This window comes from Scleromatobacter humisilvae (assembly GCF_023231945.1).
GTDB classification, from domain to species: Bacteria; Pseudomonadota; Gammaproteobacteria; order Burkholderiales; family Burkholderiaceae_C; genus Scleromatobacter; species Scleromatobacter humisilvae.
On sequence record NZ_JAJLJH010000011.1, the window covers coordinates 53,801 to 109,765 of the forward strand.

General features: G+C 69.5%; 51 protein-coding genes (1 of these 51 running past the window's edge). 11 read left to right on the top strand and 40 right to left on the bottom strand.

Annotation, left to right across the window (positions count from 1 at the left end; genetic code table 11):
* The first annotated feature begins 50 nt into the window (after positions 1–50).
* On the top strand, positions 51–608 hold the full coding sequence (locus LPC04_RS24865) for an isochorismatase family protein (protein WP_275685012.1): 558 nt from the start codon (positions 51–53) through the stop codon (positions 606–608).
* 13 nt (positions 609–621) lie between these two features.
* Positions 622–1,605 carry a GlxA family transcriptional regulator gene (locus tag LPC04_RS24870; protein WP_275685013.1) on the top strand — a complete coding sequence of 328 codons (984 nt, stop codon included), beginning with the start codon at positions 622–624 and terminating at the stop codon, positions 1,603–1,605.
* Here LPC04_RS24870 and LPC04_RS24875 read toward each other — a convergent pair.
* The 4 genes from LPC04_RS24875 to tal all read right to left on the bottom strand — a co-directional run bounded on the left by LPC04_RS24875 (position 1,602) and on the right by tal (position 5,354).
* Positions 1,602–1,985, bottom strand: coding sequence for a response regulator (locus tag LPC04_RS24875; RefSeq protein ID WP_275685014.1), 384 nt, complete (start codon positions 1,983–1,985; stop codon positions 1,602–1,604). The two genes, LPC04_RS24870 and LPC04_RS24875, sit on opposite strands and share 4 nt — an antisense overlap.
* 158 nt (positions 1,986–2,143) lie before the next feature.
* Entirely contained in the window at positions 2,144–2,779 is a 636-nt protein-coding gene (locus tag LPC04_RS24880; RefSeq protein ID WP_275685015.1) for an HAD family hydrolase, read from the bottom strand.
* Positions 2,776–4,407, bottom strand: coding sequence for a glucose-6-phosphate isomerase (gene pgi, locus LPC04_RS24885; RefSeq protein ID WP_275685016.1), 1,632 nt, complete (start codon positions 4,405–4,407; stop codon positions 2,776–2,778). Before pgi ends, LPC04_RS24880 begins: the two co-directional genes overlap by 4 nt.
* Positions 4,404–5,354, bottom strand: coding sequence for a transaldolase (tal, locus tag LPC04_RS24890; RefSeq protein ID WP_275685017.1), 951 nt, complete (start codon positions 5,352–5,354; stop codon positions 4,404–4,406). The genes pgi and tal overlap by 4 nt, the downstream gene beginning before the upstream one ends.
* Positions 5,355–5,511: 157 nt before the next feature.
* Here tal and zwf point away from each other — a divergent pair, with 157 nt between their 5' ends.
* The gene (gene zwf, locus LPC04_RS24895) at positions 5,512–6,969 is read left to right on the top strand and encodes a glucose-6-phosphate dehydrogenase (RefSeq protein ID WP_275685018.1); all 1,458 of its coding nucleotides are present in this window, start codon (positions 5,512–5,514) and stop codon (positions 6,967–6,969) included.
* A 124-nt stretch (positions 6,970–7,093) separates the two neighbouring features.
* Positions 7,094–7,960: a MurR/RpiR family transcriptional regulator gene (locus LPC04_RS24900; RefSeq protein ID WP_275685134.1), complete on the top strand. Its 867-nt coding sequence runs from the start codon at positions 7,094–7,096 to the stop codon at positions 7,958–7,960.
* Between the two features lie 44 nt (positions 7,961–8,004).
* Here the strand turns inward: LPC04_RS24900 and LPC04_RS24905 are convergent, their stop codons facing one another.
* The 18 genes from LPC04_RS24905 to LPC04_RS24990 form a co-directional block, all read right to left on the bottom strand.
* Entirely contained in the window at positions 8,005–8,349 is a 345-nt protein-coding gene (locus LPC04_RS24905; RefSeq protein WP_275685019.1) for an STAS domain-containing protein, read from the bottom strand.
* Positions 8,349–8,969 (bottom strand): MlaC/ttg2D family ABC transporter substrate-binding protein, encoded by a 621-nt coding sequence (locus tag LPC04_RS24910; protein ID WP_275685020.1) that lies wholly within the window; start codon positions 8,967–8,969, stop codon positions 8,349–8,351. Before LPC04_RS24910 ends, LPC04_RS24905 begins: the two co-directional genes overlap by 1 nt.
* Before the next feature lie 130 nt (positions 8,970–9,099).
* The gene (locus tag LPC04_RS24915; protein WP_275685021.1) at positions 9,100–10,176 is read right to left on the bottom strand and encodes an MlaA family lipoprotein; all 1,077 of its coding nucleotides are present in this window, start codon (positions 10,174–10,176) and stop codon (positions 9,100–9,102) included.
* Entirely contained in the window at positions 10,173–10,718 is a 546-nt protein-coding gene (mlaD, locus tag LPC04_RS24920; RefSeq protein WP_275685022.1) for an outer membrane lipid asymmetry maintenance protein MlaD, read from the bottom strand. Before mlaD ends, LPC04_RS24915 begins: the two co-directional genes overlap by 4 nt.
* A gap of 30 nt (positions 10,719–10,748) precedes the next feature.
* The gene (gene mlaE, locus LPC04_RS24925; RefSeq protein WP_275685023.1) at positions 10,749–11,531 is read right to left on the bottom strand and encodes a lipid asymmetry maintenance ABC transporter permease subunit MlaE; all 783 of its coding nucleotides are present in this window, start codon (positions 11,529–11,531) and stop codon (positions 10,749–10,751) included.
* The gene (locus LPC04_RS24930) at positions 11,528–12,337 is read right to left on the bottom strand and encodes an ABC transporter ATP-binding protein (RefSeq protein ID WP_275685024.1); all 810 of its coding nucleotides are present in this window, start codon (positions 12,335–12,337) and stop codon (positions 11,528–11,530) included. The genes mlaE and LPC04_RS24930 overlap by 4 nt, the downstream gene beginning before the upstream one ends.
* A gap of 283 nt (positions 12,338–12,620) precedes the next feature.
* Positions 12,621–14,087 (bottom strand): glutamate synthase subunit beta, encoded by a 1,467-nt coding sequence (locus LPC04_RS24935; protein WP_275685025.1) that lies wholly within the window; start codon positions 14,085–14,087, stop codon positions 12,621–12,623.
* A gap of 29 nt (positions 14,088–14,116) precedes the next feature.
* Positions 14,117–18,868, bottom strand: coding sequence for a glutamate synthase-related protein (locus tag LPC04_RS24940; protein WP_420854767.1), 4,752 nt, complete (start codon positions 18,866–18,868; stop codon positions 14,117–14,119).
* A gap of 314 nt (positions 18,869–19,182) precedes the next feature.
* A complete protein-coding gene (locus LPC04_RS24945; protein WP_275685026.1) occupies positions 19,183–19,887 on the bottom strand; it encodes a transposase in 705 nt (234 codons plus the stop codon).
* 65 nt (positions 19,888–19,952) lie between these two features.
* Positions 19,953–21,140 carry a deoxyguanosinetriphosphate triphosphohydrolase gene (locus LPC04_RS24950; protein ID WP_275685027.1) on the bottom strand — a complete coding sequence of 396 codons (1,188 nt, stop codon included), beginning with the start codon at positions 21,138–21,140 and terminating at the stop codon, positions 19,953–19,955.
* Positions 21,141–21,154: 14 nt separating this feature from the next.
* On the bottom strand, positions 21,155–22,294 hold the full coding sequence (gene aroB, locus LPC04_RS24955) for a 3-dehydroquinate synthase (RefSeq protein ID WP_275685028.1): 1,140 nt from the start codon (positions 22,292–22,294) through the stop codon (positions 21,155–21,157).
* 6 nt (positions 22,295–22,300) lie between these two features.
* Complete coding sequence (locus tag LPC04_RS24960) at positions 22,301–22,858, bottom strand: shikimate kinase (protein WP_275685029.1); 558 nt, start codon at positions 22,856–22,858, stop codon at positions 22,301–22,303.
* Positions 22,855–24,570, bottom strand: coding sequence for a hypothetical protein (locus LPC04_RS24965; protein WP_275685030.1), 1,716 nt, complete (start codon positions 24,568–24,570; stop codon positions 22,855–22,857). Before LPC04_RS24965 ends, LPC04_RS24960 begins: the two co-directional genes overlap by 4 nt.
* A gap of 18 nt (positions 24,571–24,588) precedes the next feature.
* A complete protein-coding gene (locus LPC04_RS24970) occupies positions 24,589–26,748 on the bottom strand; it encodes a type IV pilus secretin PilQ (protein WP_420854768.1) in 2,160 nt (719 codons plus the stop codon).
* Complete coding sequence (locus LPC04_RS24975) at positions 26,745–27,278, bottom strand: pilus assembly protein PilP (RefSeq protein ID WP_275685032.1); 534 nt, start codon at positions 27,276–27,278, stop codon at positions 26,745–26,747. The genes LPC04_RS24970 and LPC04_RS24975 overlap by 4 nt, the downstream gene beginning before the upstream one ends.
* The gene (locus LPC04_RS24980) at positions 27,275–27,961 is read right to left on the bottom strand and encodes a type IV pilus inner membrane component PilO (protein WP_420854769.1); all 687 of its coding nucleotides are present in this window, start codon (positions 27,959–27,961) and stop codon (positions 27,275–27,277) included. Before LPC04_RS24980 ends, LPC04_RS24975 begins: the two co-directional genes overlap by 4 nt.
* 2 nt (positions 27,962–27,963) lie before the next feature.
* Positions 27,964–28,614: a PilN domain-containing protein gene (locus tag LPC04_RS24985; protein WP_275685034.1), complete on the bottom strand. Its 651-nt coding sequence runs from the start codon at positions 28,612–28,614 to the stop codon at positions 27,964–27,966.
* Positions 28,611–29,648, bottom strand: a complete 1,038-nt coding sequence (locus LPC04_RS24990) for a pilus assembly protein PilM (RefSeq protein ID WP_275685035.1) — start codon at positions 29,646–29,648, stop codon at positions 28,611–28,613. Before LPC04_RS24990 ends, LPC04_RS24985 begins: the two co-directional genes overlap by 4 nt.
* Positions 29,649–29,947: 299 nt before the next feature.
* Here LPC04_RS24990 and LPC04_RS24995 point away from each other — a divergent pair, with 299 nt between their 5' ends.
* Entirely contained in the window at positions 29,948–32,338 is a 2,391-nt protein-coding gene (locus LPC04_RS24995) for a penicillin-binding protein 1A (protein ID WP_275685036.1), read from the top strand.
* 8 nt (positions 32,339–32,346) lie between these two features.
* Here the strand turns inward: LPC04_RS24995 and LPC04_RS25000 are convergent, their stop codons facing one another.
* Together LPC04_RS25000 and cyaY are read right to left on the bottom strand one after the other, a co-directional pair.
* Positions 32,347–33,132 (bottom strand): type 1 glutamine amidotransferase domain-containing protein, encoded by a 786-nt coding sequence (locus tag LPC04_RS25000; protein ID WP_338055483.1) that lies wholly within the window; start codon positions 33,130–33,132, stop codon positions 32,347–32,349.
* 4 nt (positions 33,133–33,136) lie between these two features.
* Positions 33,137–33,481: an iron donor protein CyaY gene (cyaY, locus tag LPC04_RS25005; RefSeq protein ID WP_275685037.1), complete on the bottom strand. Its 345-nt coding sequence runs from the start codon at positions 33,479–33,481 to the stop codon at positions 33,137–33,139.
* 19 nt (positions 33,482–33,500) lie between these two features.
* Between cyaY and lptM the strand changes: the two genes are divergently transcribed.
* The gene (gene lptM / locus LPC04_RS25010; protein WP_275685038.1) at positions 33,501–33,761 is read left to right on the top strand and encodes an LPS translocon maturation chaperone LptM; all 261 of its coding nucleotides are present in this window, start codon (positions 33,501–33,503) and stop codon (positions 33,759–33,761) included.
* 4 nt (positions 33,762–33,765) lie between these two features.
* On the opposite strand, the gene LPC04_RS25015 is transcribed toward lptM, so the two are convergent.
* The 5 genes from LPC04_RS25015 to LPC04_RS25035 form a co-directional block, all read right to left on the bottom strand.
* Positions 33,766–34,806 carry an ABC transporter ATP-binding protein gene (locus LPC04_RS25015; RefSeq protein WP_275685039.1) on the bottom strand — a complete coding sequence of 347 codons (1,041 nt, stop codon included), beginning with the start codon at positions 34,804–34,806 and terminating at the stop codon, positions 33,766–33,768.
* Positions 34,803–35,783 carry an ABC transporter ATP-binding protein gene (locus LPC04_RS25020; protein ID WP_275685040.1) on the bottom strand — a complete coding sequence of 327 codons (981 nt, stop codon included), beginning with the start codon at positions 35,781–35,783 and terminating at the stop codon, positions 34,803–34,805. Before LPC04_RS25020 ends, LPC04_RS25015 begins: the two co-directional genes overlap by 4 nt.
* Positions 35,780–36,742 (bottom strand): ABC transporter permease, encoded by a 963-nt coding sequence (locus LPC04_RS25025; protein WP_275685041.1) that lies wholly within the window; start codon positions 36,740–36,742, stop codon positions 35,780–35,782. The genes LPC04_RS25020 and LPC04_RS25025 overlap by 4 nt, the downstream gene beginning before the upstream one ends.
* The gene (locus LPC04_RS25030) at positions 36,739–37,722 is read right to left on the bottom strand and encodes an ABC transporter permease (RefSeq protein WP_275685042.1); all 984 of its coding nucleotides are present in this window, start codon (positions 37,720–37,722) and stop codon (positions 36,739–36,741) included. The genes LPC04_RS25025 and LPC04_RS25030 overlap by 4 nt, the downstream gene beginning before the upstream one ends.
* Positions 37,723–37,883: 161 nt before the next feature.
* Positions 37,884–38,915, bottom strand: coding sequence for a porin (locus LPC04_RS25035; protein WP_275685043.1), 1,032 nt, complete (start codon positions 38,913–38,915; stop codon positions 37,884–37,886).
* 202 nt (positions 38,916–39,117) lie between these two features.
* Here LPC04_RS25035 and coq7 point away from each other — a divergent pair, with 202 nt between their 5' ends.
* Positions 39,118–39,765 (top strand): 2-polyprenyl-3-methyl-6-methoxy-1,4-benzoquinone monooxygenase, encoded by a 648-nt coding sequence (gene coq7 / locus LPC04_RS25040; protein WP_420854770.1) that lies wholly within the window; start codon positions 39,118–39,120, stop codon positions 39,763–39,765.
* A gap of 19 nt (positions 39,766–39,784) precedes the next feature.
* Here coq7 and LPC04_RS25045 read toward each other — a convergent pair whose 3' ends face one another.
* Entirely contained in the window at positions 39,785–40,207 is a 423-nt protein-coding gene (locus LPC04_RS25045) for an OsmC family protein (protein WP_275685044.1), read from the bottom strand.
* Between the two features lie 441 nt (positions 40,208–40,648).
* Between LPC04_RS25045 and ilvA the strand changes: the two genes are divergently transcribed.
* Positions 40,649–42,298 (top strand): threonine ammonia-lyase, biosynthetic, encoded by a 1,650-nt coding sequence (gene ilvA, locus LPC04_RS25050; protein WP_275685045.1) that lies wholly within the window; start codon positions 40,649–40,651, stop codon positions 42,296–42,298.
* A 1-nt stretch (position 42,299) separates the two neighbouring features.
* Here the strand turns inward: ilvA and LPC04_RS25055 are convergent, their stop codons facing one another.
* Positions 42,300–42,950: a Crp/Fnr family transcriptional regulator gene (locus tag LPC04_RS25055; protein ID WP_275685046.1), complete on the bottom strand. Its 651-nt coding sequence runs from the start codon at positions 42,948–42,950 to the stop codon at positions 42,300–42,302.
* A 265-nt stretch (positions 42,951–43,215) separates the two neighbouring features.
* Here LPC04_RS25055 and LPC04_RS25060 point away from each other — a divergent pair, with 265 nt between their 5' ends.
* Entirely contained in the window at positions 43,216–44,139 is a 924-nt protein-coding gene (locus tag LPC04_RS25060; protein WP_275685047.1) for an ABC transporter ATP-binding protein, read from the top strand.
* A gap of 1 nt (position 44,140) precedes the next feature.
* Positions 44,141–45,751 carry a hypothetical protein gene (locus tag LPC04_RS25065; RefSeq protein ID WP_275685048.1) on the top strand — a complete coding sequence of 537 codons (1,611 nt, stop codon included), beginning with the start codon at positions 44,141–44,143 and terminating at the stop codon, positions 45,749–45,751.
* Here the strand turns inward: LPC04_RS25065 and LPC04_RS25070 are convergent.
* Positions 45,708–46,598, bottom strand: coding sequence for a LysR family transcriptional regulator (locus tag LPC04_RS25070; RefSeq protein WP_275685049.1), 891 nt, complete (start codon positions 46,596–46,598; stop codon positions 45,708–45,710). The two genes, LPC04_RS25065 and LPC04_RS25070, sit on opposite strands and share 44 nt — an antisense overlap.
* A 114-nt stretch (positions 46,599–46,712) precedes the next feature.
* On the opposite strand from LPC04_RS25070, the gene LPC04_RS25075 reads away from it, so the two are divergent.
* Positions 46,713–47,654: an NADP-dependent oxidoreductase gene (locus LPC04_RS25075; protein WP_275685050.1), complete on the top strand. Its 942-nt coding sequence runs from the start codon at positions 46,713–46,715 to the stop codon at positions 47,652–47,654.
* Here the strand turns inward: LPC04_RS25075 and LPC04_RS25080 are convergent.
* The 8 genes from LPC04_RS25080 to LPC04_RS25115 all read right to left on the bottom strand — a co-directional run.
* Positions 47,651–49,543 (bottom strand): AI-2E family transporter, encoded by a 1,893-nt coding sequence (locus LPC04_RS25080; protein WP_275685051.1) that lies wholly within the window; start codon positions 49,541–49,543, stop codon positions 47,651–47,653. The genes LPC04_RS25075 and LPC04_RS25080 overlap by 4 nt on opposite strands.
* A 77-nt stretch (positions 49,544–49,620) precedes the next feature.
* Positions 49,621–51,864, bottom strand: coding sequence for a phosphocholine-specific phospholipase C (locus LPC04_RS25085; RefSeq protein WP_275685052.1), 2,244 nt, complete (start codon positions 51,862–51,864; stop codon positions 49,621–49,623).
* A gap of 37 nt (positions 51,865–51,901) precedes the next feature.
* Entirely contained in the window at positions 51,902–52,462 is a 561-nt protein-coding gene (locus LPC04_RS25090; protein ID WP_275685053.1) for a PEP-CTERM sorting domain-containing protein, read from the bottom strand.
* Between the two features lie 139 nt (positions 52,463–52,601).
* Positions 52,602–53,522: an ACP S-malonyltransferase gene (locus LPC04_RS25095; protein WP_275685054.1), complete on the bottom strand. Its 921-nt coding sequence runs from the start codon at positions 53,520–53,522 to the stop codon at positions 52,602–52,604.
* Positions 53,519–54,409, bottom strand: coding sequence for a triphosphoribosyl-dephospho-CoA synthase MdcB (gene mdcB / locus LPC04_RS25100; RefSeq protein ID WP_275685055.1), 891 nt, complete (start codon positions 54,407–54,409; stop codon positions 53,519–53,521). The genes LPC04_RS25095 and mdcB overlap by 4 nt, the downstream gene beginning before the upstream one ends.
* Positions 54,406–55,086 (bottom strand): malonate decarboxylase holo-[acyl-carrier-protein] synthase, encoded by a 681-nt coding sequence (mdcG, locus tag LPC04_RS25105; protein ID WP_275685056.1) that lies wholly within the window; start codon positions 55,084–55,086, stop codon positions 54,406–54,408. The genes mdcB and mdcG overlap by 4 nt, the downstream gene beginning before the upstream one ends.
* Positions 55,086–55,784 (bottom strand): biotin-independent malonate decarboxylase subunit gamma, encoded by a 699-nt coding sequence (gene mdcE / locus LPC04_RS25110; protein WP_275685057.1) that lies wholly within the window; start codon positions 55,782–55,784, stop codon positions 55,086–55,088. Before mdcE ends, mdcG begins: the two co-directional genes overlap by 1 nt.
* Positions 55,784–55,965, bottom strand: the end of a protein-coding gene (locus tag LPC04_RS25115; RefSeq protein ID WP_275685058.1) for a biotin-independent malonate decarboxylase subunit beta. 718 nt of this gene lie beyond the right edge of the window; only the last 182 of its 900 coding nucleotides appear in the window; its start codon lies beyond the right edge, outside the window; it ends in the stop codon at positions 55,784–55,786. The genes mdcE and LPC04_RS25115 overlap by 1 nt, the downstream gene beginning before the upstream one ends.

Here is a 55,965-nt window from a genome sequence, read left to right on the forward strand (position 1 = left end):
GAATGTGCGCACGCCGTCATGATTCGGGCATCCACTCACAGGAGAACGCCATGCAGACCGCCTTGCTCATGATCGACGTCCAGGAATCCTTCACGCAACGCCCGTACTGGTCGCAAACCGGTGCGGACGTGTTCCTGAAGCACGTCAACGCCCTGATCGACGGCGCCCAGGCGCGGGGCATCCCGATCGTGCGCGTGTTCCACACCGACGGCCCGCAGGCGCCGACGAACCCGTTCGCGCACGGCGGCGAGTTCGTGCGGCCGCTGACCGGCCTGGCGCCGTTCGAGGCCGCGCTGACGATCGAGAAGCATCGCCACAGCGCGCTGGTCGGCACGCCGCTGATGAACTGGCTGATCGAGAACGGCATTCGCCGTGTGATCGTCGCCGGCATCCGCACCGAGCAGTGCTGCGAGACGACCACGCGCCACGCCAGCGACGAAGGCTGGGATGTCGACTACGTCGGCGACGCCACGCTGACCTTCGACATGAAGACGCCGTCCGGGGAGACGCTCACCGCCGCCCAGATCCGCGAGCGCACCGAGACCGTGCTGGTTCACCGCTTCGCCGAACTCGCGACGGTCGAGGAGGCGCTCGCACGAGCGCGCTGACGACTTGCCGGCCATGATGGACATCCTGTTTCTCGTCCTGCCCGAGACACTGCTGCTCGATCTGGTCGGCCCCGCCGAAGCGTTCCGGCTCGCGAACCAGCAACTCCAGGCGCGCGGCCGGCCGCCGGCGTTCGCGCTGCGCTACGTCTGCGCGCAGCCGCAGGCCTCGACGTCGATCGGGCTGCACCTGACCGACCTCGAGCCGCTGCCGGACGCGTTGCCGCCCGGCGCCTGGGTCGTGCTGATGGGACGGCCCGGCGTGAAGGACACGCTGCCGATGCTGCAGCGCAACGGGTGGATGGGCGCGCGTCACTGGCTGGCCAGGGTGGTCGCGCCCGCGCTCGCGCTGGAAACGCCGGACGGCGAGCCGGCGCATCGACTGCTGACCGTATGCTGCGGCACGCTGCTCGCGGCCGACGCAGGCCTGATCGGACGCCGACAGGTCACGACGCACCACGAGCACCTCGACACGCTGGCCGCGCTCGCGCCGCAGGCGCAGGTGTGCGCCAATCGCGTCTTCGTCATCGACGGCCCGGTGTGGTCCAGCGCCGGCATCACGGCCGGCATCGACCTCGCGCTGCACTGCATCGGCGATGTCTGCGGCGACGCCATTGCCGCGGCCGTCGCCGAGATCATGGTCGTGTTCCAGCGCCGCGGCGCCGACGACCCCCAGCGCTCGCCGCTGCTGGACGGCCGCAACCACCTGCACCCGGCCGTGCACCGCGTGCAGAACGCCGTGTGCGAGCGGCCCGGCCACGACTGGGACGTGCCCGCACTGGCCGAAGTGGCCCACGTGACGCCGCGCCACCTCGCGCGGCTGTTCAAGGATCACGCCGGCATCTCGCCGCGCGACTATGTCGAGCGCATCCGCAGCGGCCTGGCCGAGCAGGCGATCGCGCGCGGCCTGCCGACGTCCCAGGCCGTCGAGATCGCCGGTTTCGGTACCGATCGGCAGTTCCGTCGCGCACGGGCACGACTGCGCGGCGCCGCCGCCTAGTGAGGCCGGTTCTCCATGCGGCGCGACAGGTCGTCGACGATGGTGATCAGCACGTTGAAGTCGGCCGGCTTGGTGACGTAGAAGTCGAAGCCGGCGTCGTCGGCACGGCGCTTGGCATCCGGACCCGAGACCGCCGTCAGCGCGACAAGGACCGGCGGCGTGTCGACCATCACCTGGCGTAACGAGCGGGCCGCGCCGTAGCCGTCGAGGATGGGCATGTTGATGTCGAGGAAGACGATGTCCGGCTCGAACGACTGCGCGGCCTCGACCGCCTGCTGGCCGTCGTAGGACGTCATCGTCTGGTGCCCGAGCGCGTCGAAAAGCAGCGCCAGGCTGTCGGCACTGTCGCGGAGATCGTCCACGACGAGGATCTTTGGCATTGGAGGTTGTCCCTGAGCGGCAGCCCTCAGTTCGTCCAGGCTCCCATCGGTGCACGGGCCACCGCCTCCGGACGCGAGCGTTGCCGCGAGCCTCTAGGTTACTTGTTCCGGGGCGAAATGGGCAAACGCGTGAACTTGACGCGACAGTTGTCCACGCACTACCAGCCGAGCGCCATCGCCTCGGCCTCGGCCTGCGCCGCGTCCGTGAAGTGGATCGCGCTCCAGCCGGCTTCGCGTGCGGCCACGATGTTGGGCCAGTGGTCGTCGAGGAACAGCAGGTCGGCCGGCCTGCGCCCGAACACCGCCGCGGCATGCGCGTAGATCTCCGGCTCGGGCTTGAGCAGTTGCACGCGCGCCGAGAACACGCCCGACTCGAACAGCGCGAGGACGTCGTGCGTGCGCTCGAAGTGCGCCGCGAACGGCTCGGGCATGTTGGACAGGAAGTGCAGCGGCCAGCCCTGCGCGTGCAGCCGGCGGATCCAGGCGACGGTGTCGGGCAACGGCTCCAGTTCGCCCGGCGCCGCGGCCACGATCGCCTGCACCTCGGCCTCGGTCAGGCCCGTGCGCGTCGCAATGCGCCGCGCCAGCTCGGGCGGATCGACGACGCCGCGGTCGAAGTCGCCCCAGTCGCCGCCGTAGGCCTGGAAGATCTGCTGCACCCAGTGGCGCGTGCTCTCGTCGTCGGTCGCGCGCTGCGGCAGGACGCTCGACACGAGCACCTCGGGCCGCCAGCGGAAGACGACGCGGCCGAAGTCGAAGACGAAGGCGCGGCCGCTCTTGAGTTCGCCGCTCATTTCGCGATCAGCTTCGTCAGCAGGCCGGCGGTCGACGAGTCGAGCCCATCGGTGGCGCCGCTCTCGAAGCGCGGCAACAGCTCGTTGCACAAGGCCTTGCCGAGCTCGACGCCCCACTGGTCGAAGCTGTTGATGCCCCACAGCGCGCCGGTGCAGAACACGCGGTGTTCGTACAGCGCGATCAGCGCGCCCAGCGTGCGCGGCGTCAGCGCGTCCAGCACCAGCGTCGTGCTCGGGCGGTTGCCCGGGAAGCTGCGGTGCTCGGCGATGACCTCGCGCGCGATCGTGCGCGAGGCCGTCGGCGGCGACTCCTGCGCCGCCTCCGCGGCCGGCTTGCCCTGCATCAGCGCCTGCGACTGCGCCAGGCAGTTGGCGAGCAGCTTGGCGTGCAGGTCGGCGTAGCGGCCCGTGTGGCCCTTGGCCGGCGTCTTGACGGCGATGAACTCCACCGGCACGACGTCGGTGCCCTGGTGCAGCATCTGGAAGTAGGCGTGCTGGCCGTTGGTGCCGGGCTCGCCCCAGACGACGGGGCTGGTGGCAAACGGCACGGCGTGGCCATCGACATCGACGCACTTGCCGTTGGACTCCATCTCGAGCTGCTGCAGGTAGGCCGGCAGCCGCTTCAGACCCTGGTGATACGGCGCGACGCTTCGGCTCGTGAAGCCGTGGAAGTTGCGGTACCAGACGTCAACCAGCGCGAGCTGCACCGGCAGGTTGTGCGCGAGCGGCGCGGTGCGGAAGTGCTCGTCCATCGCGTTGGCGCCGCCAAGGAAATCCTCGAAGCCGTCGGCGCCGATCGCGATCGCCAGCGACAGCCCGATCGCGCTCCACAGCGAGTAGCGGCCGCCCACCCAGTCCCAGAAGCCGAAGGTCGTCGTGATGCCGAACTTGGCCGCGGCCTGGATGTTGGTCGTGACGCCCACGAAGTGCGCGCCGACGTCGGTGCCGCCGTTGGCCGTGAACCATTCGCGCGCGACGTTCGCGTTGGCCAGCGTCTCCTGCGTGGTGAACGTCTTCGATGCGACGATGACCAGCGTCGTGCGCGGATTGAGGCGCTTCAACACCGGCGCGATGTCGTGGCCGTCGACGTTGGAGACGAAGTGGAAGCGCAGCTTGGGATGCGCGAACTCCTCCAGCGCGAGCACGGCCATCTGCGGGCCGAGGTCGGAGCCGCCGATGCCGATGTTGAGGATGTCCGTGAACTGCGTGCCGGCCTGCGCGCGCACGCCCTCCGCGTACGTGAGCATGGGCGTGAGCACGGCATGGACGTCGGCGATGGCGGCGTCCGTCGCCGCGCTCAGCGGCGGCGCGTCCTTCGGCGCGCGCAGCGCCGTGTGCAGCACCGCGCGGCCCTCGGTCAGGTTGATGGGCTCGCCGGCGAACATCGCGTCACGGCGCGCCTCGAGGCCGCACTCGGCGGCCAGGCCCGTCAACAGGGCACGCGTGCTCGCGTCCCAGCGGTTCTTCGAGAGGTCGGCGAACACGCCCGGCGCCTGCACGGAGAAGCGGTCGAAGCGGCCGGCGTCGGCCGCGAACGCCGTGCGAAGGTCGAACTGGCGGCCCTTGGACTCGTAGTGCGCGCGCAGCGCCGACCACGCCTCCGTCTTGTCGCAGCGGACCAGGCTCATTTCGCGCCCTCGATCAGCGCATCGAGCTTGACGGAATCGGCGGCGAACGCGCGGATGCCCTCGGCAAGCTTCTCGGTGGCCATCGCGTCCTCATTGAGCGCGAAGCGGAACGACGGTTCGTCGAAGTGCACGCGATCGAGCGGCAGCGACTGGGCGGCGTCGGCGTCCAGCGCCTTCGCGAGCGGCGCGGAGTCGGCCTGCAGCGCGCCGAGCAGGTCGGGGCTGATCGTGAGCAGGTCGGAGCCGGCGAGCGCCTGGATCTGGCCGACGTTGCGGAAGCTCGCGCCCATCACCTCGGTCTTGATGCCGAACTTCTTGTAGTAGTTGAAGATGCGCGTCACCGACTGCACGCCCGGGTCGTTGGCGCCGGCCTGCGCGGCCTCGTCCCACTTCGCGCCGGCCTGCTTCTTGTACCAGTCGTAGATGCGGCCGACGAACGGCGAGATCAGCGTGATGCCGCCGTCGCCGCAGGCCACGGCCTGCGCGAAGCTGAACAGCAGCGTGAGGTTGCAGTGGATGCCGTCGGCCTCGAGCGCGCGCGCGGCGGCGATGCCTTCCCACGTCGACGCGATCTTGATCAGCACGCGGTCGCGCACGATGCCGGCGTCCTCGTAGAGCTTGATGATGCCGCGGGCCCGCGCGATCGTCGCCTGCGTGTCGAACGACAGCCGCGCGTCGACCTCCGTGCTGACGCGGCCCGGCACGACCTTCAGGATCTCTCGGCCGAAGCGCACCAGCACCTGGTCGACGACGTCGGCGAGCGGCTCGCCCTTGTGCGCGGCGATGGTGTCGGTCAGCAGCGGCGCGTAGTCGGCCTGCTGCACGGCCTTGAGGATCAGCGACGGGTTGGTCGTCGCATCGCGCGGCGCGTACTGCGCCATCTGCTTGAAGTTGCCGGTGTCGGCCACCACGACGGTGAAGGCCTTGAGTTGGTCGAGCTGGTTCATGTCATCCCCTGGGAAGAAGGCGGGCGGCGCATTTGACCGCGGGAAGAAACTTCGGCATCATTATTCCTGAAACAAAGTTACACCACCACTACGCTGAGACAAGTTCCCGGTACGGCCGACGCACCCGGGTTTCCATCCTGCCTCGACAAGAAACACCATGTCCTTCGATCTCGTATTCTTCGGCGGTACCGGCGACCTCACGTGGCGCAAGCTCATGCCCGCGCTGTTCCAGGCGTTCCGCCACGGCAAGCTGCCCGACGGCGGCCGCATCCTGGCCGTGGCGCGCGACGAGCGCACCGACGCCGAGTACCGCGCGTTCATCAAGGAGCGTTTCGTCGAGGTCGACCGCTCCAAGCAGCCGAGCGACGAGGAATTCGCGAAGTTCGCCGAGCTGCTGCACTACCGCCGGATGGACCTGTCCAAGCCCGACGACTACCAGGGCCTGAAGGAGTGGATCGACGCGCGCAACGCCGATACCGCCGTGCTGTATCTCGCGACGAGCCCGCACCTGTTCCCGCAGATCTGCGAACAGCTGGGCGCCGCGAAGCTCAACGGCCCGCACATCCGCGTGGTGCTCGAGAAGCCGCTGGGCCATGACCTGGCCAGCGCGCAGGAGATCAACCGCGTCGTGAAGTCGGTCTTCGCCGAGAAGCAGGCCTTCCGCATCGACCACTACCTCGGCAAGCCGTCGGTGCAGAACCTGATGGCGCTGCGCTTCGGCAACGCGCTGTTCGAGCCGCTGTGGCGCCGCGAGAGCATCGCCAACATCCAGATCACGCTGGCCGAGTCGCTGGGCGTGGGCACCCGCGGCGACTTCTACGACCGCACCGGCACGCTGCGCGACATGGTGCAGAACCACGCGCTGCAGCTGCTGACCATGATCGCGATGGAGCCGCCCGCCACCAACGACGCCGACGCCATCCGCGACGAGAAGCTGAAGGTGCTGCGCTCGCTCAAGCCGTTCACGCGCGAGAGCGTCGCGCGCGACGTCGTGCGCGGCCAGTACCGCGCCGGCAACATCGACGGCCGCGCCGTGCCCGGCTACCTCGACGAGGTGAAGGTGCCCGCGGGCAGCCATACCGAGACCTTCCTCGCGCTGCGCACCGAGGTGCAGAACTGGCGCTGGGCCGGCGTGCCGTTCTACATCCGCACCGGCAAGCGCCTGGCGGCGCGCGATGCGCAGATCGTCATCAACTTCCGGCCGGTGCCGCACCCCATCTTCGGCGGCCCCAACCGCGCCAACCAGCTGATCATCAAGCTGCAGCCCGAGGACGGCCTGGAGCTGACGCTGCAGGCCGCCAAGGGGGGCCTGGGCTCGCAAGGCGCCGCCGAGCAGCTCAGCACCGTCTCGCTGGACCTCGACTTCGACAAGGCCTTCCCGACCGACCGCGTCGGCGCCTACGAGCGCCTGCTGCTCGACGCGATCGCCGGCCGCCTGAACCTGTTCGTGCGCAGCGACGAGCAGGAGCAGGCCTGGCGCTGGGTCGGCCCGATCCTGGACGCCTGGGCCAACGACTCCGAGCCGCCGCGTTCGTACGCGGCCGGCAGCTGGGGCCCGGCAGCGGCCAGCTCGCTGATCGCCCGCGACGGCTTCGCCTGGGCGGAAGAAGAATGACAGCCCCTGCTTCGCTGAGTGCAGCGAACCACCCCCCGAGGGGAGCGCGCCCTTGCTCCGGAGCGGCCGCGCGCGGCGGTCGCGCGCTTGCGCCCCTCGGTCAGCGGAGCAGCCGCGCATGACGATGCTGGAGCGTGTCCGCGCATCCATCCCCGCGCTGCCGCCCGCCGAGCAGCGCGTGGCCAAGCTCGTGCTGAGCGATCCGCGCGGTTTCGCGTCGACGCCGGTGGGCGAGCTGGCCGAGCGCTCGCACGTGTCCAAGCCGACCGTCGTGCGCTTCTGCCGCAGCGTCGGCTACGACGGCCTGGCCGACTTCAAGCTGAAGCTGGCCGGCACCGTCAACGAGGGCGTGCCCTTCGTGCACCGCTCGGTCGACGAGGACGACGGCCCGGGCGAGCTGATCGTCAAGGTCATCGACAACGCCGTCAGCGCGATGCTGAAGTATCGCAACAACGCGCAGGGCCATGCGTTCGAGCGCGCCATCGCGGCGCTGACCCAGGCCGGCGTCGAGAAGAAGCGCATCGAGTTCTACGGCGTCGGCAACTCCGGCATCGTCGCGCAGGACGCGCAGCACAAGTTCTTCCGCCTGGGCGTCAACACCTCGGCCAGCAGCGACGGCCACGTGCAGGTGATGAGCGCCACGATGCTGGGCCCGGGCGACTGCGCGGTCATCATCAGCAACTCGGGCCGCAGCCGCGACCTGATCGACGTGGCCGACATCGCGCGCAAGAAGGGCGCGACGCTGATCGTCGTCACGGCCAGCTCGTCGCCGCTCGCGCAGTTGACGCAGGCCAACTCGCAGATCCTGCTGGCGGCCGACCACCCCGAGGACTTCGACCGCTACAGCCCGATGGTCTCGCGCATGCTGCACCTGATGATCATCGACATCCTGACCACCGGCGTCGCGCTGCGGCTCGGCCAGGGCCTGCGGCCGGCGCTGCAGGAGATCAAGCGCAACCTGCGGTCGCGGCGCTACGCCACGCCGGAATGAAGAAACCCGCCGGCGGCGGGTTTTGTTTTTTGGAGCCGAACGACTCAGCGCAGGATCGGCACGGTCGGGATCTCGGCCGGCTTGGACTCGCCCACGTTGGCCGCAGGCTTGAACTCGGCCGCCTCGACACCCAGCAGCGCGTCGACACCATACAGGTGCGCGAGATCGCTCATGCGCGCGGGCGCGTTGACGATCTCCAGCTTGCGCTTGGCGGCGCCCGCGATGCGCGAGCATTCGAGCAGCACGGCCAGCGCCGAGGTGTCGAGCTGCGTCACGGGTGAGGCGTCGATGCGCCAGACCTCGCCGCCGTCGGCGGCCAGGGACTGGCGCAGCGATTCGAGCACCGCCTGCGCGTCGCGCAGCGTCAGGCTGGCCGGCAGCGACGTCATCACTTGGTAGCGGCCGGGGCCTTGTTCTTCGCGACCAGCGCGTTGATCAGGCCGTCGACGCCCGACGACGCGATCTGCTGCGCGAAGCTGCTCTTGTACTGGTCGACCAGCCAGACACCCAGGACGTTGACGTCGAAGATCTTCCATTCCGCCGGCTGCTTCTCCAGGCGGTAGTCGATCTCGATCGGGTCGCCGCCCGTGCCCTTGATGTTGGTGCGCACCGTGACGTCGGTGTCTTCCGCGGCGGAGCGCGTCGGCTTCAGTTCGACCGTGGTCTGCGCGTTCACCTTGGTCAGCGCGCCGGCGTAGGTGCGGATCAGCAGCGTCTTGAACTCGGCCTGCAGCTTGGCCTGCTGCTCGGGCGTGGCCGTCTTCCAGGCCTTGCCGACGGTGGCGGCGGTCATGCGCTGGAAGTCGACGTGGGGCATGACCTGCGTGTCGACCAGGCCGTGGATGCGGGAGATGTCGCCGGCCTGAATGGCCTTGTCGTTCTTGACCGACTCGATGACGTCACCGGCCACCTGCTTGATCATGACGTCCGGCGCGGTTTGCGCGAACGCGGCAGTGGCGCCGAGGGTGGCAGCGGCGAAGATCAGCGAAGAAATCGTGCGTTGAAACATTCTTGTCCTTTCGAGCGGGGGATCGCTCCATTCCATAACGCCAGTCGCCGGGTGCTGGTTCACAAGGGCGACATGCAAAGAAACGTACGACGCGGCGACGCCCAGCCATTGTCGCCTGTCGCGCGAGGCCTCATGCGCGCGGCGCGGACGCCGGCGGCGGCGGGGTCGGCACCGGGCCGACCTGCGGCACCGGCAAGGTGGGTGCCGACGCCGGCATCGGCGCGGGCGTGACGCCGCCGGGCACGGGCTGCGACGGCTGCGGCGCGGGCACCGGCTGCGGTTGCGACGGCGGGGTGGCCGGCGACGCGGCGACGGCCGTGGCCACGCGCTGGTCGGGCGTCACGGCCGAAGATTGCGCGCCCGACGCGGCAGGCGACGGCGGCAGCACGGGCTTCGTGCCGCTCTGCGCGCCGCTCGCGGCATCGGCGGGCGACGGCGCCGACTTCGAGCTGTCCGAGGCGTCGTCGTAGTCCGGCAGGTCGGGCGGATTGCCGTCGTAGACCAGGCTGCGGCGGCGCGTGATGTAGGCGTCGCGCATGAAGGTGTAGCGGTCGAACGCCAGGTCGTCCAGCATCTGGCTCGCGCCCAGCAGGCCGGCCCGGGTGTCGATCACGCCGACGGTGTCGACGGCCACGCCCTGCCAGAACTTGGGCACCAGCAGCGCCGGCGAGACGTAGGTGTCGGCGGGCAGCGCGACGGCGTCGCGAATGTCGGACGAGCCGAACAGCGGCAGCACCAGGTACGGGCCCGGCTCCATGCCCCAGTGGCCCAGCGTCAGGCCCAGGTCCTCGGGCTTGCGCTCGAAGCCCAGCTTGGTGGCCGGATCGAAGATGCCGGCGATGCCGATCGTCGTGTTCGTCAGCACGCGCAGCGTCATCGTGCCGGCGTCGCCAGGCTTGCCCTGCAGCAGCTGGTTGACGGCCGACCAGGCGTCCGAGAAGTTGCCGAAGAAGTTGTGGATGCCGGTGCGCACCGGCGACGGGATGACCGCGTTGTAGGCCTTGGCGACCGGCTTGAGCGCGTACTCGTCGAGCGTGTCGTTGAAGGCGAAGATCTTGCGATTGACCGTCTCGTACGGGTCCTTCGGGCCGGCGGTGTGCCGGTCCTGGTGATCCACGCCGCCGGTCGTCGCACAGCCGGCGACCGCCGCGAGAGCGAGCGCGGCGACGCCGCGCGACAGGGCGCGAGCCAGGGCGATGTTGGTCATTTCTTGGATCCCGAAGTCGCCGCTGACGCGGCCGGAGCAGGAGCAAGCGACGCGCCAGGGGCGGGCGCCGGGTTGCTCGAAGAGCCGGCGTCGGCCGCCTTGTTGAAGATCAGCTGGCCGATCAGGTTCTCCAGCACCACCGCGGATTGCGTCTGCTTGATCAGGTCGCCGTTGGCCAGGTTCTTGTCGTCGGAGCCGGGCTCGATGCCTATGTACTGGTCGCCCAGCAGGCCGGCGGTCAGGATCTTGGCCGACGAGTCGACCGGGAACTGCACGCCCTCGTTGATCTTCATGATCACCAGGCCCTGGTAGGTGTTCTTGTCGAGCGTGATCGAGGTCACCTGGCCGACGGACACGCCGGCGCTGCGCACCGGCGCATTCTTCTTCAGGCCGCCGATGTTGTCGAAGCGGGCGCGGACGGTGTAGGTCTTCGCGGCGCTGAAGCTGGCGAGGTTCGCCGCCTTCAACGCCAGGAATGCCAGGGCGATGATGCCCAGCAAGACGAAAACTCCCACCAGGGTCTCTGTGCTTTTCTTTGCCATGTCAGATCCGATTCAAACCCTTGACGCCATTCAGGACGTCGAAAACATCATCGCCGTGAGGATGAAGTCCATCGCCAGCACGGCCAGCGAGGAGAACACCACGGTGCGCGTCGTTGCATAGGCCACGCCCTCGGGCGTCGCCTGTGTCTCATAGCCCTGGTACAGGGCGACTCCGGTGCAGATCACGCCGAACACGAAGGACTTCACGATGCCGTTGCCCACGTCGCGCGTGATGTCGACCTTCGACTGCATGATCGACCAGAAGTTGGCCGGGTCCACGCCGATCAGCTGCACCGCGATGAGCCAGGCGCCGAGGATACCGATTGCCGAATAGAGGATGGCCAGGATGGGCATCGACACGATGCCGGCCAGGAAGCGCGGCGCCAGCACGCGGCTGCGCGGGTCGACCGCCATCAGCTCCATCGCCGACAGCTGCTCGCCCGCCTTCATCAGGCCGATCTCGGCGGTCAGCGCGGTGCCGGCGCGGCCCGCGAACAGCAGCGCGGTGACGACCGGCCCGAGCTCGCGCACCAGCGACAGGTTGACGACCAGCCCCAGCGATTCGGCGGCGCCGAACGGCACCAGCGCGTAATACATCTGCAGCGCGAGCACGCAGCCGACGGCGAAACCGGAAGCCAGGATGATGGTCAGCGAGCGGTAGCCGATCGCGTAGATCTGGTCGACCACCAGGCCGAAGCGCCGCAGGGAGCCCGGCGTGAAGCGCGCCAGGTCGACGGAGAAGTAGGCCGCATGGCCCAGCGCGGCGAACGCGCGCAGCGTGGCCTGGCCGAGGGAGTTGACGAAGCCGATCATTGCGGCAGCCCCAGCGCTTCGGCGAACGGCGGCGCCGGGTAGTGGAACTTGATCGGACCGTCGGGTTCGCCGCGGATGAACTGGCGCACCTGCGGATCGGTGGATTCGTTCAATTCCTCGGGCTTGCCCTGCGCGACCACGATGCCGCCCGGCATCATCAGGTAGGCGTAGTCGGCGATCGCGAAGCACTCCTGCACGTCGTGCGAGACCATCAGCGACGTGGCGCCGGTGGTGTCGTTCAAGCGGCGGATCAGGTTGGCCGTCACGCCCATCGAGATCGGGTCGAGCCCGGCGAAGGGCTCGTCGTACATGATGACCTCGGGGTCGAGCGCCACCGCGCGCGCGAGCGCGATGCGGCGCGCCATGCCGCCGGAGACTTCGGCGATGCGCAGTTGCGCCGCGCCGCGCAGGCCCACCGCGTTGAGCTTCATCAGCACGATGTCGCGGATCATCGATTCGCTCAGATCCATGTGCTCGCGCAGCGGGAAGGCGACGTTCTCGTAGACGCTCAGGTCGGTGAACAGCGCGCCGAACTGGAACAGCATGCCGAGACGGCGGCGGATCGCGTAGAGCTGGTCGCGATTGCGCGTGTCGACCTCCTGGCCGTCGAACATCACGCGGCCCTTCTGTGGCCGGTAGACGCCGCCGATCAGGCGCAGCAGCGTCGTCTTGCCGCAACCCGACCCGCCGAGAATGGCCGTGACCTTGCCTCGCGCGAATTGCATCGACACGTCGTTCAGGATCGTGCGGCTCGCGTCGTAGCCGAACGTGACGTGGTCGATCTGGATGAAGGTATCGGAGTTCAAGCCGGGATCCGGCCGCCGAGGCGGCGTTCAGGTGGAGGAATCGGGGCGCCAGCTTCGCTGCCCGGACCTTTCTGGATCCTGTCCGGACGAGCGAGCATCAGGGCTTTCCCGCTGCCGCATTGTGTGCGAACTCGGCCACGTGCGTCGGGTACCCCCATTGGAAACCCCTAAAAGCCTGCCTAGGCAACGATTTGCGTGGCATCCACGCAACGAGCCACCATGTGAACATGCTGCCGTCACCAACGCGGGCGCCGAAGCGCCCGCTCACATCGCCGGGCGCGGCTCAGCGCGGCAGCGTCGTGCAGCCCATCAGCGCGAGATCGATCGCGCGCGCGGCCTGGCGGCCTTCGCGGATCGCCCACACGACCAGCGACTGCCCGCGCCGAACGTCCCCGGCGGCCCAGACCTTGTCGACGCTGGTCTTGTAGCCGGTCTTCTCGTCGACGCCGGCCTTGGCGTTGCCGCGCGCGTCGGCATCGACGCCGAACGACTGCAGCAGCTGCGACATCGGGTTGGTGAACCCCATCGCGAGCAGCACGAGGTCGGCCGGCCACACCTTCTCGCTGCCGGCGACCTCGCTCAGCTTGCCGTCCCTGAACTCGATCTGCACGGTCTTCAGCGCGGTGAGCTTGCCCTTCTCGCCGACGAACTCCTTGGTCGCGATCGCGAACTCGCGCGAGCAGCCCTCGTCGTGCGACGACGAGGTGCGCAGCTTGGTCGGCCAGTACGGCCACACGAGCGGCTTGTTCTCCTGCTCGGGCGGCATCGGCATCAGCTCGAACTGGGTGACGCTCTTCGCGCCGTGGCGGTTGCTGGTGCCCACGCAGTCGCTGCCGGTGTCTCCGCCGCCGATCACGATGACGTTCTTGCCGGTGGCCAGCGTCTGGCCCTTCAGCTTGTCGCCGGCGTTGACCTTGTTCTGCTGCGGCAGGAACTCCATCGCGTAGTGCACGCCGTCGAGGTCACGCCCCGGCACCGGCAGGTCGCGCGAGACTTCCGAGCCCGCGGCCAGCAGCACGGCGTCGAACTCCGACTTCAGCTGCTCCGCGCTCACCGTCTCCTTGGCGTGGTTGGTGATCTTCGAGCCCTTGGGCCACTCGCCGACGACCACGCCGGTGCGGAACGTGACGCCCTCGGCCTCCATCTGCGCGACGCGGCGGTCGATGTGCGTCTTCTCCATCTTGAAGTCGGGGATGCCGTAGCGCAGCAGGCCGCCGATGCGGTCGTTCTTCTCGAACACCGTGACGTCATGGCCGGCGCGCGCGAGCTGCTGCGCGGCGGCCAGGCCCGCGGGACCGGAGCCGACCACCGCGACCTTGCGGCCCGTGCGCAGCGCGGCCTTCTGCGGCACGATCCAGCCCTCTTCCCACGCACGGTCTGCGATCGCGTGCTCGATGGACTTGATGCCCACCGGGTCGTCATTGACGTTCAACACGCACGCCGCTTCGCACGGCGCCGGGCAGATGCGGCCGGTGAACTCGGGGAAGTTGTTGGTCGAGTGCAGCACCGTCGCCGCGTTCTTCCACTGGTTCGTGTAGACCAGGTCGTTGAAGTCCGGAATGATGTTGTTGACCGGGCAGCCGCTGTTGCAGAACGGCGTGCCGCAGTCCATGCAGCGCGCCGCCTGCACCTTGGCGTCGTCCACCTTCAGGCCGATGACGAATTCCTTGTGGTGCTTCAGGCGCGTCTGCACGGGCGCGTAGCCCTCCTCGAGGCGCTCGTACTCCATGAAGCCGGTGACTTTTCCCATGATCTGTTCCTCGTCGTTCTGGTGCTGGCTTACTTGGCGGGGACGCTGACGTCCTGGCCGCTCCGCGCCTTGGCGATCGTCGCGCCGGCCTCGTTCTTCGCGTGGATCTCGCCCAGCGCGCGCTTGTACTCGTTCGGGAACACCTTGACGAAGCGGGCGCGCGAGTCCGCCCAGTGGTCGAGGATCTCGCGCGCGCGCAGGCTGCCGGTCCACTTGTGGTGCGCCTCGATCATCTGGCGCAGCAAGGTCTCGTCGGCCTCGCCGCGATGCCAGATCGAACGCTCGACGGACTTGGCCTGCTCGTCGGCCGTGACGATCTTCTCCAGGCTCACCATGGCCGTGTTGCAGCGCTCGGCGAACTTGCCGTCCTCGTCGTAGACATAGGCCACGCCGCCGGACATGCCGGCCGCGAAGTTGCGGCCCGTCTTGCCCAGGACGACCACCGTGCCGCCGGTCATGTACTCGCAGCCGTGGTCGCCGGTGCCTTCGACGACCGCCGACGCGCCCGACAGCCGCACCGCGAAGCGCTCGCCCGCGACGCCGCGGAAATAGGCCTCGCCGCTCGTCGCGCCGTAGAGCGCGGTGTTGCCGGCGATGATGTTCTTCGTGGCGTCGCCGCGGAACTCGATCGACGGCCGGATCACCACGCGGCCGCCGGACAGGCCCTTGCCGGTGTAGTCGTTGGAGTCGCCGATCAGGTACAGCGTGATGCCCTGCGCGAGGAACGCGCCGAAGCTCTGGCCGCCGGTGCCTTCCATCTGGATGAACAGCGTGTGATCGGGCAGGCCTTCCGGCCGCGTGCGGATCAGCTCGCCCGACAGCATCGCGCCGACCGAGCGGTTCAGGTTGCGCGCGTCCTCCATGAACTGCACCTTCTCGCCGCGCTCGATGGCCGGGCGCGAGCGCTCGATCAGCTTGCGGTCGAGGGCCTTGTCGAGGCCGTGGTCCTGCACGTCGTTGTGCAGGCGCGAGACGCTGGCCGGCATCGCGGGCTGGTGGAACACCTTCGAGAAATCGAGTCCGCAGGCCTTCCAGTGCGCGATGCCCTTGCGGGTATCGAGGAACTCGCTGCGGCCGATCAGGTCGTCGAACTTGCGGATGCCCAGCTGCGCCATGATCTGGCGCGCTTCCTCGGCGATGAAGAAGAAGAAGTTGACGACGTGCTCGGGGCGGCCCGCGAACTTCTTGCGCAGCACCGGATCCTGCGTGGCCACGCCCACCGGGCAGGTGTTGAGGTGGCACTTGCGCATCATGATGCAGCCCTCGACGACCAGCGGCGCGGTCGCGAAGCCGAACTCGTCGGCGCCCAGCAAGGCGCCGATCACGACGTCGCGGCCCGTCTTCATCTGGCCGTCGGCCTGCACGCGCACGCGGCCGCGCAGCTGGTTGAGCACCAGCGTCTGCTGCGTCTCGGCCAGACCGAGTTCCCACGGCGTGCCCGCGTGCTTGATCGACGACCACGGCGACGCGCCGGTGCCGCCGTCGTGCCCGGCGATGACCAGGTGGTCGGCCTTGCACTTCGTGACGCCCGCGGCGATCGTGCCCACGCCCACTTCGGACACGAGCTTGACGCTGATGTCGGCGCGCGGGTTGGCGTTCTTCAGGTCGTGGATCAGCTGCGCCAGATCCTCGATCGAGTAGATGTCGTGGTGCGGCGGCGGCGAGATCAGGCCGACGCCCGGCACCGAGTAGCGCAGCTTGCCGATGTACTCGGACACCTTGCCGCCCGGCAACTGGCCGCCCTCGCCCGGCTTCGCGCCCTGGGCCATCTTGATCTGGATCTGGTCGGCCGAGACGAGGTACTCGGTCGTGACGCCGAAGCGGCCCGACGCGACCTGCTTGATCTTCGAGCGCAGGCTGTCGCCGGCATTGAGTTCGAAGTCGGCCACCATGACGCCGTCGCCCAGCACGTCCGACACCTTGGTGCCCTGCGTGATCGGGATGCCCTTGAGCTCGTTGCGATAGCGCGCCGGATCCTCGCCGCCCTCGCCCGTGTTGCTCTTGCCGCCGATGCGGTTCATCGCGATGGCCAGCGTCGAGTGCGCCTCGGTGGAGATCGAGCCCAGCGACATCGCCCCCGTCGCGAAGCGCTTGACGATCTCGGCCGCGGGCTCGACTTCTTCCAGCGGGATCGCCTTGCTCGGGTCGATCTTGAACTCGAACAGGCCGCGCAGCGTCATGTGGCGCTTGCTCTGGTCGTTGATGATCTGCGCGTATTCCTTGTACGTGTCGAACTTGTTGGAGCGCGCGCTGTGCTGCAGCTTGGCGATCGCGTCAGGCGTCCACATGTGCTCCTCGCCGCGCGTGCGCCAGGCGTATTCGCCGCCGGCGTCCAGCATCTCGGCCAGCAGCGGATCGTCGCCGAAGGCCGCGCGGTGCATGCGCAGCGCCTCTTCCGCGATCTCGAACACGCCGATGCCGCCGACCTGCGACGCGGTGCCCCGGAAGTACTTGCCGACCACGCCGGTGTCCAGACCGATGGCCTCGAACAGCTGCGCCCCGCAGTACGACATGTACGTGCTGACGCCCATCTTCGACATGATCTTGGACAGGCCCTTGCCGACCGCCTTGATGTAGTTGTAGACGGCCTTGTCCGCAGAAAGGTCGCCCGGCAGGTCGGCATGCAGCGAGCCCAGCGTCTCGAGTGCGAGGTACGGATGCACCGCTTCCGCGCCGTAGCCGGCGAGCACCGCGAAGTGATGCACCTCGCGCGCCGAGCCGGTCTCGACGACCAGCCCGGCCGTCGTCCGCAGCCCCTCGCGCACGAGATGCTGGTGGATCGCCGACAGCGCCAGCAGCGCCGGGATCGCCACCAGGTCCTTGCCGACGCGGCGGTCGGTGATGATCAGGATGTTGTGGCCGCCACGGATCGCGTCGACGGCCTCGGCGCACAGCGACGCCAGCTTCGCCTCGACACCTTCGCGGCCCCAGCTGGTCGGATAGACGATGTCGATCTCGTGCGGCTTGAACTTGCCGAACGTGTGCTTCTCGATGGCGCGCAGGCGGGCCATGTCGTCGAAGTCCAGCACCGGCTGCGAGACCTCGAGACGCATCTGCGGGTTGACCGCGTTGATGTCCAGCAGGTTGGGCTTCGGGCCGATGAACGAGTTCAGCGACATCACGATCGCCTCGCGGATCGGATCGATCGGCGGGTTCGTCACCTGCGCGAACAGCTGCTTGAAATAGTTGTACAGCGGCTTGTTCTTGTCGCTGAGCACGGCCAGCGGCGAGTCGTTGCCCATCGAGCCGGTGCCTTCCTCGCCGAGGACGGCCATCGGGCTCAGCAGGAACTTGACGTCTTCCTGCGTGTAGCCGAAGGCCTGCTGGCGATCGAGCAGCGTGCCGGCTTCCTCCTCGAGCGCGGGCGCGGCCAGCACCGGGATCTCGTCGAGCTTGACGCGCACGTTGTCGATCCACTGGCGGTACGGCTTGGCCGACGCGAACTGGTTCTTCAGCTCCTCGTCGTCGACGATGCGGCCCTGCTCGAAGTCGATCAGGAACATCTTGCCCGGCTGCAGGCGCCACTTCTTGATGATGCGGTTCTGCGGGATGTCGAGCACGCCCGACTCCGACGCCATCACGACGAGGTCGTCGTCGGTGACGATGTAGCGCGCCGGACGCAGGCCGTTGCGGTCGAGCGTGGCGCCGATCTGCTTGCCGTCGGTGAACACCATCGCGGCCGGGCCGTCCCACGGCTCCATCATCGCGGCGTGGTACTCGTAGAACGCGCGGCGGCGCAGGTCCATCACCGCGTGCTGCTCCCACGCCTCGGGAATCATCATCATCGCCGCGTGCGCCAGCGGGTAGCCGGCCATCGTCAGCAGTTCGAGCGTGTTGTCGAACGTGGCGGTGTCGGACTGGCCCTCGAAGCTGATCGGGTAGAGCTTGCGCAGGTCGTCGGCCAGCACCGGCGACTTCATCACGCCCTCGCGAGCCCGCATCCAGTTGAAGTTGCCCTTGACGGTGTTGATCTCGCCGTTGTGCGCCACCATCCGGTACGGGTGGGCCAGCGGCCACTCGGGGAAGGTGTTGGTGGAGAAGCGCTGGTGCACCAGCGCGAGCGCCGAGACCACGCGCGGGTCGGCCAGGTCCTTGTAATACTTGCCCACCTGGTCGGCGAGCAGCAGGCCCTTGTAGATGATGGTGCGGCAGCTCATGCTGGGCACGTAGTACTCGCGGCTGTGCGTCAGCTTGAGCGCCTGGATCGCGGCCGAGGCGGTCTTGCGGATCACGTACAGCTTGCGCTCGAGCGAGTCCGGCACGATGACGTCGGCGCCGCGGCCGATGAAGATCTGGCGCAGCACTGGCTCCTTGGCCCGCACCGTCGGCGACATCGGCATCTCGCGGTCGACCGGCACGTCGCGCCAGCCCAGCAGCACCTGGCCTTCGGCCTTCACGGCGCGCTCGAGCTCCTGCTCGCAGGCGAGGCGCGACGCGTGCTCCTTCGGCAGGAAGATCTGGCCGACACCATATTCGCCGGGCGGCGGCAGCTCGATGCCGACGGCGGCCATCTCGGCGCGGAAGTATTCGTCGGGGATCTGGATCAGGATGCCCGCGCCGTCGCCCATCAGCTTGTCGGCGCCGACCGCGCCGCGATGGTCGAGGTTCTCGAGGATCTTCAGGCCTTGCGTGACGATCGCGTGGGCGCGCTGACCCTTGATGTGCGCCACGAAGCCGACGCCGCAGGCATCGTGCTCGTTCGAGGCGTCGTACAGGCCGCCCGCGGCCGCGGCGGCGATGTCGGTCATCGAGGTGGGTTGCCCCTGGTCTGCCGTGCTCATGGCGATTCCTTTTCAGCGCTGGAAAACCCGAAGACTAAAGCAGCACTCTCGCAGGGGCAAATCCATTAAACAGGGGTCGGTGTCATTTAGCTACGATGCATTGTCATGGTGCGCTCTTAATTGGGGTCATAGTCAGTTTGACAGGCTGAATGGCTGAAAAGCGCACCACGGTGGTGATTTTGAAGCTGGTTCGCCTCGTTGACAGAATTTTGATCGTGGCGCCGCCGCGTCGCCCGGTGCGGCGAGCGGCGCTGGAAAAGTGAATTGGTCGGATATCGACCCGGGGCGTCGAGCCTGCCGGACGACGCGGCCGATCAGGGGGCGGGATCGCCGACGCGGCGCGGGCGTCCGCGCGGGCGCGGCACGATCTCGCGTCCCAATTGCGTCGCGAGTCGACGCTGCCCCTCGACACCGGCGATCGGCCATCCCCGGCGCGTCGCCTGCGAGATTGCCTGCGCCTCGCGCTGGCTGACGCCCTCGTCGAGGAAGTTGCGGAACGCCCCTTCGCGCTCGAACGGCGTGTTGCCCAGCGCCCAGTAGCGGGCATGGTCGACGATCAGGGGATCGCGCCGCCGCCCCAGGTGGTGGGCGCAGCTCGACCAGGCGTAGTCCGAGGCGTCGGCCACCAAGCCGCTGCGCTGGGCGTGGCTGTCGATGTAGCGCATGCAGGGCAGCAGCGAATCATCGGGGTCGACCAGCGCGGCGCGGAAGCGCCCTTCCCACAGCGTGCCGGAGCGGCCGTGGCGGCGGTTGAAGGCCGCGACGTAGCGGCGGCCGAGCGACTGCATCATCGTGCTGAGGCCATCGGCACTGTCGCGCGGCGTGGCCAGCAGGTGCACGTGGTTGGACATCAGCACGTAGGCGTGGATGTCGACCCGCGCCACCAGGCTGGCCTCGCGCAGGTGCGCGCACCAGGCCTGGCGATCCTCGTCGTCGACGAAGATGGGCTGGCGGTTGTTGCCGATCTGCATCAGGTGATGCGGCAGTCCGGGCAGCGACAAGCGGGTGAGGCGGGCCATGGCACCAGTTTAGCTGACCCCCATTGTTCCGGCGCCTTCTGGCGAACCCGGATTTCAGGGGCCGCTCAGGTCGGCGCCCGCCCCAGCGACGACCAGGTGCCGAACAGCACCTCGCCGGTCAGCCGCTGGTGCTCCTTCAATGCGAAGCGGTCGGTCATGCCGGCGATGTAGTCGGCCACCGCGCGCGGCCGATCGACGGCGTGCTGGAACTCGTCGCTCATCTCGGACGGACGATCGAGGTAGATTGCGAACAGCGCGCGCACGACCTCGCGCGCCCGGTCGGTGGTGGACGTGACGGCCGGGTGGCGATACAGGTTGGCGAACAGGAAGCGCTTGAGCTCGCTGCTCTCGTGCCGCATCGTCGCGCCGAAGCGCATCAGCAGCGGCAGCTCGCGCACGGCCTGCGGGCTCGCGGGCGCCGCTGCATCGATCGCGGCCTGGCTGGTGTCGATCAGGTCGTAGATCATCTGCGACAGCATCCGTCGCAGCGTCTCGTGCACGAGGCGGCGCGCGGGCAGCGCGTGCAGTCGCGGGTGCGCGTCCAGCGCCTCCGCACGCAAGCGCGCGTACAACGGCACGTCGTCGAGCTGCGCCGGATCGAGCAGGCCGGAGCGCACGCCGTCGTCGACGTCGTGGCAGTTGTAGGCGATCTCGTCGGCCAGGTTGGTCAGCTGCGCCTCCAGGCCCGGCTGCAGGCCGGCGACGAAGCGGTGGCCGACGCCACCCGGCTCGATCTCCTCGAGCACCCGCGCCTGCGCCAGCGTGACGCGCTTGAGGATGCCCTCGCGCGTCTCCAGCGTCAGGTTGAGGCCGTCGAACTCCGGATAGCGCAGCTCGAGCTCGTCGACCACGCGCAGGCTCTGCAGGTTGTGCTCGAAGCCGCCATGGTCGTGCATGCAGTCGTCCAGCGCGTCCTGCCCAGCGTGGCCAAACGGCGTGTGGCCGAGGTCGTGCGCGAGCGCGATCGCCTCGACGAGGTCCTCGTCGAGGCCCATCGTGCGCGCCACCGAACGCCCGAGCTGCGCGACCTCCAGCGAATGCGTCAGCCGCGTGCGGAACAGGTCGCCCTCGTGGTTCAGGAAGACCTGCGTCTTGTAGACGAGGCGGCGGAACGCGGTCGAATGGACGATGCGGTCGCGGTCGCGCTGGAACTCGGTGCGCGTCGGCGCGGCGGGTTCGGATCGGCGGCGACCGCGCGACGTCGCGGGATCGCTGGCATACGGGGGGCGTTCGACGAGCGGGCTGGAGATCACGTCGGACGGCGCCTTCAGGCGGCGGTCAGCGCCGCGATGACGTCGACGACCGCGGCCTCGGGCGCCGTTCGCACCGTGGCATGGCCTTCGCCGGTCAGCAGCACGAAGCGGATGTCGCCGCCCTGGGCCTTCTTGTCGACCCGCATCAGCTCGAGGTAGCGCCCGGGCGCCAGGCTCGCGGGCCCGCGCACGGGCAGGCCCGCGCGCGCGACCAGCGATTCGATGCGGCGCGCGAACGCCTCGTCAACCAGCCCCAGTCGCGCGGACAACGCCGCCGCCATCACCATGCCGCAGCCGACGCCCTCGCCATGCAGCCACGCGCCGTAACCCATGCCCGCCTCGATCGCGTGGCCGAAGGTGTGGCCGAAGTTGAGGATCTCGCGCAGGCCGGCTTCCTTCTCGTCGGCACCGACGACACGGGCCTTGATCTCGCAGCAGCGCTTGACCGCATGCGCGAGCGCCGCGCGATCGCGCGCGCGCAGGGCGTCGATGTGGCGCTCGAGCCATCCAAGGAAGTCGATGTCGATGCTGGCGCCGTACTTGATCACCTCGGCCAGGCCCGCAGACATCTCGCGATCGGGGAGCGTGTCCAGCACCGCGAGGTCGCACACGACCTGGCGCGGCTGGTAGAACGCGCCGATCATGTTCTTGCCGAGCGGGTGGTTGACCGCCGTCTTGCCGCCGACGGAGGAGTCGACCTGCGCCAGCAGCGTCGTGGGCACCTGCACGAATGGCACGCCGCGCATGTAGCAGGCGGCCGCGAAGCCGGTCATGTCGCCGACGACGCCCCCGCCCAGCGCATACAGCACCGTGCGCCGATCGGCCTCCTGGCCCAGCAGCTCGTCGAAGATCAGGTTGAGGTTCGCCAGGTCCTTGTGGACCTCGCCGTCGGGCAGCGCCAGCGTGCGCACGCGCGTGAAGTGCGGCGACAGCGCCTGGGCGAGTGTCGCGGCATAGAGCGGCTCGACCGTCGTGTTGGTGACGACCAGCGCCACCGACTTGCGGTTGGCCTGGGGCGCCCAGGTCGCGGGATCGGCGAGCAGGCCCGCGCCGATGAGGATCGGATAGCTGCGATCGCCCAGCGCGATCTGCACCACGGTCGGGGCCATCGGCGCGGCTTGGCGGCGGTCAGGAGTGTCGGTCAGGGTCGTCATCGACCCCTATTCTGCGTCCTGCCGCGATCCCGCGCTCATGTCGAGCTGCATCGAGATCAGGTTGACCAGCATCGTCGCCGATTTGTGGGCGGTGTCGACGACGATGTCGGCCACCTCGCGATAGATCGGATCGCGCACCGCGTACAGGTCGCGCAGGCGCTGGCGCGGATCGGCGACCTGCAGCAGCGGCCGTTGGGTGTCGCGGCTGAGACGCCGCGCGAGATCCTCGGGCTGCGTGTGCAGGTAGACGACCGTCGCCCGCGCCTTCATCGCGTCGCGGTTGGCTGGGCGCAGCACGCTGCCGCCGCCCGTCGCGACGATGCGTGCCTGCCCGGACGCCAGCGTCTCGGCGATCACGCGTTGCTCGATATCGCGAAATGCCGCCTCGCCCTCGCGGTCGAAGTACTCGCGGATCGAGCAGCCCAGGAAGCGCTCGATCTCGTGATCAGAGTCCAGAAACGCCAACTGGCGCAAGCGCGCCAGTTGTCGCCCGATCGTGGATTTTCCACAACCGGGCATGCCGATCAGCGCGACCGAGGCGCGCTGTCGTGCTTCCAGGTTCAAGGCTGCGCTTGGCAGAGCACCCCGGAGCGGTGAGTATTCGGATCGGTGACCGTGACAGTGAGCACGTGCGTCGCCGCCACACCCGGTGCAGAGGTAAGGTTGTACGGGCTGTTCTTGAACGGCAGGTCGCCCGCGCTCGGCGCCGCATCGACAAGCGCCGCCGGGTAAGGCAGGTTGCCCGACGTCGACGCCTTGCCCTCGGTGCCGGAGACCAGGGCGCTGAACGTCAACGTGAAGTCGTCCCAGCCAGCCACGTTCTGGCCATACTGCAGGTTGAAGTAGGCCAGGCCGAACGAATCGGTGGTGTCGCTGCCGACGGACTGCGGGGTGATCGCTGCATCGGCGGCGTAGGGCTCGATCTTCCCGGAGTTGTTCTGGTCTTCCTTTTGGCCGTTGGAATAGGTCTCCAGCACGGCGTTGCGGTTGATGTCCTCGTTGTCGCAGACGTTGACGGTGTTCAAGCCCCAGGACGTACCAAACGGCACCCAGTTGCCGCGATAGTAGCGCGGCAGGTCGACGGAACCGGTGACCAGCACGCCCTTGATCGGCTGACCGACCGAGTCGACGACCTGCACCGTGTAGGGGGCGTTGTAGACCAGCTTGTTGTCGTCCGGCGTGATCTTGCCGTTGGTGAAGATCGAGATGCTGACGCCGTTCTGCGCCACGGTGACGTTCGCCGTCGCGGCGTTCGGGCAGGTGCCGGCTGCGAAGTCGGTCTCGCTCCAGCAGGCACGGATCGTCAGCTGCTGGTTGCCGCTGCCACGGGCGCCCGGCGTGTAGGTCGTCTGCGCCACGCCGTTGGCGTCGGTGTAGACGTAGCCCCCGCTCGAAGTGAGCGCGCCGCCGATGCCGTTGGGATCGCCATTCAGATCGAAGCGCACGCGGACGTACTGGATCGGGCTGTTGCCGGCGCCCAGGAACAGGCCACGCACGTTCACGGAGTTGACGGTCGAGCCGGCCGTGTTGACCGCGACGGTGGCCGGATTGGCGGCCACGGAGGCGGACGTGACGGTCCCCGTCGCGGCGCTCGTCGTACCGGACGAGGTCGTGATGGGCGTGTCGGTCGTCACGCCCGCGGCCGTGGCGCTGATGTCCACCGAGGCGGTCGACGGCACCGTGTAGCTGTAGGTGTAGGCGCCGTTCGCGTCGGTGACGCCGTTCGTCGTCGTCCCGCTCATCGTGATGACGATCGGCTCGTTGGCGATGCTCACGTTGTTCTTGTCGGCGAGTGCGTACTGCACGGTCGCGGTCTGGCCGGGCGTGGCGGAGCCGGCCGTGGCCTGCAACTGCGCGCCGGTGACGGCGACATGGATCGTCTTGGAGATGCTGCCCGACGTCACCACCACATCGATGGTGCGGTCGGACTTGTCGCTGCCGATGCTCAGCGTGCCGGTCACCACGCCGGTGCCGGTGGCCGTCGTGGTGCCGCTGGCGCTCACGATGGCGTTGCGATCGGGCGTGATGGTCACGGGGATGTTGCCCACCGCGTTACGCGAGGAGTCGACGGCGGTGACCGTGATGGTCGCCGTATCGGCGCCGGTATCGGCGATGGACGACTTGTCGACGGAGACGACCAGGTCGGAGGCCGTGGGCGGCGGCGTCGTGCCCGTGCTCTTGGTGGGGCCGCCGCCGGCGCTGCAAGCACCCAGCAGCGCCGTGGCTGCCAGCGCGATTGCGGTCGTCTTCGAATTCGTCTTACCCTGGAATTTCATGGTCGGGACTCTCAATGCTCAATGCGCTGCCGTGCGATCGGTGATGATGCGCGGCGTGATGAAGATCAGCAGCTCGGTGCGCGTCACCAGCTTCGACGTGTTCTTGAACAGATTGCCCAGGAACGGGATGTCGCCCAGGAACGGAACCTTGTCCGTCACGTTCTGCTCGTTCTGCTGGAACAGGCCGCCCAGCACCACGGTGCCGCCATTCTCCACTAGGGCCGTGGTCTTCACGTGCTTGGTGTCGATCGCGAATCCGGCGCTCGTGCTCCGGCCGACGCTGTCCTTGTTGACGTCGACGTCGAGGATCACGTTGCCCTCCGGCGTGATCTGCGGCGTGACCTGCAGGCGGATCTGCGCCTTCTGGAACGACACCGAAGTCGCGCCGCTGGACGTCGCCTGCTGGTAGGGCAGTTCCTCGCCGGCTTCGACGACGGCCTGCACCTGGTCGGCCGTGATGACGCGCGGGCTGGAGATGATGCGTCCCGTGCCGTCTTCCTCGAGCGCCGACAGTTCGAGGTTCAGGAAGCGGCTGGCGCTGGCGCTGAACAACGACAGGGCGAACGAGGCCGCCGTCGCGGTGCTGCTGACCACGCCGGCCGGCGCCGGGAAGTTGACGAACTGCCCGTCGGTCAGCGGGAAGGTGGTGGCCACGGTCTGCCCGGTCTCGGTGGCGACGGCGTTGTAGTTGCCGCCCACGCCCACGTACTGGCTGCCGCCGACGTGGAACGCGTTCGAGGTCGTGCCCAGCTTGACACCCAGCGCGCGACCGAAGTTGTCGCTGGCCTCGACGATGCGGGCCTCGATCATCACCTGGCGCTGCGCGACGTCGATGCGCGCGATCAACGCCTGGATCTCCTCGAGCTTGGCCGGGATGTCGGTGACGAACAGCTGGTTGGTGCGCGATTCCGCAATCACGGAGCCGCGAATCGACAGCATCCGCGTACCGCCGCTCGCACCGGCACCGGTCAGGCCGTTGGCCACTTCGATCGCCTTCGTGTAATTCAGCTGGAAGGCCTGCATGTGCATCGGCTCCAGGTCGGCGATCTTCTTCTTCGCCTCGAGGTCGACCTGCTCCTTCGCCGCCAGCTCGTCCTTCGGGGCGATGAGCAGCACGTTGCCTGAGCGACGCTTGTCCAGGCCCTTGCTCTGCAGAATGATGTCGAGCGCCTGATCCCAGGGCACGTCCTTCAGCCGAAGCGTGACGGTGCCGGTGACGGAGTCGCTGGTGACGACGTTGAAGTCGCTGAAGTCGGCAATGATCTGCAGCAGCGCGCGGATCTCGATGCTCTGGAAGTTCAGCGACAGGCGCTGGCCCGTGTAGCCCTGGCCCGGAACCAGCTTGTTCGGGTCGTTCTTGGCAGGCCGCACCTCGAGCACGAACTGGTTGTCGGTCTGGTAGGCACTGTGCTCCCAGGCACCGGTCGGCGTGACGACCATGTGCACGTGGTCGCCCGCTTGCGTGGTGGTGACCGTCTGCACCGGGGTGCCGAAGTCGCTCACGTCCAGGCGGCGGCGCAGGCGGTCCGGCGCGGAGGAGCGCAGGAAATCGACGACCAGGTCCTTGCCCTGCTGCTTCAGGTCGACGCCCACTTGCGTGCTGGCCAGGTTGACGACGATGCGGCCAGCGCCGTCCGCGCCGCGGCGGAAATCGATGTCGCGCAGGGGGAGGACGTCGGCGTTCTGGCTGTTGGCGAAGTGCGTGTCGGACGACGTGGTCGTCGTCGTGGTCGTGGTGGTCGACGTGCTGGCCGCGGCAGGCGCGGCACCGGTGTCGAGCGAGATCAGCAGCGAATTGCCCTGGATCTCGGCGCGGTAGCTCGAAGGCACCTTCAGGTTGAGGACGAGGCGCGTGCGGTCACCGGAGCTGGCCACGCTCACCGAGCGGACGTTGCCCTGGTTGACCTCGATGCTCGACTTGCCCGACGAGTTCGTCACGCCAGGCAGGTCGATCGCGACGCGCGGAGGCGCCTGCACGACGAAGCCCGCCGGCACCGCCTTCAGCGGCTCGCTCAGCTCGACGCGAACCACGTCCGTGCCGCCCTGCTGCAATCCCGTGACCGACGTGATCCTGGGCTCCGCCCACGACGCCATCGGAAACGCCAATCCCAACGCCAAAACGAGCGCTGCTCCCGCGGTCCAACTCCGCATAGTCCGATTCTCCTGACTGCTGTTCATCGCGCCTTCTCCTGAATCTGGAGGGTGCTGGTGCGCTCTATCCATTCACCCGTGGGGTCTTGCACGGTTTCCCGCAAGGTAATCTGTGAGTCCGTGATGGCGGTGATCTGGCCGTAGTTCTGTCCGATCCAGTCACCGACCTTCACGTCGTGAAGGCGGCTCTCCACCATGATCAGCGCGTGCGCCTTGCCGCCCTGCTGGAGGGAACCGACCATGGACATGCTGTCGAGCGGATACGACTCCAGCTCCTGCGTCGCATGTGCCTTGGCCGCGGCCAGCAACGCGCTTCCCTTGCCGTTGGTCGGGCCGCCCACCGGAATGAGCTTCTGCGTGCCGAACGGCTCGACGCCGGTCACGCCGAGGTAGGCCTGCGGGTCGAACTTCTTCGGCGGGAAGATCGGAGCGATGCTCGGCTTGATTTCCTTGTGCTGCTGTTCCATCCACTGGATCAGCTCGTCGTTGTCGGCGGTGCACGCACCGAGCGCGGACAACATCAGCGCACCCGCCGTGATGCAGAGTAGACGGTTCATTTCTTGTCCTTGCCCGGGCCCGCCGCCTTGCGGGCCTCGACGACTTCCGTCGGATCCAGGTAGCGATAGGTGCGCGCCAGCGCTTCCATCGACAGGCCGCCCCCGGTCGACTTCGGATCGGGGCTGATCGAGAGGTTGTGCAGGGTCACGATGCGCGACAACGCCGCGATGTCGGCCGCGAAGGCGCCGATGTCGTGGAAACGCCCGGTCACACGGATCGCGATCGGGAGCTCGGCGTAGTACTCCTTGGTCTCGGTCTGGCCCGGAATGAACTGGTCGATCACCAAGCCCCGGCCGACGCCGGCCTGGTTGATGTCGGTCAGCAGGGCGTCCATCTCGGCCTTGCCCGGCAACTGCTTCTCGAGCTGCGTGACGTAGGTCTGAACCTCTTCCTTCTGCTTCTTGAGCGCGTCGAGGTTGATGGCCTGCGCCAGCTTGGTCTTGTATTCGGCCTTGAGCGTGGGCTCCTTGTCGCGCGCCGCCTGCAGGTCGTCGGCCTGGGAGCTCAGCCCCAGGAACCATCCCGCGACGACCACGATGATGGTCACGCCCGTCCACACGGTCAGGCGCGGCAGGAACGGCCACTGGCCCGGCTGGTTGGGGTTCAGATCCCGGAACTGCCCGAGTCCGCCCCGCATTGCGGCGAGGAAATCCGCGCCTCGGTCTTTTGCCTGAGTAGCCATGCTTACCTCGTCGCCGTCGAAGCGGCCGAAGCCGCGGCGGCCACACCGGATGCCGCCCCGGCGACGCCGCTGGCAGCCGATCCCGGCGCGGGCGGACGCTTCAGCGTCACGCCCATGATGAATGCGAACATCCGGCGCTGGTCGCGGCTTCCCGCCACCTGCATCGTCTGCGCGCGGATCTCGACCAGCTGCGGCTTCTCGAGCCACGGCGAATTGCTGGCCGTGTTGCGCAGGAATTCGGAGATGCGTTCGTTGGTCTGGGCCACGCCGGTGATCGCCACCTGCTGGCCGCCCTGCTTGACGCTCGTCAGGTACACGCCCTCGGGCGTCTGCTTGACGAGTTCGTTGAGCAGGTAGACTGGCATGTTGCGGTCGGCCTGCAGGTCCTCGACGGCCTTCTGGCGCGCCTTCAGGGCCTCGATCTCGGTCTTCAGCGTCGCGACGTCGGCGATCTGCGCGTCGAGGCGCTTGATCTCGCTCGAGAGGAACTGGTTGTGTTCTTCCTGCGTGTTGATCTGCGAATTGACGATGGTGTACCAGCCGCCCACGATCGCCGCACCCACCACGACGGCCATGCCGATGCCGGCGAAGAACGCCTGTTTGCGTTGCTGGCGCCGCGCTTCGCGGTGCGGCAACAGGTTGATCAGAATCACTGCACGAACCTCCGCATCGCCAGCCCGCAAGCGGTCAGGTACGACGGCGCTTCGCGCCGCAGCTTGCCTTCACGCACGGCGCTTCCCAATTTCATGTTTTCGAACGGATTGACGACGCGGCAAGCGAAGCCGGTGACTTCCTTGACCCGCTCACGCAAGCCCGACAGCGACGCGGTGCCGCCGGCCAGCATCACATAGTCGACCTTGTGGTGCGGCGTGCTGGTGAAGAAGTACTGCAGCGCGCGCCCGATCTCGTGGGCCAGGCTGTCGACAAAGGGCATCAGCAGCGTGGATTCGAAGTCCTCGGGCAGGTCGCCCGCGAGCTTCTTCTGTTCGGCTTCCTCGAACGAGAAGCCGTACTGGCGCGAGATCAGCTGCGTGAGCTGCGCGCCGCCAAAGGTCTGGTCGCGGTCGTAGAGCATCTCATCGCCGCGCAGCACCTTCAGGCCGGCGGTGTCGGCGCCAATCTCGAACAGCGCGACCAGCATGTCCTTGCCCTGCTCGGGCAGGCTGGAGATGACGCGGCCCATGGCCAGGCGCGACGCGTGGGACTCGATGTCGAGCACGACGGGCTTCAGGCCGGCCGCCTCGGCCAGGCCCTGGCGATCCTGCACGCGATCCTTGCGCGACGCGGCGATCAGGACGTCGACGTCGCCGACCGAGGTCGCGCTCGGGCCGATGACGCAGAAGTCGAGGCTCACCTCGTCCAGCGAGAACGGGATGTACTGATGAGCTTCGGACTCGACCTGGATCTCCATTTCGGTCTCGCGGAGACCGGCGGGCAGTACGATGCGCTTGGTGATGACGGCCGACTGCGGCATCGCCATGACCACGTCACGCGTCTTGGCGCCGCTCTTGGCGACCAGGCGGCGCACGGCGTCGGCCACTTCCTCGAATTTCTCGATCTGGCCGTCGGCGATCCAGCCCTTCTCGAACGGCTCGCTCGCGAAACGCTCGAGTACCAAGTCCCCGGAAGGGGTCTGACCCAGCTCCACCAGCTTGGCGCTGGACGAGCTGACATCCAGTCCGATCATCGGTGGATGCTTGCGACCGAAAATGCTATCGAGAATTGACACGAGTGCATGCTCCGACAGCGCTCGAATGCGAGCGCCGGGTTGATATTTGCGGCAATCCTATCAGCAAGAACGACAGGAAAACAAAGTTAGTGTGCGGGAATGCCCGCCTTTTCCGGGCATTTGGTCACCATAAGACAGGGTGGGTAACTGCCTAGTGATCTCATATCCGCGATTTGGTGGACTTCGACGGCACCGCAGGCGGCTTAAGCGAGACTTGTCGGTTTCTATAATCGTCGCTTACATCCCGGCCTACATTCATGACCGATCCAGACAGCACGCCTGCGAAACTTCCCGTCCCGGCGCCCCGGCGCCCCCCTGCTGGCCACTGGGCCGCGCGGGCCGCGCGGAGCCTGTTGCGAGCAGTTTTGACAATTGCCGGCGGGGTGTTGGCGTTGTTACTCGGTGTTGCAATCTGCGCGGCCATCGGGCTTGCTGTCGCGTATCCAAACATGCCAGAGCTGAGCGCTTTGACGGATTACCGCCCGAAATTACCGTTACGGGTTTTTTCTTCTGATGGCGTGTTGCTGGGGGAATATGGTGAGGAAAGGAGACAGTTCGTCCCGATCGGCCAGATCCCGAAGGTCATGCGCGACGCCGTATTGGCCATCGAGGACGCGCGTTTCTACCACCACGGCGGCGTCGACTACCTCGGCGTGATCCGGGCGGGGATGGCCAATGTCGGGGAGGCGCGGAGCCAGGGCGCGTCGACGATCACGATGCAGGTGGCGCGCAACTTCTACCTGTCAACAGAAAAAACCTTCACCCGCAAGCTCTACGAGATTCTGCTGGCGCTCAAGATCGAGGCGCAATTGAGCAAGGACCAGATTCTGGAGCTGTACATGAACCAGATTTATCTGGGTCAGCGGGCGTACGGCTTCGCCTCGGCGAGCGAAATCTATTTCGGCAAACCGCTCAAGGACATCACCATCGGCGAGGCGGCGATGCTGGCCGGCCTGCCCAAGGCGCCTTCGAGCTACAACCCGATCGCCAACCCGAAGCGCGCCAAGCAGCGCCAACAGTACATCATCGACCGGATGTTCGAAAACGGGTTCATAACGGAAGACGAGCGCAAGGCTGCGCATGCCCAGGTGTTGCAATACCGGGCGCCGACCGAGTCCCCGATCCACGCGGAATACGTGGCCGAAATGGCGCGCCAGCTGGTGTTTGCGCAATACGGCGACGAGGCCTATACGCGCGGGCTGAATGTCACCGTCACGGTGGATTCCACGGACCAGTTGGCGGCTTACCACGCTCTCAGGCGCGGGATCATGGACTTCGAGCGTCGGCAGCAATTCCGGGGCCCGGAAGGGTATGTCGACCTGCCGGACGACCCGAAGGCGATCGACGCCCGCGTGGCCGAGGCGCTCGCCGACCACCCCGACAACGACGACCTGAAGGCCGCCGTCGTGCTGGAGGCCTCGCCCAGGAAGGTGTTGATCGCGCTGCAGTCGGGCGACACGGTGACGGTGACCGGCGACGGCCTGAAGCCGGTCACGTCCGGCCTGTCGCCCAAGGCCGACCCGAAGGTGCAGATCCGCCCCGGCGCGATCGTGCGCGCGATGAAGACCGACAAGGGCGACTGGACGCTCACCCAGCAGCCCGAGGTCGAGGGTGCGTTCGTCTCCACCGAGCCGGCCACGGGCGCGATCCGTGCGCTGGTGGGCGGCTTCGACTACGGCAAGAACAAGTTCAACCACGTCATGCAGGCCTGGCGCCAGCCGGGCTCGAGCTTCAAGCCCTTCATCTACTCGAGCGCGATCGAGAAGGGCTTCAACGGCGCGACGGTCGTCAACGACGCGCCGCTGTTCTTCGACGCCGGGACCACCGGCAGCCAGCCGTGGGAACCGAAGAACTACGACGGCAAGTTCGAAGGGCCGATGAAGCTGCGCGACGCGCTCGCCAAGTCGAAGAACATGGTGTCGATCCGCATCCTGCAATCGGTCGGACCGGCCTACGCGCAGCAGTGGATCTCGCGCTTCGGCTTCGATCCCGAGAGGCATCCGCCCTACCTGACGATGGCGCTCGGCTCGGGCTCGGTCACGCCGATCCAGATGTCCACCGCCTACGGCGTGTTCGCCACCGGCGGCTACCGCGTCAACCCGATGCTGATCACCAAGGTGATCGACGCGCGCGGCAAGGTGCTGCTCGAGGAAGCGCCCAAGCCCTTCAACGACTCGATGCGAGCGATCGAGCCGCGCAACGCGTTCATGATCGAGTCGCTGCTCAACACCGTCACGCTGCGCGGCACGGCCGCCGCGGCGCAGCGCGTCCTGAAGCGCCCCGACCTCTACGGCAAGACCGGCACCACCAACGATTCGCTCGATGCCTGGTTCTGCGGCTTCCAGCCGTCGTTGGCCGCCGTCGTCTGGATCGGCTACGACAACCCGCGCAAGCTGGGCGACCGCGAGACCGGCGGCGGCCTGGCGCTGCCCGTCTGGATCGAATACATGCAGACCGCGCTGAAGGACGTGCCGCAGCAGCCGCTGGAGGCGCCCGCCGGCGTGAGCAACATCAACGGCGAGTGGTACTACGACGAGTTCGGCCCGGCCAACGGCGTCAGCGGCCTGGGGCTGGACGACAAGATGCCGCAGCAGACGACCGACGACGAGAAGAAGAGCATCCTCGACCTCTTCAAGACCGGCAACTGAAGGGCCGGTCAGCGCGCGGCGAGCATCTCCACGAGTTCGTGCGCGAACCGGTGCGCATCACCCGGCCAGCGCGCCGACAGGTAGCGGCCGTCGCGCACCGTGAAGCCGACGCGGCGCAGGCGGTCGGAGTCGCGCAGCAGCGCCGGCGGGCCGGTCAGGAAGTCGCGCGGCGAACGCAAGGCCGCCGCGACCTCGTCCTGCACCGTCTGCGGATAGGTGCGGTAGTAATCGCCGAGACGACGGCGCGTGAGGCGCCAGGCGAGCATCTCGAGCTGGCGCGTGAGGCCCGTCGTGCGGCGGCCGAACAGCACGCTGCGCCCGGCGTCGTCCCCGCGCGTGACGCGCGAGCGGGCCGCGAGCACGGTGCCGTGGCAGATCGCCGCCACCGGCAGGTCGCGTTCGAAGAACGTGGCGACCGCCGACTGCAGCAGCGGCGATTCGAGGTACTCGCGCATGCCCGGCGCGTGGCCGCCGGGCAGCAGCACGGCGTCGAAGCGGTTCGCGGCCAGTCCGTCGGCAATGTCGCCCCAAGCGATCGGCGCGCGATAGGCCATCGACTGCGCCATGCCGTCGTGGTCCGCCACCGCGTTGCCCTGCGCGCGCAGCATCGGCGCCAGCAGGCCGAGGTCGCGACCCTCGAGCATGCGCGGGTCGGCCTGCGCGGGCCGGGCGTCGGGCGTCGCGAAGACGCACGCGTGGCCGGCCTCCGTCAGCACGCGCCAGGGCACGCCGGCCTCTGTCGGGTCGAAGTCCAGGCGCGGCAGCGGGACGAGGACGGTGGCCAGGACGACGATCCCGTCAGGCGACGAACTGCAGCGGCTTGCCGCCCTGTCGACTCGCCTCGTCCGACAGGCGCGCGAAGAAGTCGACGCCGTCGCGCGTGTCGCGCCAGGCCGCGTCCACCCACTTGAAGTGGAAGCCGCCGTTGCGCGCCGCGAGCCAGATCTCGTGCAGCGGCGGCTGCTTGTTGACGACAATCTTGCTGCCGTCCGGAAACTCGAGCTCGACGAGGCCGCCGGCGCGGTTCGTGTCGATGTCGATGACGCCTTGCTGCAGCCAGTCGTCGCACTGACGCTCGATCGCGGCCAGCACGCGCTCGGCGGCGGCCTGGTACTCGGTGTCCTGCAGGGTCGAGGTCGACATGGTCGATAGAATCCGGGGGATGAATGAACGCCAGGGATCGAGTTTAGCGGGGCGCCGGCGCCCTGCGCGCGGCGCTGTCTTGGGCGCGGGCGCGCTGTTGCTTGCCCTGGCGCTCGCGGCCTGTGGCCAGAAGGGGCCGCTGTACCTGCCGGCGCAGGCCGGCGTCGCCGCCACGCCCGCGAGCAGACTACCGAGTGCGCCCGAGGACGGTCGCCCCGCCGCGCCCCTGCCGCCCATGGACGGCGCGAGTTCGCCCGGGCTGCCGCCCGCGGCCAAGTGAGCGCCTAGATCCGCCCTTCCTCGACGGCGTGGCACGCCACCCGCACCGGCCCGGAGGCCAACAGCAGCGGCCGTTCGATGCGGCAGCGCTCGTTGGCATGCGGACAACGCGGATGGAACGCGCAGCCCGCCGGCGGCGCGAGCGGATCGGGCAGTTCGCCGAGCACCGGCGCGCGCTCCCGTTCGGGCGCGCGTGGATCGGGCACCGCGGCCAGCAGCATGCGCGTGTAGGGATGGCGGGGCGCGGCGAAGAGCTCGGCCTTGGGCGCCAGCTCGACCAGCCGCCCGAGGTACATCACGCCCACGTCGTCGGCCACGTAGCGCACCACCACCAGGTTGTGCGAGATGAACAGGCAGGCCAGCGCGCGTTCGCGTTGCAGGTCCACCAGCAGGTTGAGCACCTGCGCCTGCACCGAGACATCGAGCGCCGACGTCGGCTCGTCGCAGACGAGGAACTCCGGGCTCGTCGCGATCGCACGCGCGATCGAGATGCGCTGACGCTGGCCGCCCGAGAACTGGTGCGGGAACTTGCGCACGTCGAAGCCATCCAGCCCGACCGACGCCAGCAGCGCGGCCACGCGCGCGGGCGCCTGCGCCGGCAGGATCAGGCCCTGCTCGAGCAGCGGCTCGGCCACGATGTCGCCGACGCGCCAGCGCGGATCGAGGCTGGCGTACGGATCCTGGAAGACCATCTGCATGCGCCGCCGCAACGCGCGCGCGCCGTCCGCGGGCCCCGCCAGCGTCGCCTGGACGTCGAGACGGTCGACCCACGCGCTGCCCGCCGTCGGCATCTCCAGTCCCACCATCAGCCGCGCCAGCGTGCTCTTGCCGCAGCCCGATTCGCCCACCAGCGCGAGCGTGCGGCCGCGCGAGATCGTGAAGCTCACGTCCTCCACGGCATGAATGCGTCCGGGCGCCACGCTCCGCAGCAGGCGGTCGGTCCAGGGCACGTGCATCGCGAAGGTCTTGCCGAGGCCGCGGGCTTCGGCGACGACGGTCCCGGGCGTCGCGGGCCGCTCCAGCGTGGCAAGGCTGTGGTCGCTCATGCCGCCGGGCCCTCGAGGATGGGCCACCAGCAGGCGGCGCGGGTGCGCCGGACCAGCGCCAGCTCGGGCCGCTCCTCGCTGCAGCGCGGACTCGCCTTCGGGCAGCGCGGATGGAACGCGCAGCCGGAGGGGATCTCGCCGAGCCGCGGCAGCGCGCCGTCGATCTGCGCGAGACGCCCGCCGGCGTCGGCGAGCGACGGCACCGACGCCATCAGCCCCGCCGTGTACGGATGCGCCGGGTGCCGGATCACCTCGCGCACCGGGCCGATCTCGACGATGCGCCCGGCGTACATGACGGCCACGCGGTCGCAGGTCTCGGCGACCACGCCCATGTCGTGCGTGATCAGCAGCGCCGACGCGCCGCGCGCCTGCGTCACGCCGCGCAGCAGCCGGATGATCTGCGCCTGCATGGCGACGTCGAGCGCCGTGGTCGGCTCGTCGGCGATGATCAGCCGCGGCTCGCCGGCGAGCGCGAGCGCGATCACCACGCGCTGGCGCATGCCGCCCGAGAGCTCGTGCGGATATTGCCCAAGGCGCGCCTCGGGTGCGGGCAGGCCGCTCTGGCGCAACAGCGCGATGGCGCGCTCGCGCGCCTGCGCCGCGGTCAGCGGCAGGTGCGTGCGCAGCGTCTCGATCAACTGGCGCCCGATCGTGTACAGCGGATTCAGCGAAGTCAGCGGGTCCTGGAAGATCGTCCCGACATGCCGGCCGCGCAGCAGCCGCATCGCCTCGGGCGGCAGGTCGTCGATGCGCTGCCCTTCGAACAGGATCTGGCCGCCACAGATCCGGCCGGGCGGCTCCAGCAGCCCGATGATGGCGGCGCCGGTCAGCGACTTGCCCGCCCCCGACTCGCCGACCACGCCGAGGATCTCGCCGGCCGCGATGTCGAACGAGACGCCGTCGAGCGCGCGCAGCGTGCCGCGACGCGTCGGGAACTCGACGCACAGGTCGCGCACTTCGAGCAGCGGCACGCTCATTGCAGCCTCGGGTTGAGCGCGTCGCGCAGCCAGTCGCCGAGCAGGTTCACGCTCATCGCGATCAGCACGAGCGCGGCGCCGGGGAACAGCGTGATCCACCATTCGCCGGCGTACAGGAAGTCGTTGCCGATGCGGATCAGGGTGCCCAGCGACGGATTGGTCGGCGGTACGCCCACACCCAGGTACGACAGCGTGGCCTCCGCGACGATGGCCTGGCCGACCTGGATCGTTGCCAGCACCAGCACCGGCCCCAGCACGTTGGGCAGCACGTGTCGACGCAGCAGCCGCCAGCGCGAGAGGCCCACGAGGCGCGCGGCCTGCACGTATTCCTTGTTGCGCTCCACCAGCGTCGAGCCACGCACCATGCGCGCGTAGCGAACCCAGTCGGTCAGCGTCAGCGCGAGGATCAGCACCGCGAACGCGAGCACGTCGCGCGCCTGCGGAAAGATCGCCCGCCCGACGCCATCGATCAGCAGCGCGATCAGGATCGGCGGAAACGACAGCATCACGTCGCACAGCCGCATCAATGCGGCGTCGACGATGCCGCCGGCGAAGCCCGCCACCAGCCCCGCCGTCACGCCGATCAGCACCGACAGCGCGACCGCGCTGAGCCCGACCATCAACGAGATGCGGGCGCCGTACAACAGGGCCGACAGGATGTCGCGCCCCTGGTCGTCGGTGCCCAGCGGATAGGTGGCGCGGCCGTCGGTCAGCCAGGCCGGCGGCAGGTGCGAATCGGCCAGGTCCAGCCCGGCCAGGTCGGACGGATCGTGCGGTGCGAGCCACGGCGCGAACAGCGCGCCGCACAGGCACAGCAGCGCGATGGCCGCGGCGAGCACGGCCGTGCGCGAATGCACGAAGTCGTGCCAGAGATCGCTGGCCAACAGGCGTGTCCAGCGCGCCGGCCTTCCCGTTTTGCTGGTGGCGGCGGCGAGTCCGGTCGTCAAGGGTGGCTTCATCGATGCCCCCCGAACCCATGCACGCGCAGGCGCGGATCGACCACCGCGTAGAGCAGGTCGACGGCCAGGTTGATCGTGACGAACACCAACGCGATCAGGCACAGGTAGGCGGCCATGACCGGCACGTCCGGGAACTGCACGGCCTGGATGAACAGGCTGCCCATGCCGGGCCACGAGAACACCGTCTCGGTGACGATGGAGAACGCGATCAGGCCGCCGAGCTGCAGGCCGGAGATCGTCAGCACCGGCACCAGCGTGTTGCGCAGCGCATGGCCGAAGTGGACGACGCGATCGGGCAGGCCGCGCGCCCGTGCGAACTTCACGTAGTCCGAGCGCAGGACTTCCAGCATCTCGGCCCGCACCAGGCGCATCAGCAGCGTCAACTGGTAGACGGCCAGCGTGAAGGCGGGCAGCGCGATGTGGCGCCAGCCGTCGGCAGTCAGCAGTCCGGTGCTCCAGGCGCCAACCTGCACCGTCGTGCCGCGGCCATAGCTGGGAAACCAGCCGAGCTTGACCGAGAACACCTCGATCAGCACGATGCCGATCAGGAAGCCCGGCAACGAGACGCCCAGCAGCGACGCGGCCATCGTCAGCCTGGCATCCCAGTGACGGCGGCGCAGCGCGGCATATACACCCAGAGGTATGCCCGCCAGTGTCGCGACCAGCGCCGCGACGGTAGCCAGCTCGAAGGTCGCGGGCAGCCGCTCGGCGATCAGCACGGACACTTCCCGCCCCTGGCGCAGGCTCAGGCCGAAATCGCCGGTCAGCGCGCGGCCGACGAAGCGCGCGAACTGGACCGGCGCGGGCCTGTCCAGCCCGAGGTCGGCATGCAGCTGCGCGCGCTGGGCGGCCGAGGCATCCTGGCCCACCATGTTGACGACCGGATCGCCGACGTAGCGAAACAGCGAGAACGCTCCCATCCCGACGACCAGCATCACGAGCACGGCCTGAGCAAGTCGACGGAGGATGAACGACAGCATCGGGGGCAAGAATACCCCGGGAATCGCGGCCACGTCCCTCGGGGTCCACCGCACTCGCGTCGACGTGCCGCCAATGAAAAAGGCCCGTCCGAAGACGAGCCTTGATGGGGCTCCGCGCGAAGCGGAGCGCTGAACGTCGACCCGGCCAGGCCGGGATGCGATCAGAAGTTGTGGACGACGCCCAGGTTGAACGCCTTGTCGCCGGTGCCGGTCGCCGTGGCGTTGCCGACCGTGAAGGCGGCGCCGTGCTCGTTGTTGATGCGAGCGAAGGCCATGTAGACCGACGTGCGCTTCGACAGCGGGTACAGGTAGCCCACGCCGACTTGCTGCGCGTCCTTGTCGGACAACGTGCGATCGTTGTGGTGGATGTACGAAGCGAGGACTTGACCGCCGGCGACCGGGATCGTCACGCCGCCCATCATGTCGAGGACGTCGAGCGACGACGGGCCGGTGGACTTCTGCACCAGGGCGTGGAGCTTGATGATGCCGAAGTCGTACGTGCCACCCAGCAGGTAGTTCTTGCGCGCGGCGCCGTTGCCCGAAGCGTTGGCGACGTCGTAGAACGTGAAGCCGGCGTAGGCCGGGCCGGACGCGTAGGTCAGGCCAGCGCCGGTTTCGCGGTTGGCTTGCCAGTTGCCGGTCTGCTCGCCGAAGGCGACTTCAGCCGAGGCCGTGATGCCACCGATGTTCGGCGTGGAGTACGTCACCGAGTTGTTCAGGCGGATGCCCGACGGGTCGACGATGTTGTTGACCTGGCCGGCGAAGCCCGTGCCGAACGGGTCGATCGTGCTCAGGTTGTTGAACCCGAGGCTGTACTGGCGGCCGGCGCTGATGGCACCGAAGGCGCCGGTCAGGTCACCGTGAGCCTGGCGGCCCATGAACGCGTTGCTGCCCGTGCAGAAGTTCGGGACGGTAGCGCCGTTCGACGACACGCCAGCGGCGCTGTCCGCGCAGAAGCCGGTTTCCAGCTGGAACGCCGCCTTCATGCCGCCGCCGAGGTCTTCGACGCCCTTGAAGCCGATACGCGAGCCACCGGTCACGCCAGAGTCGAGACGGACGGACTTGCCGGAGGAGCTGCCGCTATCCAGAGTCAGGCCGAGATCGACCTTGCCATAGAGGGTGACGGACGACTGGGCGGATGCGACGCCGCTGACGGCGGTGAGCACTGCGAGAGCGAGCAGCGACTTTTTCATTGCGAATATCTCCTAGGGTTAACAAGAGATTCCGGTCGCGGCGCGGCTGGGCGTGTTTGACCGCAATTGCCGCGACCTCATCGGAAGCTGCATGTATTGCACCAGAGGGGCCTGCCGGTTGCAAAGAAACACGACCGAAATCGCGAGGCCTTGTTGTCCTCGCACAACTTCGCGTTTACCCGTAATCGGTTATCGTTTCCGCATGGAAATGAGTCTCGTCGATCGCTGGATCTGCGGCGCCGAAGTCGCGCTGCGCACGCTCTCCGGCGGCAGCCGCGCCGAACGCGCGACGCCCGCCTCCGCGCTCGCGGACACGCCGTCCGCGCCGTCCGAACTGAGCGTGGACGAGAAGCGGCTGTCGGGCGCGTTGATGCGGGTCAACCATGTCGGCGAGGTCTGCGCCCAGGCCTTGTACCAGGCCCAGGCCGTCGCCACGGCCAACGTCGAACTGAAGGCGCAGATGGCGCGCGCGGCGCGCGAGGAGATCGACCACCTCGCCTGGACCGAACAGCGCCTGGCCGAACTCGGCGACCGTCCCAGCCTGCTCAACCCGCTGTGGTACGGCGGGGCGTTCCTGATCGGGCTCGTCGCGGGCCGGCTGGGAGACCGGGTGAGCCTGGGCTTCGTCGTCGAGACCGAGCGCCAGGTCGAACATCACCTTGAAAGCCACCTGGAGCGCCTGCCCGCCGGCGACCTCGCCTCGCGGGCGATCGTCGACCAGATGCGCATCGACGAGGCGCAACACGCCGTCGCCGCGCAACTGGCGGGCGGGGTCGAGCTGCCGGCGCCGGTGCGTGGGGCGATGCGGCTGGCCGCCAAGGTCATGACGGGCACCGCCCACTACCTCTGAGGCCAGCGGCGCGGGCGTCCTACCCCTCGAGGACCTCGAAGCTCGTGGTGACCGCGGCCGTCTTGCCGAGCATGACGGTGGCCGAGCAGTACTTCTCGTGTGACAGCGCGATCGCCCGCTCGACCGCCACCGGCGGCAGTGCGCGGCCGCGGACCGTGAAGTGCAGGTGCAGCTTGGTGAACACCTTCGGATCCTCGTGCGCACGCTCGGCGGTGGCCTTGACCTGGCAGCCGGTCACGTCGTGGCGGCCCCGCTTGAGGATCAGCACCACGTCGTAAGCGGTGCAGCCGCCGGCGCCGGCCAGCAGCGTCTCCATCGGCCGCGGTGCGAGATTGCGGCCGCCGCCGTCCGGGGCGCCGTCCATCGTCAGCAGATGGCCGCTGCCGGTCTCGGCCGAAAAGGCCATGCCGGTTTCCGGCAGCCAGTTGATCGTGCAATGCATGGTGTCGCGTCCGGAAATGGGTGTCCGTGTCGATTGTGCAACGCCCGAATTGGCACATGGCGCCTCGGGACACTGCAAATCCATACCAAACTGGTGCACGACCGTGCTTTTTTGCACCGGGCACGAGCATTTGGGATGCCTCCCTACAGAGGAAAGACAACAGATATTGCGGTGCAACAACCGGTGATATAGACTGACTTCATTGTCGCTGCGGCAGGCCCTTCGAACCCCGGTTCCACGCCCGCCCCACCGACCGCAAGTTGTCTCCTCCACCTCCTCAAAACTGGTGGATTCAGGCCCGAAGCTGTGAAGCTCCGGGCCTTTTTCTTGGCCGCGTCGATTTCGCCCCCAGCGTGGCGTTCGTTGTCGCATCGAGAAGCCAGCGCGCGCCGCGGGCCGTATCATCCGGCGGCTCTGCCCAACCTGCGACTGGAGCTCCCGATGGCCGCCGCACGCCCCCTGCGTGAATCCCCTTCCGATGCCGACGCGGGACGCGTGCCCGGCATCGCGGAGATTGCGGCCACGCCGGCGCCCGCGGCTGCGCTGTCGAAAAGCGCCCAGGCCATCGCCGGCGCCTACCTGCGCAAGATCCTGACCGCGCGCGTCTACGACGTCGCCGTCGAGACGCCCCTGGAACTCGCGAAGAACCTGTCGCGCCGGGTCGGCAACCAGGTGCTGCTCAAGCGCGAGGACACGCAATCCGTCTTCAGCTTCAAGCTGCGCGGCGCGTACAACAAGATGATCAACCTGGCGCCCGAGGCGCTTCAGCGCGGCGTCATCTGCGCGTCGGCCGGCAACCACGCGCAGGGCGTCGCGCTGAGCGCCAGGCGGCTGGGCGTGCGCGCGGTGATCGTGATGCCGGTGACCACGCCCAAGCTCAAGGTCGACGCGGTGCACGCGCTCGGCGGCGAGGTCGTGCTGCACGGCGACAGCTATTCCGACGCCTACGCCCACGCGCTGCAGGTGGAACAGGCCGAGGGCCTGACCTTCGTGCATCCGTTCGACGACCCCGACGTCATCGCCGGCCAGGGCACCGTCGCGATGGAGATCCTGCGCCAGCACCAGGGGCCGATCGACGCCGTGTTCGTGGCGATCGGCGGCGGCGGCCTGATCTCCGGCGTGGCGGCGTACATCAAGGCGCTGCGGCCCGAGATCAAGGTGATCGGCGTGCAGGCGCAGGACTCCGACGCGATGATCCAGTCGGTCAGGAAGGGCAAGCGCGTCACGTTGAGCGACGTCGGCCTGTTCTCGGACGGCACCGCCGTCAAGCTGGTCGGCGCCGAGACCTTCCGCGTCGCGCGCGCGCTGGTCGACGAGTACGTGACGGTGGACACCGACGCCGCCTGCGCCGCGATCAAGGACGTGTTCCAGGACACCCGCAGCATCCTCGAGCCGGCCGGCGCGCTGGGCGTCGCCGCGATCAAGCAGTACGCGGAGACGCACAGGCTCAAGGGCAAGACCTTCGTCGCCATCACCTGCGGCGCCAACATGAACTTCGACCGCCTGCGCTTCGTCGCCGAGCGCGCGGAGTTCGGCGAGCAGCGCGAGGCGCTCTACGCAGTGACGGTGCCCGAGGAACGCGGCAGCTTCCGCCGCTTCTGCGAGCTGATCGGGCCGCCGGGCAGCGCGCCGCGCCAGGTCACCGAGTTCAACTACCGCATCTCGGCCGCGGACCAGGCCCACGTGTTCGTCGGCATCTCGATCGCCCGGCGCGACGAGGCCGAGAAGATCGCGCGCCACTTCGAACGCCACGGCTTCCCGACCGCCAACCTGACCGGCGACGAGCTCGCCAAGGAACACGTTCGCCACATGGTGGGCGGCCGCAGCGCGCTCGCGGCCGGCGAACGCCTGTTCCGCTTCGAGTTCCCGGAGCGCCCCGGCGCGCTGATGCGCTTCCTGAGCTCGATGCATCCGGACTGGAACATCACGCTGTTCCACTACCGCAACCAGGGTGCCGACTACGGCCGCATCCTGGTCGGGCTGGTGGTGCCGGACAAGGACAGCAAGGCGCTCGCGACCTTCCTCGCGACGCTGGCGTTCCCGTGGGTGGAAGAGACCGACAATCCGGTCTACAAGCTGTTCCTGAACTGACTCACCAGTGCGACGGCAGCTCGCGCAGGATGCGCAGCCGCCCGTCCTCCAGCGAGATGATCGCCGCGTGCTCCAGATCGCGCAGGATGCTGCCGGCCATCTCCTGCGAGCAGCCGAGGCGCTGCGGCAGGTCGATCTCGGCCAGCGGCTCGCGCACGACGCGCGTGCCGTCGAACTGCGCCTGCGCCACGGCGTCCAGCCAGCGCTTCAGGCGCAGGTAGGCTTCGTTCATCGCGTACTGGCTCGCGGCCAGCGTGGCGACGCGGGCGCGCTGGATCACCTTGGCGATCAGCTCGAACGCGAACTGCGGGCGCTCGGAGATGTATTGCATCAGCGTGGCGCGCTCGACGTAGGCGCAGGTGGTGTCGGACAGCGCCTCGACGCTGGCCATGCGGGCGCCGCCGTCCAGGCCCATCTCGCCGAGGTAGTCGCCCGGCCCGTACAGGCCGTAGGTGACGTGGCGGCCCGTGTCCGAGCCGGTGAAGGCGCGCAGTTCGCCGGCCAGGATGATCAGCAGCGCGTCGCCGCGGTCGCCCTCGTCGAGCACGAGCGAGCCCTTGCGGAAACGCCGGATCTCGCTGCGCTCGGCCAGCGGTCGCAGGATTTCGGGCAGCGCGTTGTAGTCGATGGGGCCGGATTTGCGTGCGGACATTCGGAGGGCTCCTGCGCCGCGGACGGCGGCGTGGGGTGCGGGGGAAAACGTCGCTTCAGTATCGCCGGTTTGGCCGCGGCCCGTGCAACGGGCCGTGTCCTGCCGGCCGCGTCCGTGCGGTGGTTCGCACACCCGGCGGCCGCCTGTTCGTCGGCGCGGGCGCGGGCCTGTCGTCGCCGGGGTGCAGCCCGTCGCAGCGCGCTGGCAGGCGACGCGGCGGATGACGACCATGCCGACCACCAAGACATCTCCGGGCTCGCCTCCCATGACCAAGACCTGCCTCCCCGCCTGGCTGACGCTCGACGACGTGTCCTTCGCCTACGGCCGCGGGCCGGCGGTGAACCGGTCGCTCAACCTGACGCTGGGCCCGGGCATCGTCGGGCTGCTGGGCCCCAACGGCGCCGGCAAGTCGACGCTGATGCGCATGCTCGCCACGCTGGCCAGGCCCCGCAGCGGCCGCATCCTCTGGCGCGGCACCGACATCGCCCGCGAGCCCGACGCGCTGCGCGCGACGCTGGGCTACCTGCCGCAGGACTTCGGCGTCTACCCGGCGTTGTCGGCGCGCGAGTTCCTGGCCTTCCTGGCCGCGGTCAAGGGCCTGCCGCCGCGCGCGACCGCCGCGCGCGTCGACGAGTGCCTGGCGCAGGTCGGCCTGCTCGACGTCGCCGACCGCGCGCTGGCGGGCTACTCGGGCGGCATGCGCCAGCGCGTGGGCATCGCGCAGGCGCTGCTCAACGACCCGCAACTGCTGGTCGTCGACGAGCCCACCGTCGGGCTCGACCCCGCCGAGCGGCTGCGCTTCCGCCACCTGCTGACCGAGCTCGCGGGCGAACGGCTGGTGCTGCTGTCGACGCACATCGTCTCCGACGTCGAGGCCAGCGCCGCGGCGCTGGTGGTGCTGCAGGGCGGCCGCGTCGTCTTCGACGGCACGCCGCAGGCGCTCGTCGCCGGCGCGCGCGGTCGCGCCTGGGACTGGACGATCGCCCCGGCGCAGCTCGCGGCCGCGCGCAAGAACTTCGTCGTCAGCCAGTCGATGCACCTGGGCGACAGCGTGCAGCTTCGCGTGCTCGGCGAGCGTCCACCCGGCGCCGGCGCGGTGCCGGCCGAGCCCAGCCTCGAGGACGCCTACACCGACCTGCTGGCCCGCGCCGCGTCGTCGCCGCGCGGCCTGCCCGAGGCGGTGGCCTGAGATGAGCGGGACGCTGCCGCCGCCCGTTGCCTGGCGCGTCGCGCGCGCCCTGTGTCTTGCCGACCTGCGCCAGCGCACGCGCAGCACGCGCTTCCGGGTCGCCGCGCTGGCCATCACGGCGGCCGGCTGGTGGTGCCTGCCGCCCGCCGACGCCGGCTACCTGGTCGTGGCCATCGGCGACCACCATCGCGGCTTCTACTCGAGCGCGTGGATCGGGATGGTGCTGGCGATGCTGTCCCTGCTGTGGGGCCTGGTCGGCTTCTACCTGGTGCGCGGCACCGTGCAGCGCGACTTCGACACCCGCGTCTGGCAGCTGCTGGGCACGACGTCGATGCGGCGCGGCGCGTACCTGCTGGCCAAGTGGGCGAGCCACGTCGCGGTGATGGGCGGGCTGCTGTTCGCGACACTCGTCGTCGGCCTCGTCGCCCAGCTCGTGCGCGCCGAGGATCGCCACGTCGACCTGTGGGAACTGGTCAAGCCGAGCCTGTTCATCGCGCTGCCCACGCTGGCCTTCAGCGCGATGCTCGCGATCTGGTTCGACGTCGTTCCGCTGCTGCGGCGCACCGTCGGCAACATCGTGTTCTTCTTCGTGTGGATCGGCCTGCTGACGACCGGACCCGCCGGCATCGTGCACGACCGGGCGGCCCGCGCCGCCGGTGCCGCGGCGAGCATCGAGCAGCCATGGACCAGCGACCTTCCCGCCATGCGCATGATGCAGTGGTCCATCGAACACCAGATCGCGCGCGGCCTGCCGGAGAAGACGCGGCTCGAGGGCTTCTGCGTCGGTTGCGGCGGCGTGGCGGCGCCGCCGGCGCGCTTCGTCTGGACGACGTGGGAAGTGCGTGGCGCCGTCCTGTGGGGCCGCATGCTGTGGCTCGCGGCGGCGATCGCCGGCGTGCTGCTGGCGGTGCCGTTGCTCGACTGGGCCGCCGCCCGCGCAGCGACGCCGGCGTCCGGCGCCAGGCGCCCGCCGCGCCAGCTGCGCTGGTTGCGCGCGGTGCTGCGGCCGTTGCAAGGCACGGCGACCGGCGTGCTGATCGCTGCGGAAGCCCATGTCGTGCTGCGCCAGCGGCCTGGGTGGTGGTGGGCCGCGTGGCTCCCGCTGTGGGGCGTGCAGCTGTTCGGCCCGCGCCATGCGGTCGCGCTCGCGATGCTGGCCGGATGGACGATGCTGCTGGATGTCTTCGCGCGCACCGGCCTGCGCGACCACGACCATCGCACGCTGGAACTCGTGGCGACGGCGCCCGGCGCACGTCGCCGGCTGCTGCTGGCGCGCGCGGCGATGCTCGTCGGCCTCGCCTGGATCGCGGCTGCGCCCGGGCTGCTGCACGAGTCGATCGTGCATCCCGGCATGAGCACCACCGCGTTCGTGATGGCCGCCTCGGTCGCGCTGTGGGGCCTCGCCTCGGTCGCGCTGACCCGCAGCAGCCGGCCCTTCGAGCTGGCCTTCATCGTCGCGGCCTACGCCACCACGCAAGGCGTCGCCTGGCTCGACGCGGCCACGCGCGCCAACGGCGTGACGCTGGCGCACCTGGCCGGCATCGTGCTGGCGACGGCGATCCTGGCAGTCAGCCTGCGAGCCGATCGGCCAGGAACGCGACGAACGCCTTGACGCTGGCCGGCTGCAGCCGCGACGACGTCACCGCGTGCACCGGCAGCGCCGCCATCGCCCATTGCGGCAGCACGCGCACGAGCCGCCCGCTGGCGAGCGCGTCGCGCACCAGGTCGGGCGTCAGCGCGGCCAGCCCCATGCCGCGCTCGGCGAGCACCTTGAGCAGGCTGTGGTTGTTGACCATCACGCGCCCGCGCACGGTCACGTCGACCGCCACGCCCTCGCGCTCGAGGCGCCAGCGGGTCTGCAGGCGCGACGCGCGCAGCAGCAGGCCCTCGTGCGCGGCGAGGTCGTCGGGATGCGCCGGCGTGCCGCGCAGGTCGAGGTAGGTCGGCGACGCGAACAGCGCGCGCTCGGCGTAGCCGATGCGGCGCACGACGAGCTGGTCGCCCTTGACCTCGCCGAGGCGGATCGCGACGTCCAGGTGATCGCCCACCAGGTCGGCGTGGCGCGACGACAGGTCGACATCCAGCGTGATGCCCGGGAACTGGCGCGCGAACTCCGGCAGCAGCGGCCCGATCACGTACAGGCCGAGATCCACCGGCATCGACACGCGCAGGTGACCGCTCGCCCGCGTCGCGGTCTCGCGCAAGGCCTCCTGCGCCAGCCGCGCCTCGTCGGCCAGGTGCGCGCAGCGCTCGAAGTAGCGCGCGCCGGCCTCGGTCAGCTCGACCCGGCGCGTGGTGCGGTCGAACAGGCGCACGCCGAACTCGCGCTCCATCGCTGCGATGCGGCGCGACAGCGTGGCCACCGGCACGCCCAGGTGGCGCCCCGCGGCGCTGAAGTTCTTCGCGCGTGCCACCTCGACGAACAAGGTCATGTCGTGCAGGGCGGAGAGATCGCTCATGGCGGTACTTTATTCCATGAATGGAAAGATCAATCCCGGCGCTGCGGGTTCTCTTCGAGGGTGCGAAGTCCCACCATTGACTCACCCCAAGCCAACCCTCCCAAGGAGATTTCCATGAAAGCCATCCGCCTCAATGCCTTCGGCGCCGCCGACCAGCTCGAGCTGCAGGACGTCCCCGTGCCCGTCGCCGGCCCACGCCAGGTGCTCGTGCGCGTCGTCGCCGCAGGCGTCAACCCCGTCGACTGGAAGATCCGTTCCGGCGCGCTCGCCGCGCAATTCGGGCTGCAGGTGCCGCTGACGCCGGGCGGGGACGCCGCCGGCGTCGTCGCGGCGGTCGGCACCGAGGTCGACACGTTCGAGCCGGGCGACGCCGTGTTCTTCTTCGCCGGCTTCCCGCGCGAAGGCACGTATGCCGAGTTCGTCGCCGTCGACGCCGCGCAGGTCGCGCGCAAGCCGCGCACGGTCTCGTTCGCCGAGGCCGCCGCGATCCCCACGCCCGCGCAGGCCGCGTGGCGCGCGGTGTTCGACGTCGCGAATGTGCAGCCCGGCCAGAAGGTGCTGATCCACGGCGGCGGCGGGCCGCTGGGCAGCGTCGCGGCGCAGCTCGCGCGTCACGCGGGCGCGCGCGTGAGCGTCACCGCCGGCGACGCCTCGATCGCGATCGCGCGCGCCACCGGCGCCGACGAGGTGATCGACTACCAGCGCCAGGACTTCGCGACGCTGGTGCGCGACGTCGACGTCGTGATCGACACCGTCGGCGGCGCGGTGCAGGAAGCCTCGTGGGGCGTGCTGAAGAAGGGCGGCCTGCTCGTCGCCACCGCGGTGCCGCCGTCGCCGGAGCGCGCGGCCGCCGCCGGCGCGCGCGCCGAGATGCTGCAGACGCCGCCGCGCGGCGACGTGCTGGCGAAGATCGCCGAGCTCGTCGACGCCGGCCGGCTGCGCGTGGCCCTGTCGCACGAGTTCGCGCTGGCCGACGCCGCGCGGGCGCACCAGCTCGGCGAGAGCGGCCAGGCGCGCGGCAAGATCGTGCTGCACGTCGGCCTGCCGGCTGCCTAGCTTGCGGGGGTCTTCTTGAAGCGGACCGCCACCTCGGCGGCGGCCTCCTCGAACGAGTGGACGACGAGATCCAGCGCCTCGTCGGCCGTCGAAAACTCTCCCTCGGGCAGCAGCGCGATCACCGCCGCATCGGCGAAGCGTTCGCGCAGCGTCGGCAGCAGCGTCGCGGCGCGTTCCCATTCGTCGGCCGGGTGGGCGCTCACGACGAACAGCATCGCGACACTGCCGGCACTCGCGCCCGGCGGCGGCCCGCGACCGATGTCTTCCAGCGAGAGGTGGCGCGCGTCGACCTCCTGCGTGCGCAGGATGCGCACCAGCAGCTCGGTGACGAGGTCGTCGCGCATCGAGCCCAGTCCGATGCACAGCACGACCGAGCCCGGAGGCACCTCCAGCGGCCCCTGCCAATGGCCCGCCACGCGTTCGCGTTGCAGGCGCAGGTGCACGCCGATGCTGGTCTCGTCGAGCACGGAGCCGCGCCGACTTCGCCACGTCGGCCGGCAGCCGTCCGTGCCGAGCGCCTCGATGACGCGCGCGACCGTGCTCTTGACCGTCGCCTGCTGTTGCGGCGTGATGCTGTGCTTCCCGAGATCGGCGGTGGCCAGCTGCAGGGCAGGCATCAGGATCTTGTCGCAGTAGCGCGCAAACGACTTGCGCTTCAGATAGGCCTGCGCCGCCGCCACGATCTCCTCGTGGTCGCCCGACATCGCGCGCTGGTAGAAGCGTTCGGACAGCGTCAGCGCCGGCGTGTCGCCCAGCAGCACGTCGAGGAAGGCCAGGCCCTTGATGTGGCGGCCCGCGACGACGAGGCACAGTGTCAGCGGCGTCGACAGCAGCAGGCCGATCGGGCCCCAGATCCAGCTCCAGAAGATCGCCGCCACCACCACCGACAGCGGCGACAGCCCGGTGCTGTGGCCATACAGCTGCGGCTCGACGACCTGCGACGAGACGAGCTCCACCGCCGCGAACAGCCCCAGCAGCTCGAAGACCAGCGTCCAGCCCGGATCGACCGCTGCCGCCAGCAGCGCGGCGCTGCCGGCCGCGATGAACACGCCGACGTAGGGCACGAAGCGCAGCAGCGAGGTCAGCACGGCCCACAGCACGCCGTGTGGCAGCCCGATCAGCAACAGCCCGATCCACACCGCCACGCCGACGCCGACGTTGACCGCCAGCTGCGACACGAAGAAGCGCGACAGCCGCTCGCCGGCATCGTTGAACGCCTGCGTCGTGCGGCGGATGTCCGAGCCGCCCAGCAGTCGGATGAAGCGGTCGCGCAGCGCCTCGTGCTCGAGCAGCACAAAGACCATCACGATCAGCACGATGCTCGCGCGGCCCAGCGGCCCCCAGATCGACGAGAACAGGTGCGAGATCACCTCCACCGGCGTCTGCGCGCGCGGCCGGATCTCCACCGGCACGGCGCCCGAGGCGGTCAGCGGCGCGCCCTCCAGCGTCGCGCGCGCCGGGACCGACGCCGCGCCGGCCTCGTCGCCGAGCCGGCTCATCATGCGGCCGGCCTCGCCCTGCAGCACGCGGCTGGTCGTCACGTCCTGCACGGTCTTCAGCTTGTCGCGGATCGTGGTCTCGTACTGCGGCAGGCTCTCCGCCATCGACACCACCTGCGAGACGATCATCCCCGCCAGCCCGCCGACCAGCAGCGTCAGCACGGCCACCGCGCCGAGCACCGCCCACACCTGCGAGCGCACGAAGCGGCGCAGCTTGCGCACCAGCGGCGCGATCAGCAGGCTCAGGATCACCGCCAGCGTGATCGGCACCAGCACCTCGCGCCCGAAATAGAGCAGCCCCAGCACGACCGCGGCGTTGACGAGGCCGCCGGCGTGGAACTTCGTCGGCAGGGCGGGTGGAGCGGGTGGTGCGGGTGGCGGAGGCGTCACGGGCGGCTTTCGGCGCAGTCGGCAAGTCTGCCGAGCTTAGCGCCGAAAGACTGTCCCTCGACTTTCCACGAGAATGATCAGCTCACCTTGTACTGGTTGCCGACCGCCGCGCCGTGCATCGCCGGGTCGCTGGTCGAATCGGCGCCGGTCTCCATGCGGCCCGCGAAGCGGCGGCTGTAGTCGGCCTGGCCGTTCACGCGCACGCTGAAGTCGTACCAGCCGTTGCTGGCCGCGAGCGGCAGCGTCAGCATGGTCGTGCTGTGGGCCGCCACCGGGATCGTCGAAGGATCCGCCGGGTAGTACGCGTTGGCCGCGAGCGCGAACGTCGCCTGCACCGGGCCGGCGTTGCTCAGCTGGACACGCAGCTGCCGGCCGGCGGCGTCGTAGCTCAGGACGACGTCGGGGTTGGGCTGGCCGGCCGAGGCGACGCGGCGTGCGTTGCCGGTGAAGTGGCGGTGGAAGCCGTTCGGCGCGAGCACCCACAGGTCGTACGCGCCGGAGGCCAGGGGCGCCCAGGTGTCGACCAGCGTCTTGCCGGCCTCGACGGTGTAGCGGCGCGGGATCGCGGTCAGGTTGTTGCGGTCGTAGACATGGAACACCGCCGCCTGCGTGCCGACATTGGTGAAGGTCAGGCGCACCGAGACCGCGCCGAGGCTGGTCGTGCTCGTGACCACCGTCGCCGTGGCGTGCAGCGCGTACGGCAGCGCGCGCGATGGCTTGATGCCCTGCGCCTGCACCGGCAGCACCGGCACGGGCGCGACCGTCGGCGTGGTCGTCTTGCCGAGCGCGCGGCTGGCGGCGTCGCGCGCGGTCGTGTCCGGCAGCGACGAGACCAGGTCGGTGTCGTTGGGCGTGGCGAAGTTGAAGCACGACATCAGGTCGCCCACGACGGCACGGCGCCACGCGCTGATGTTGGGCTCCATCACGCCGAAGCGCTTCTCGATGAAGCGGATCGTCGAAGTCTGGTCGAACACCTGCGAGTTGACCCAGCCGCCCTTGCTCCACGGCGAGATGACGTACATCGGCACGCGCGGCCCGAGGCCGAACGGATGGTGCTTGTAGGGATCGACGGTGGTGATCCCGCCATCGGCGTCGCCAAGATACTCGTCGGACGCGTCCACCGTGCTGGCACCCGCAAGCACCGACTGCGACGGGTCGGCGTTCCACGTGACGTAGGACGGCGGCGCCGGCGGCGCGGCGTGGTCGAAGAAGCCGTCGTTCTCGTCGAAGTTGATGATCAGCACGGTCTTGCTCCACACGTCCGGATTGGCGGTGAGCGCATCCAGCACCTTGGCGATGTAGGCCGCGCCCTGCGCCGGGCTCGATGCGCCCGGGTGCTCGGAGCCCGACGACGTCGCGCAGATCCAGGACACCTTGGGCAGCGTGCCGGCGATCACGTCGGCCTTGAGCAGGTCGAGGTCGCGCGTCCTGATGCCCTTCTCGTAGAGCGCCTGCTGGCGCGGCGTGCGCGTGGGCGACACGCTGGGCGTGCTCGCGGCATTGGCATCGCGGAAATTCCTGAATCCCAGCAGCGAGTTCAACGCGTAGAACTCGACCTCCTCGTTCTGGTAGACCTGCCACGACACGCCCGCGTCCTCCAGGCGTTCCGCATACGTCATCCAGGTATAGCCGCCCTTGACCGTGCCGTTGGTGAGCGCGTTGTAGCTGTTGTCCATCGCCGGGCCGTTGAAGATGCCCGGCTGGCCGGGATCGTCGTGGCCGTGGTTGGTGCCCGTGAAGAAGAAGCAGCGGTTGGGGTTGGTGCCGCCGGTGAACGAGCAGTGGTTGTCGTCGCAGAGCGTGAACGCGTTGGCGAGCGCGAACTGGAACGGGATGTCCGCCTGCGTGAAGTACACCATCGACGGGTTGTTCTTGTACTGCGGCCAGTTGGACAGCCGGCCGTGGTCCCACGCGAGCTGCGCGTCCGGATACAGGTGCGGGGTATCGGCGGTGCGGATCAGCGCGAAGTTGGCCGAGGTGTCGTTGTGCTGCGGCGCGAGCACCTTCGGGTTGCTGCCCGTGGCGGTGTCGTTGCGCTGGTACCAGACGGTCCTGCCCGCCAGCAGGGCCGTGTCGGGCACCGGGATCGGGAACGGATCGGCGAAGCCGCGCACGCCGGCCATGGAGCCGAAGTAGTGGTCGAACGAGCGGTTCTCCTGCATGAAGCAGACGATGTGCTCGACGTCCTCCAGCGTGCCGGTGCGGTCGTTGGCGGCGATGGCGAGCGCGCGCGCGATCGCGGGCGGGAAGGCACTCAACGCGGCGGTGGAGCCGGCGGCGGTGGCGATGCTGCGGATGAAGTTGCGGCGGTCGAGGGTCATGGCATGGCGTTCCGGCGTGAGGTTTTGACGTGGCGTTTCAGGCGCGGCGGCGGGCGACGGCGGCGAGCGCGACCAGCCCGCAGGCCAGCAGCGCCGTCGATGCGGGCTCGGGCACCGCGGCGGAGAACGTGAGGTCGTCCAGCACGAAGCCGCCCTGGTCGGCGCTCGAGACGATCACCTCGTCGACGAGCCCCGCATAGCCGCTCGCCAACCAGGTCGGCGTGGCCGAGGTGGCGAGCGTGGCCGAGGTCGCGACCAGCGCGCCGTGCTCGTACAACTTGAACGACACGTCGACATCCTCGTAGCCGGCGAACCAGGCGCCCTGGAAGGTCCTGCCGTCGCCCAGGCCGATCGCGGTGGCGGCGTCGGCGTCGCCGAAGCCGCTCGCGATGCGCATGCTGCCCGAGTGCGCGCTGAACGGCGGCTGCGCGTCGCCGAAGGCGAACCAGTCGCCGGCGGACCAGTCGAGGCCGCCGTAGTTGGCCGGCACGAAGTCGTCGCCCGCGAGGTCGTCGAACGTGAGCACCGTGGCCGACACGAACGGCGCGACGGCGAGGCCGGCCGCGGCCAGCAAGAGGGACGAGAGCAGGCGTTTCATCGTGACTCCGGAAAGGGCTTGGGATGGCCCGAACCTTAGCCAGGCGGCGTGACGAGACAGCGACGGATTCGTGTCACCGCGACTGCCCGACCACGCGATCTCCCATCGGCTTGTCCATGGGCCAGGGGGTATCTCCGCGCTAACGCGATTCGATCGTCGCGGCCCACCTGACGGCCTGCGCCGCGCTGGCGAACTCGTCGCACGAGCGCACCGGAATCGACGGATGGCGCTCGCGCCACAGCCGCGCCAGCGTCGTGCCGGCGCCGACCTCCAGCACGGCATCGGGGCGGCGTTCGGCGACGGTGTCCATGCAGGTGTCCCAGCGCACGGTCGTCGCGACCTGCTCGGCCAGCACGCGCCGCACCTCGGCGACGTCGCGCACCACCGCGCCCGTGATGCCGGCCACCCACGCGACGCGCGGCGCGTGCCAGCGCGCCTGCGCCAGCGCCTGCGCCAGCGCGGGCACGGCCGCGCGCATCGCGCGCGTGTGCGAGGCCACGCGCACGCCCAGCGGCGTGGTCTTCGCGCCGAGCACGGCCAGGCGCGTCGCGGCCTCGGCCAGCGCGGCGGCCGGACCGCCGAGGACGCAGCGACGCTCGCCGGTGCGGATCGCGATCTCCAGGCCCCAGCGCGCGCAGGCGGCGCCGATGTCCGCGGCAGCGACGTCCGACACGCCAAGCAGCCCCGCCGCGCCATCGACGGCGCACGCGTCCATCGCCGCGGCACGCCGCACCGCGAGCCTCATCGCGTCGTCGACTGTGAGCATGGCCGCCGCGACGCACGCCGCGATCTCGCCGACGCTGTACCCCGCGATGGCCACCACGCGCGGGAGGCTGCTCGCCAACGCGGACCACGCTGCGACGCTCACGCCGGTGACGAGCGGCTGCGCGACGGCATTGGATTGCGACCAGGCCGTGTCTTCGAGGTGCGTGCGCCAGTCGCTTCCGAGCACGTTGGCCAACTGCGCGAGCATCGGCCGCGCCGCGTCGTCGGCCTCGAGCCACGGCAGCATCGCCGGTTGCTGCGTGCCCTGGCCGGGGAACAGCAGCGCGACGCTCATCGCGATGCGACGTCCAGTCGCTCCACGCGCTCGACCCAGCATGCCGCGGCCAGCAGGTCGGCGGCGCCGCCGGGCGAGAGGCGCCGTTCGACGAACAGCGCGTGCACGCGCGCCGCGCGCGCCGCTGCCTCGGCGCGCAGGCCGCCGCCCTCGGCGAGGAAGTCGCGCGCCAGCCGCTGGGCGTCGCGCAGGCCTTGCAGTCCGCCGCGGTGCACGAGGTTGGTGTCGTCCACCTGCGCCATCGCGGTGAACAGCGCGTGCAGCTTCGCGCCGCGATCGTCGGCCCCGGCGCCGCGGGCAGCACGCAGCGCCGGCAGCACGTGGTCGAACAGCGTCGGCAGGCCTTGCGCCGCTTCTTCGGACGCGCTGCGCAGGCCATGCGCGCGCGCCGCGCGGGCGCCGTGCGTGTCGAGCGCGCGACGCGCGCGCGACGCGAGCGCATCGCCCCAGCGCGCGAGCAGCACGCGGCGCAGGTTGGCGGCGTCGCATCGCTCGCCGGCGGCGCGTGCCGCGCCCGCGGCGGCGCACAGCAGGCCCAGCGTGAAGATCGCGCCGCGATGCGTGTTGACGCCGCCGGTGGCGTGCAGCATGCGGGCCTCGGCCTCGATGCCCAGCGCTTCGAGCGGCGCGAAATCCGCCTCGCGCGCGCCCTGCGCCGCCACGCGAACGAAGAAGTGACGCAACGCGAACAGGCTGCGCAGGAAGGTGCCGCCGTCCATGTCGTCGTGGCTGCCGGCGTCGGCGAACGACACCAGGCCGGGCTTGGGCTCGAGCGCGAGTTCGTCGTACAGCGACGCGATGGCGGCGCGGCCCAGCCGAGCGTGGAAGGCGCCGGCATCGTCGCGCGGCGGGATGTCGGGCGACGCGAGGGGCGCGCGCGCGTTCATGCGAAGCTCTCGAGCGCGACGCCGCGCAGCCGCTTGACCAGCACCTGCGCGACGCGGCCCTGGCGGAGCTCGCGCCATTCGCGCCAGGCGACAGCGGCGCCGTCGGGAAACAGCAGCTCGCCGTCCAGCCGCGGGCCGTCCCACGGCATCGACGCCAGCGTGTGCGCGACGTCGTCGGCCTGCCCGTTCGAGCTCACCGGCAGCAGCAGGTCGAGGTCGGACTGCGCGTGCACGTACGCCAGCCGCGTCAACGCCTGCCAGCCGTAGCCGCCGTAGACGCGCGCGGCGCAGTCGCTCGCGGCAAGCGCGCCAACAAGCGCGCGCCACGCCGGCGCGAGGCCGCGCGGCAGCAGGCGCGTGACGGCCCCCGCGTCCGGAAACTCGTCGAGGAACAGCACGTCGCGCGACGCCACCGCCACGGCTAGGCGGCGGCGCCGGAAGCGCGACGGCGCGGGCAGCCCGGTGGCCAGCGCGTCGTCGTGCGACGGCGGCTGGCGCGTGACGACCAGCGGCAGCCCGCGCCCGGCCCACAGCGCCAGGCAGGCGTGCGCGTCCGCATCCCAGGGCGCCTGCAGCACGCGCGCCCAGCCGTCGGCGGACAGCCGCACCAGCTGCTGCCGATGCAGCGCCTGCGGCAGCCGCGCGGCCGGCGGGACGGCGAAGTCGAGCTCGGCCATCAGGCCTCCAGCACGCGCCGGATCACATCCGCGGCGACGCGCCGGCCCCCGCGCTGCGCGCCCTCTTCCGCGCGGCGATCCGAGACATCGCGGTCGGCCAACGCCGCGCGCAGTCCCGCCGCGAGGTCGCCCTCCCACAGCGAGCGCACGCCGCCCATCGCCACGTAGTTCGCGACGCCGGGCGCGAAGACCGGGTTGGTCAACGACAGCGACTCCAGCAACTGCTCGGACAGCTTGGTCACGCGGGCCATCGCCGGAACGCGCATCACGCGGATCTCGGCCTCGGGCAGCGCATGGCAGGCATCGGCCATCAGGCCCGAGGTGATGAAGCCGCCGGACAGCGCCTGGTCGTAGACGAGCGCGATCACCGGATGGCCCTGGCGCCGCGCGAGATCGAGGCAGCACCCGAGATGCGCCATCGCGCGGTGGATGCCCAGCAGCTCGTCGCGGCGGCGCAGCTTCTGGCCCTGCGTGTCGACCAGCAGCAGCAGCGGCCGGCCGGGGGAGTTCTCGACGATGTCGAGCACGGCACGCGCCTGGCGCAGCGCGAGGTCGACGCCGACCTCCGCGTGGTGGGTCGTGCCGACGAGGGCGATCGTCGCGCCGTCGAACGTCGCGGTGCCGGCGAGGAAGTCGCCGTCGGCGACGATGGCGTGGTCGTCGCCGAACAGGCCCGCGGCCACCGAGCGCCAGTCCATCACGCGCCCCCGTTCGCAAGCGCGGCCAGCGCGGCCGGACGCAGGGCGCGCACCGCGTCCGCGTCCAGATCGGGCACGGCGCGCGCGTCGTCGATGCCCAGGCGCGTCCAGAGTTCGACCGCGTCGGCGTTGTCGCCGTCCGCGTCGACGCGTTGCTGCAGCAGCGCGGACTCCAGCCGCA

What these genes read in the sequence shown, in the direction of transcription:
- LPC04_RS24865 (WP_275685012.1), top strand. Translation starts at nt 51, where the DNA reads ATGCAGACCGCCTTGCTCATGATCGACGTCCAGGAATCCTTCACGCAA.
- LPC04_RS24870 (WP_275685013.1), top strand. Translation starts at nt 622, where the DNA reads ATGATGGACATCCTGTTTCTCGTCCTGCCCGAGACACTGCTGCTCGAT.
- LPC04_RS24875 (WP_275685014.1), bottom strand. Translation starts at nt 1,985, where the DNA reads ATGCCAAAGATCCTCGTCGTGGACGATCTCCGCGACAGTGCCGACAGC.
- LPC04_RS24880 (WP_275685015.1), bottom strand. Translation starts at nt 2,779, where the DNA reads ATGAGCGGCGAACTCAAGAGCGGCCGCGCCTTCGTCTTCGACTTCGGC.
- pgi (WP_275685016.1), bottom strand. Translation starts at nt 4,407, where the DNA reads ATGAGCCTGGTCCGCTGCGACAAGACGGAGGCGTGGTCGGCGCTGCGC.
- tal (WP_275685017.1), bottom strand. Translation starts at nt 5,354, where the DNA reads ATGAACCAGCTCGACCAACTCAAGGCCTTCACCGTCGTGGTGGCCGAC.
- zwf (WP_275685018.1), top strand. Translation starts at nt 5,512, where the DNA reads ATGTCCTTCGATCTCGTATTCTTCGGCGGTACCGGCGACCTCACGTGG.
- LPC04_RS24900 (WP_275685134.1), top strand. Translation starts at nt 7,094, where the DNA reads ATGCTGGAGCGTGTCCGCGCATCCATCCCCGCGCTGCCGCCCGCCGAG.
- LPC04_RS24905 (WP_275685019.1), bottom strand. Translation starts at nt 8,349, where the DNA reads ATGACGTCGCTGCCGGCCAGCCTGACGCTGCGCGACGCGCAGGCGGTG.
- LPC04_RS24910 (WP_275685020.1), bottom strand. Translation starts at nt 8,969, where the DNA reads ATGTTTCAACGCACGATTTCTTCGCTGATCTTCGCCGCTGCCACCCTC.
- LPC04_RS24915 (WP_275685021.1), bottom strand. Translation starts at nt 10,176, where the DNA reads ATGACCAACATCGCCCTGGCTCGCGCCCTGTCGCGCGGCGTCGCCGCG.
- mlaD (WP_275685022.1), bottom strand. Translation starts at nt 10,718, where the DNA reads ATGGCAAAGAAAAGCACAGAGACCCTGGTGGGAGTTTTCGTCTTGCTG.
- mlaE (WP_275685023.1), bottom strand. Translation starts at nt 11,531, where the DNA reads ATGATCGGCTTCGTCAACTCCCTCGGCCAGGCCACGCTGCGCGCGTTC.
- LPC04_RS24935 (WP_275685025.1), bottom strand. Translation starts at nt 14,087, where the DNA reads ATGGGAAAAGTCACCGGCTTCATGGAGTACGAGCGCCTCGAGGAGGGC.
- LPC04_RS24940 (WP_420854767.1), bottom strand. Translation starts at nt 18,868, where the DNA reads ATGAGCACGGCAGACCAGGGGCAACCCACCTCGATGACCGACATCGCC.
- LPC04_RS24945 (WP_275685026.1), bottom strand. Translation starts at nt 19,887, where the DNA reads ATGGCCCGCCTCACCCGCTTGTCGCTGCCCGGACTGCCGCATCACCTG.
- aroB (WP_275685028.1), bottom strand. Translation starts at nt 22,294, where the DNA reads ATGACGACCCTGACCGACACTCCTGACCGCCGCCAAGCCGCGCCGATG.
- LPC04_RS24965 (WP_275685030.1), bottom strand. Translation starts at nt 24,570, where the DNA reads ATGAAATTCCAGGGTAAGACGAATTCGAAGACGACCGCAATCGCGCTG.
- LPC04_RS24970 (WP_420854768.1), bottom strand. Translation starts at nt 26,748, where the DNA reads ATGAACAGCAGTCAGGAGAATCGGACTATGCGGAGTTGGACCGCGGGA.
- LPC04_RS24975 (WP_275685032.1), bottom strand. Translation starts at nt 27,278, where the DNA reads ATGAACCGTCTACTCTGCATCACGGCGGGTGCGCTGATGTTGTCCGCG.
- LPC04_RS24980 (WP_420854769.1), bottom strand. Translation starts at nt 27,961, where the DNA reads ATGGCTACTCAGGCAAAAGACCGAGGCGCGGATTTCCTCGCCGCAATG.
- LPC04_RS24990 (WP_275685035.1), bottom strand. Translation starts at nt 29,648, where the DNA reads ATGATCGGACTGGATGTCAGCTCGTCCAGCGCCAAGCTGGTGGAGCTG.
- LPC04_RS24995 (WP_275685036.1), top strand. Translation starts at nt 29,948, where the DNA reads ATGACCGATCCAGACAGCACGCCTGCGAAACTTCCCGTCCCGGCGCCC.
- cyaY (WP_275685037.1), bottom strand. Translation starts at nt 33,481, where the DNA reads ATGTCGACCTCGACCCTGCAGGACACCGAGTACCAGGCCGCCGCCGAG.
- lptM (WP_275685038.1), top strand. Translation starts at nt 33,501, where the DNA reads ATGAATGAACGCCAGGGATCGAGTTTAGCGGGGCGCCGGCGCCCTGCG.
- LPC04_RS25015 (WP_275685039.1), bottom strand. Translation starts at nt 34,806, where the DNA reads ATGAGCGACCACAGCCTTGCCACGCTGGAGCGGCCCGCGACGCCCGGG.
- LPC04_RS25020 (WP_275685040.1), bottom strand. Translation starts at nt 35,783, where the DNA reads ATGAGCGTGCCGCTGCTCGAAGTGCGCGACCTGTGCGTCGAGTTCCCG.
- LPC04_RS25025 (WP_275685041.1), bottom strand. Translation starts at nt 36,742, where the DNA reads ATGAAGCCACCCTTGACGACCGGACTCGCCGCCGCCACCAGCAAAACG.
- LPC04_RS25030 (WP_275685042.1), bottom strand. Translation starts at nt 37,722, where the DNA reads ATGCTGTCGTTCATCCTCCGTCGACTTGCTCAGGCCGTGCTCGTGATG.
- LPC04_RS25035 (WP_275685043.1), bottom strand. Translation starts at nt 38,915, where the DNA reads ATGAAAAAGTCGCTGCTCGCTCTCGCAGTGCTCACCGCCGTCAGCGGC.
- coq7 (WP_420854770.1), top strand. Translation starts at nt 39,118, where the DNA reads ATGGAAATGAGTCTCGTCGATCGCTGGATCTGCGGCGCCGAAGTCGCG.
- LPC04_RS25045 (WP_275685044.1), bottom strand. Translation starts at nt 40,207, where the DNA reads ATGCATTGCACGATCAACTGGCTGCCGGAAACCGGCATGGCCTTTTCG.
- ilvA (WP_275685045.1), top strand. Translation starts at nt 40,649, where the DNA reads ATGGCCGCCGCACGCCCCCTGCGTGAATCCCCTTCCGATGCCGACGCG.
- LPC04_RS25055 (WP_275685046.1), bottom strand. Translation starts at nt 42,950, where the DNA reads ATGTCCGCACGCAAATCCGGCCCCATCGACTACAACGCGCTGCCCGAA.
- LPC04_RS25060 (WP_275685047.1), top strand. Translation starts at nt 43,216, where the DNA reads ATGACCAAGACCTGCCTCCCCGCCTGGCTGACGCTCGACGACGTGTCC.
- LPC04_RS25065 (WP_275685048.1), top strand. Translation starts at nt 44,141, where the DNA reads ATGAGCGGGACGCTGCCGCCGCCCGTTGCCTGGCGCGTCGCGCGCGCC.
- LPC04_RS25070 (WP_275685049.1), bottom strand. Translation starts at nt 46,598, where the DNA reads ATGAGCGATCTCTCCGCCCTGCACGACATGACCTTGTTCGTCGAGGTG.
- LPC04_RS25075 (WP_275685050.1), top strand. Translation starts at nt 46,713, where the DNA reads ATGAAAGCCATCCGCCTCAATGCCTTCGGCGCCGCCGACCAGCTCGAG.
- LPC04_RS25085 (WP_275685052.1), bottom strand. Translation starts at nt 51,864, where the DNA reads ATGACCCTCGACCGCCGCAACTTCATCCGCAGCATCGCCACCGCCGCC.
- LPC04_RS25090 (WP_275685053.1), bottom strand. Translation starts at nt 52,462, where the DNA reads ATGAAACGCCTGCTCTCGTCCCTCTTGCTGGCCGCGGCCGGCCTCGCC.
- LPC04_RS25095 (WP_275685054.1), bottom strand. Translation starts at nt 53,522, where the DNA reads ATGAGCGTCGCGCTGCTGTTCCCCGGCCAGGGCACGCAGCAACCGGCG.
- mdcB (WP_275685055.1), bottom strand. Translation starts at nt 54,409, where the DNA reads ATGAACGCGCGCGCGCCCCTCGCGTCGCCCGACATCCCGCCGCGCGAC.
- mdcG (WP_275685056.1), bottom strand. Translation starts at nt 55,086, where the DNA reads ATGGCCGAGCTCGACTTCGCCGTCCCGCCGGCCGCGCGGCTGCCGCAG.
- mdcE (WP_275685057.1), bottom strand. Translation starts at nt 55,784, where the DNA reads ATGGACTGGCGCTCGGTGGCCGCGGGCCTGTTCGGCGACGACCACGCC.